This window comes from Acidimicrobiales bacterium (genome assembly GCA_030747595.1).
Classification (GTDB): Bacteria; Actinomycetota; Acidimicrobiia; order Acidimicrobiales; family MedAcidi-G1; genus UBA9410.
The window spans coordinates 124,165-180,548 of the sequence record JASLKK010000003.1; the positions used below are offsets into that span (position 1 = coordinate 124,165).

The 56,384-nt window shown below is 65.7% G+C and carries 60 protein-coding genes, 3 tRNA genes and 1 other RNA gene (1 of these 64 running past the window's edge); 40 read left to right on the forward strand and 24 right to left on the reverse strand.

What is annotated here, in order from left to right; genetic code table 11:
- Positions 1 to 152 precede the first annotated feature (152 nt).
- The 4 genes from QF777_03175 (at position 153) to QF777_03190 (ending at position 4,986) form a co-directional block, all read left to right on the forward strand.
- On the forward strand, positions 153 to 1,709 hold the full coding sequence (locus QF777_03175) for a PEP-utilizing enzyme (GenBank protein ID MDP6910554.1): 1,557 nt from the start codon (positions 153 to 155) through the stop codon (positions 1,707 to 1,709).
- Positions 1,710 to 1,791: 82 nt separating this feature from the next.
- Positions 1,792 to 3,594, forward strand: coding sequence for a DNA primase (dnaG, locus tag QF777_03180; GenBank protein MDP6910555.1), 1,803 nt, complete (start codon positions 1,792 to 1,794; stop codon positions 3,592 to 3,594).
- A complete protein-coding gene (locus tag QF777_03185; protein MDP6910556.1) occupies positions 3,587 to 4,828 on the forward strand; it encodes a sigma-70 family RNA polymerase sigma factor in 1,242 nt (413 codons plus the stop codon). The genes dnaG and QF777_03185 overlap by 8 nt, the downstream gene beginning before the upstream one ends.
- Positions 4,829 to 4,910: 82 nt before the next feature.
- Positions 4,911 to 4,986: transfer RNA gene (locus QF777_03190), tRNA-Asn, on the forward strand.
- Positions 4,987 to 5,149: 163 nt separating this feature from the next.
- On the opposite strand, the gene QF777_03195 is transcribed toward QF777_03190, so the two are convergent.
- Positions 5,150 to 6,385: a glycosyltransferase gene (locus QF777_03195; protein ID MDP6910557.1), complete on the reverse strand. Its 1,236-nt coding sequence runs from the start codon at positions 6,383 to 6,385 to the stop codon at positions 5,150 to 5,152.
- 94 nt (positions 6,386 to 6,479) lie between these two features.
- On the opposite strand from QF777_03195, the gene QF777_03200 reads away from it, so the two are divergent.
- The 4 genes from QF777_03200 (at position 6,480) to QF777_03215 (ending at position 9,787) form a co-directional block, all read left to right on the forward strand.
- Positions 6,480 to 6,552 (forward strand) — tRNA-Ile (locus QF777_03200).
- 144 nt (positions 6,553 to 6,696) lie between these two features.
- A complete protein-coding gene (locus QF777_03205) occupies positions 6,697 to 7,464 on the forward strand; it encodes a hypothetical protein (GenBank protein ID MDP6910558.1) in 768 nt (255 codons plus the stop codon).
- Positions 7,465 to 7,509: 45 nt separating this feature from the next.
- Positions 7,510 to 9,225 (forward strand): DUF5671 domain-containing protein, encoded by a 1,716-nt coding sequence (locus QF777_03210; GenBank protein MDP6910559.1) that lies wholly within the window; start codon positions 7,510 to 7,512, stop codon positions 9,223 to 9,225.
- A 58-nt stretch (positions 9,226 to 9,283) separates the two neighbouring features.
- Positions 9,284 to 9,787: an SRPBCC family protein gene (locus QF777_03215; protein MDP6910560.1), complete on the forward strand. Its 504-nt coding sequence runs from the start codon at positions 9,284 to 9,286 to the stop codon at positions 9,785 to 9,787.
- A 6-nt stretch (positions 9,788 to 9,793) separates the two neighbouring features.
- Here QF777_03215 and QF777_03220 read toward each other — a convergent pair whose 3' ends face one another.
- The 3 genes from QF777_03220 to QF777_03230 are packed head-to-tail and all read right to left on the reverse strand — an operon-like array spanning position 9,794 to position 12,263.
- Positions 9,794 to 10,453 carry a nitroreductase family protein gene (locus QF777_03220; protein ID MDP6910561.1) on the reverse strand — a complete coding sequence of 220 codons (660 nt, stop codon included), beginning with the start codon at positions 10,451 to 10,453 and terminating at the stop codon, positions 9,794 to 9,796.
- Entirely contained in the window at positions 10,450 to 11,664 is a 1,215-nt protein-coding gene (locus QF777_03225; GenBank protein ID MDP6910562.1) for a nitroreductase family protein, read from the reverse strand. The genes QF777_03220 and QF777_03225 overlap by 4 nt, the downstream gene beginning before the upstream one ends.
- Before the next feature lie 17 nt (positions 11,665 to 11,681).
- The gene (locus QF777_03230; GenBank protein MDP6910563.1) at positions 11,682 to 12,263 is read right to left on the reverse strand and encodes a hypothetical protein; all 582 of its coding nucleotides are present in this window, start codon (positions 12,261 to 12,263) and stop codon (positions 11,682 to 11,684) included.
- A gap of 132 nt (positions 12,264 to 12,395) precedes the next feature.
- Here QF777_03230 and QF777_03235 point away from each other — a divergent pair, with 132 nt between their 5' ends.
- On the forward strand, positions 12,396 to 13,196 hold the full coding sequence (locus QF777_03235; GenBank protein ID MDP6910564.1) for an inositol monophosphatase: 801 nt from the start codon (positions 12,396 to 12,398) through the stop codon (positions 13,194 to 13,196).
- A 23-nt stretch (positions 13,197 to 13,219) separates the two neighbouring features.
- Here QF777_03235 and QF777_03240 read toward each other — a convergent pair whose 3' ends face one another.
- The gene (locus QF777_03240) at positions 13,220 to 13,540 is read right to left on the reverse strand and encodes a hypothetical protein (GenBank protein ID MDP6910565.1); all 321 of its coding nucleotides are present in this window, start codon (positions 13,538 to 13,540) and stop codon (positions 13,220 to 13,222) included.
- On the opposite strand from QF777_03240, the gene QF777_03245 reads away from it, so the two are divergent.
- The 7 genes from QF777_03245 to QF777_03275 all read left to right on the forward strand — a co-directional run bounded on the left by QF777_03245 (position 13,509) and on the right by QF777_03275 (position 19,227).
- Positions 13,509 to 14,624 (forward strand): serine hydrolase, encoded by a 1,116-nt coding sequence (locus QF777_03245; protein MDP6910566.1) that lies wholly within the window; start codon positions 13,509 to 13,511, stop codon positions 14,622 to 14,624. The two genes, QF777_03240 and QF777_03245, sit on opposite strands and share 32 nt — an antisense overlap.
- A gap of 92 nt (positions 14,625 to 14,716) precedes the next feature.
- Entirely contained in the window at positions 14,717 to 15,916 is a 1,200-nt protein-coding gene (locus QF777_03250) for an aromatic ring-hydroxylating dioxygenase subunit alpha (GenBank protein MDP6910567.1), read from the forward strand.
- Between the two features lie 11 nt (positions 15,917 to 15,927).
- Positions 15,928 to 16,320: a RidA family protein gene (locus tag QF777_03255; protein MDP6910568.1), complete on the forward strand. Its 393-nt coding sequence runs from the start codon at positions 15,928 to 15,930 to the stop codon at positions 16,318 to 16,320.
- A 38-nt stretch (positions 16,321 to 16,358) separates the two neighbouring features.
- A complete protein-coding gene (locus tag QF777_03260; GenBank protein ID MDP6910569.1) occupies positions 16,359 to 17,387 on the forward strand; it encodes a hypothetical protein in 1,029 nt (342 codons plus the stop codon).
- Positions 17,388 to 17,418: 31 nt separating this feature from the next.
- A tRNA-Val gene (locus tag QF777_03265) sits at positions 17,419 to 17,495 on the forward strand.
- Between the two features lie 126 nt (positions 17,496 to 17,621).
- Complete coding sequence (locus QF777_03270) at positions 17,622 to 18,344, forward strand: HAD hydrolase-like protein (GenBank protein ID MDP6910570.1); 723 nt, start codon at positions 17,622 to 17,624, stop codon at positions 18,342 to 18,344.
- A gap of 19 nt (positions 18,345 to 18,363) precedes the next feature.
- A complete protein-coding gene (locus QF777_03275) occupies positions 18,364 to 19,227 on the forward strand; it encodes a DUF1295 domain-containing protein (GenBank protein MDP6910571.1) in 864 nt (287 codons plus the stop codon).
- Here the strand turns inward: QF777_03275 and QF777_03280 are convergent.
- The 3 genes from QF777_03280 to QF777_03290 form a co-directional block, all read right to left on the reverse strand.
- Positions 19,214 to 20,266, reverse strand: a complete 1,053-nt coding sequence (locus tag QF777_03280) for a lysophospholipid acyltransferase family protein (GenBank protein ID MDP6910572.1) — start codon at positions 20,264 to 20,266, stop codon at positions 19,214 to 19,216. The genes QF777_03275 and QF777_03280 overlap by 14 nt on opposite strands.
- A gap of 4 nt (positions 20,267 to 20,270) precedes the next feature.
- On the reverse strand, positions 20,271 to 20,705 hold the full coding sequence (locus QF777_03285) for a pyridoxamine 5'-phosphate oxidase family protein (protein ID MDP6910573.1): 435 nt from the start codon (positions 20,703 to 20,705) through the stop codon (positions 20,271 to 20,273).
- 159 nt (positions 20,706 to 20,864) lie between these two features.
- Positions 20,865 to 21,314 (reverse strand): SRPBCC family protein, encoded by a 450-nt coding sequence (locus QF777_03290; GenBank protein ID MDP6910574.1) that lies wholly within the window; start codon positions 21,312 to 21,314, stop codon positions 20,865 to 20,867.
- A gap of 119 nt (positions 21,315 to 21,433) precedes the next feature.
- Between QF777_03290 and QF777_03295 the strand changes: the two genes are divergently transcribed.
- The 4 genes from QF777_03295 (at position 21,434) to QF777_03310 (ending at position 26,013) form a co-directional block, all read left to right on the forward strand.
- A complete protein-coding gene (locus QF777_03295) occupies positions 21,434 to 22,336 on the forward strand; it encodes a TIGR01777 family oxidoreductase (protein ID MDP6910575.1) in 903 nt (300 codons plus the stop codon).
- A 220-nt stretch (positions 22,337 to 22,556) separates the two neighbouring features.
- Entirely contained in the window at positions 22,557 to 23,453 is an 897-nt protein-coding gene (locus QF777_03300; protein ID MDP6910576.1) for a fatty acid desaturase, read from the forward strand.
- Between the two features lie 274 nt (positions 23,454 to 23,727).
- Positions 23,728 to 25,302, forward strand: coding sequence for a molybdopterin-dependent oxidoreductase (locus QF777_03305; GenBank protein ID MDP6910577.1), 1,575 nt, complete (start codon positions 23,728 to 23,730; stop codon positions 25,300 to 25,302).
- A gap of 66 nt (positions 25,303 to 25,368) precedes the next feature.
- On the forward strand, positions 25,369 to 26,013 hold the full coding sequence (locus tag QF777_03310) for a hypothetical protein (GenBank protein ID MDP6910578.1): 645 nt from the start codon (positions 25,369 to 25,371) through the stop codon (positions 26,011 to 26,013).
- Positions 26,014 to 26,082: 69 nt separating this feature from the next.
- Here the strand turns inward: QF777_03310 and QF777_03315 are convergent, their stop codons facing one another.
- The 6 genes from QF777_03315 to QF777_03340 form a co-directional block, all read right to left on the reverse strand.
- On the reverse strand, positions 26,083 to 27,312 hold the full coding sequence (locus QF777_03315; protein MDP6910579.1) for an aminopeptidase P family protein: 1,230 nt from the start codon (positions 27,310 to 27,312) through the stop codon (positions 26,083 to 26,085).
- A 116-nt stretch (positions 27,313 to 27,428) separates the two neighbouring features.
- On the reverse strand, positions 27,429 to 28,679 hold the full coding sequence (locus QF777_03320; GenBank protein MDP6910580.1) for an aminotransferase class I/II-fold pyridoxal phosphate-dependent enzyme: 1,251 nt from the start codon (positions 28,677 to 28,679) through the stop codon (positions 27,429 to 27,431).
- Between the two features lie 74 nt (positions 28,680 to 28,753).
- Positions 28,754 to 30,157, reverse strand: a complete 1,404-nt coding sequence (lpdA, locus tag QF777_03325) for a dihydrolipoyl dehydrogenase (protein ID MDP6910581.1) — start codon at positions 30,155 to 30,157, stop codon at positions 28,754 to 28,756.
- Between the two features lie 4 nt (positions 30,158 to 30,161).
- Positions 30,162 to 31,436: a dihydrolipoamide acetyltransferase family protein gene (locus tag QF777_03330; protein ID MDP6910582.1), complete on the reverse strand. Its 1,275-nt coding sequence runs from the start codon at positions 31,434 to 31,436 to the stop codon at positions 30,162 to 30,164.
- A gap of 11 nt (positions 31,437 to 31,447) precedes the next feature.
- Entirely contained in the window at positions 31,448 to 32,437 is a 990-nt protein-coding gene (locus QF777_03335; GenBank protein ID MDP6910583.1) for an alpha-ketoacid dehydrogenase subunit beta, read from the reverse strand.
- Entirely contained in the window at positions 32,434 to 33,426 is a 993-nt protein-coding gene (locus QF777_03340) for a thiamine pyrophosphate-dependent enzyme (GenBank protein ID MDP6910584.1), read from the reverse strand. The genes QF777_03335 and QF777_03340 overlap by 4 nt, the downstream gene beginning before the upstream one ends.
- A gap of 323 nt (positions 33,427 to 33,749) precedes the next feature.
- Here QF777_03340 and QF777_03345 point away from each other — a divergent pair, with 323 nt between their 5' ends.
- From QF777_03345 to QF777_03360, 4 genes are read left to right on the forward strand one after another with little or no spacing between them, the layout of a single operon-like run.
- Positions 33,750 to 34,241 (forward strand): pyridoxamine 5'-phosphate oxidase family protein, encoded by a 492-nt coding sequence (locus tag QF777_03345; protein MDP6910585.1) that lies wholly within the window; start codon positions 33,750 to 33,752, stop codon positions 34,239 to 34,241.
- Positions 34,242 to 34,298: 57 nt separating this feature from the next.
- Complete coding sequence (locus QF777_03350) at positions 34,299 to 35,003, forward strand: hypothetical protein (GenBank protein MDP6910586.1); 705 nt, start codon at positions 34,299 to 34,301, stop codon at positions 35,001 to 35,003.
- Between the two features lie 16 nt (positions 35,004 to 35,019).
- A complete protein-coding gene (locus QF777_03355; protein ID MDP6910587.1) occupies positions 35,020 to 35,505 on the forward strand; it encodes a hypothetical protein in 486 nt (161 codons plus the stop codon).
- Positions 35,505 to 36,098, forward strand: coding sequence for a histidine phosphatase family protein (locus tag QF777_03360; protein ID MDP6910588.1), 594 nt, complete (start codon positions 35,505 to 35,507; stop codon positions 36,096 to 36,098). The genes QF777_03355 and QF777_03360 overlap by 1 nt, the downstream gene beginning before the upstream one ends.
- Here QF777_03360 and QF777_03365 read toward each other — a convergent pair.
- The 3 genes from QF777_03365 to QF777_03375 all read right to left on the reverse strand — a co-directional run bounded on the left by QF777_03365 (position 36,088) and on the right by QF777_03375 (position 38,118).
- Complete coding sequence (locus QF777_03365) at positions 36,088 to 37,179, reverse strand: phosphotransferase (GenBank protein ID MDP6910589.1); 1,092 nt, start codon at positions 37,177 to 37,179, stop codon at positions 36,088 to 36,090. The two genes, QF777_03360 and QF777_03365, sit on opposite strands and share 11 nt — an antisense overlap.
- Positions 37,180 to 37,191: 12 nt before the next feature.
- A complete protein-coding gene (locus tag QF777_03370; protein ID MDP6910590.1) occupies positions 37,192 to 37,359 on the reverse strand; it encodes a hypothetical protein in 168 nt (55 codons plus the stop codon).
- 63 nt (positions 37,360 to 37,422) lie between these two features.
- Positions 37,423 to 38,118 (reverse strand): pentapeptide repeat-containing protein, encoded by a 696-nt coding sequence (locus tag QF777_03375; protein MDP6910591.1) that lies wholly within the window; start codon positions 38,116 to 38,118, stop codon positions 37,423 to 37,425.
- Between the two features lie 41 nt (positions 38,119 to 38,159).
- Here QF777_03375 and QF777_03380 point away from each other — a divergent pair, with 41 nt between their 5' ends.
- A complete protein-coding gene (locus tag QF777_03380) occupies positions 38,160 to 39,017 on the forward strand; it encodes a DMT family transporter (GenBank protein MDP6910592.1) in 858 nt (285 codons plus the stop codon).
- 55 nt (positions 39,018 to 39,072) lie between these two features.
- Here the strand turns inward: QF777_03380 and rnpB are convergent.
- An RNA gene (gene rnpB, locus QF777_03385) (RNase P RNA component class A) lies at positions 39,073 to 39,448 on the reverse strand.
- Positions 39,449 to 39,519: 71 nt separating this feature from the next.
- Here rnpB and QF777_03390 point away from each other — a divergent pair.
- A complete protein-coding gene (locus QF777_03390) occupies positions 39,520 to 39,885 on the forward strand; it encodes a WhiB family transcriptional regulator (GenBank protein MDP6910593.1) in 366 nt (121 codons plus the stop codon).
- A gap of 10 nt (positions 39,886 to 39,895) precedes the next feature.
- Entirely contained in the window at positions 39,896 to 40,924 is a 1,029-nt protein-coding gene (gene trpD, locus QF777_03395; GenBank protein MDP6910594.1) for an anthranilate phosphoribosyltransferase, read from the forward strand.
- Between the two features lie 2 nt (positions 40,925 to 40,926).
- Here the strand turns inward: trpD and QF777_03400 are convergent, their stop codons facing one another.
- The gene (locus QF777_03400; protein MDP6910595.1) at positions 40,927 to 42,393 is read right to left on the reverse strand and encodes an alpha/beta fold hydrolase; all 1,467 of its coding nucleotides are present in this window, start codon (positions 42,391 to 42,393) and stop codon (positions 40,927 to 40,929) included.
- 466 nt (positions 42,394 to 42,859) lie between these two features.
- Between QF777_03400 and QF777_03405 the strand changes: the two genes are divergently transcribed.
- The 5 genes from QF777_03405 (at position 42,860) to QF777_03425 (ending at position 46,172) form a co-directional block, all read left to right on the forward strand.
- On the forward strand, positions 42,860 to 43,117 hold the full coding sequence (locus tag QF777_03405) for a hypothetical protein (GenBank protein ID MDP6910596.1): 258 nt from the start codon (positions 42,860 to 42,862) through the stop codon (positions 43,115 to 43,117).
- A 40-nt stretch (positions 43,118 to 43,157) separates the two neighbouring features.
- Entirely contained in the window at positions 43,158 to 44,300 is a 1,143-nt protein-coding gene (gene queG / locus QF777_03410) for a tRNA epoxyqueuosine(34) reductase QueG (protein ID MDP6910597.1), read from the forward strand.
- Entirely contained in the window at positions 44,297 to 45,430 is a 1,134-nt protein-coding gene (locus QF777_03415) for a glycosyltransferase family 4 protein (protein ID MDP6910598.1), read from the forward strand. Before queG ends, QF777_03415 begins: the two co-directional genes overlap by 4 nt.
- 65 nt (positions 45,431 to 45,495) lie before the next feature.
- Positions 45,496 to 45,954 carry an SRPBCC family protein gene (locus QF777_03420; protein MDP6910599.1) on the forward strand — a complete coding sequence of 153 codons (459 nt, stop codon included), beginning with the start codon at positions 45,496 to 45,498 and terminating at the stop codon, positions 45,952 to 45,954.
- A 38-nt stretch (positions 45,955 to 45,992) separates the two neighbouring features.
- Complete coding sequence (locus QF777_03425; GenBank protein MDP6910600.1) at positions 45,993 to 46,172, forward strand: hypothetical protein; 180 nt, start codon at positions 45,993 to 45,995, stop codon at positions 46,170 to 46,172.
- Between the two features lie 18 nt (positions 46,173 to 46,190).
- Here QF777_03425 and QF777_03430 read toward each other — a convergent pair whose 3' ends face one another.
- The 5 genes from QF777_03430 to QF777_03450 form a co-directional block, all read right to left on the reverse strand.
- Complete coding sequence (locus QF777_03430) at positions 46,191 to 46,841, reverse strand: GerMN domain-containing protein (GenBank protein ID MDP6910601.1); 651 nt, start codon at positions 46,839 to 46,841, stop codon at positions 46,191 to 46,193.
- Positions 46,841 to 48,259, reverse strand: a complete 1,419-nt coding sequence (locus QF777_03435; GenBank protein ID MDP6910602.1) for an ATP-binding protein — start codon at positions 48,257 to 48,259, stop codon at positions 46,841 to 46,843. Before QF777_03435 ends, QF777_03430 begins: the two co-directional genes overlap by 1 nt.
- Positions 48,260 to 48,281: 22 nt before the next feature.
- On the reverse strand, positions 48,282 to 48,962 hold the full coding sequence (locus QF777_03440; GenBank protein ID MDP6910603.1) for a response regulator transcription factor: 681 nt from the start codon (positions 48,960 to 48,962) through the stop codon (positions 48,282 to 48,284).
- Between the two features lie 127 nt (positions 48,963 to 49,089).
- The gene (locus QF777_03445) at positions 49,090 to 49,881 is read right to left on the reverse strand and encodes an inositol monophosphatase family protein (protein ID MDP6910604.1); all 792 of its coding nucleotides are present in this window, start codon (positions 49,879 to 49,881) and stop codon (positions 49,090 to 49,092) included.
- 11 nt (positions 49,882 to 49,892) lie between these two features.
- Entirely contained in the window at positions 49,893 to 50,189 is a 297-nt protein-coding gene (locus QF777_03450) for a hypothetical protein (GenBank protein MDP6910605.1), read from the reverse strand.
- 47 nt (positions 50,190 to 50,236) lie between these two features.
- On the opposite strand from QF777_03450, the gene QF777_03455 reads away from it, so the two are divergent.
- The 8 genes from QF777_03455 to rsmH all read left to right on the forward strand — a co-directional run.
- On the forward strand, positions 50,237 to 50,830 hold the full coding sequence (locus QF777_03455) for an NUDIX hydrolase (protein ID MDP6910606.1): 594 nt from the start codon (positions 50,237 to 50,239) through the stop codon (positions 50,828 to 50,830).
- Positions 50,831 to 50,835: 5 nt separating this feature from the next.
- Positions 50,836 to 52,086: a DNA polymerase IV gene (locus QF777_03460; protein ID MDP6910607.1), complete on the forward strand. Its 1,251-nt coding sequence runs from the start codon at positions 50,836 to 50,838 to the stop codon at positions 52,084 to 52,086.
- A 69-nt stretch (positions 52,087 to 52,155) separates the two neighbouring features.
- Entirely contained in the window at positions 52,156 to 52,554 is a 399-nt protein-coding gene (locus QF777_03465; protein MDP6910608.1) for a DUF3040 domain-containing protein, read from the forward strand.
- 26 nt (positions 52,555 to 52,580) lie between these two features.
- Entirely contained in the window at positions 52,581 to 53,516 is a 936-nt protein-coding gene (locus QF777_03470) for an ROK family protein (GenBank protein ID MDP6910609.1), read from the forward strand.
- Positions 53,516 to 53,767, forward strand: coding sequence for a hypothetical protein (locus tag QF777_03475; GenBank protein MDP6910610.1), 252 nt, complete (start codon positions 53,516 to 53,518; stop codon positions 53,765 to 53,767). Before QF777_03470 ends, QF777_03475 begins: the two co-directional genes overlap by 1 nt.
- The gene (locus QF777_03480) at positions 53,768 to 54,481 is read left to right on the forward strand and encodes a hypothetical protein (GenBank protein MDP6910611.1); all 714 of its coding nucleotides are present in this window, start codon (positions 53,768 to 53,770) and stop codon (positions 54,479 to 54,481) included.
- A 216-nt stretch (positions 54,482 to 54,697) separates the two neighbouring features.
- A complete protein-coding gene (locus QF777_03485) occupies positions 54,698 to 55,123 on the forward strand; it encodes a hypothetical protein (GenBank protein ID MDP6910612.1) in 426 nt (141 codons plus the stop codon).
- A 307-nt stretch (positions 55,124 to 55,430) separates the two neighbouring features.
- Positions 55,431 to 56,384: the 5' portion of a 16S rRNA (cytosine(1402)-N(4))-methyltransferase RsmH gene (gene rsmH / locus QF777_03490; GenBank protein ID MDP6910613.1), read on the forward strand. Its footprint extends 39 nt past the window's final position; the window shows 954 of its 993 coding nt (coding positions 1–954); the start codon lies at positions 55,431 to 55,433; its stop codon lies off the right edge, out of view.

The following is a 56,384-nucleotide window of genomic DNA, read 5'->3' on the forward strand; positions in this document are numbered from 1 at the left end:
GCGAACGGGATTCGATGGCTCAGGAACGGGTGGCCATTGGCGACCTGGTGGCCTACCTCTCGGAGCGGCTCGCGGCCTAATCGGCCCCAGCCCCTGCGAGGCCAGTGTCCCTGAGCGACCAGAGCGACTTGATGTCATCACCTGAGGACCGCGTGGACAGCTCGGATGGACTGCGTTCCCTGGTTGCCGAGGCGACGACCGCCGGTTCGGCCGAAGCCCGGTGGCGCGCCGTGGCCGCTGTCGATCCAGCCCTAGTTGAAAGGCTGATCCATGGTGGCCCCGCCGCGCTAACGCCCGATGGCCAGAGTCGACCCGCTTTGCTGGCCGCCGGGACGGGCGCCAGCCCCGGAGTGGCCACGGGGGTCGTCTGCCTGACGGCCGAGGCCGTGTTGGACGCCGTCGACCGGGACGAGGACGCCCTGCTGGTCTGCGACGAGACGTCGCCAGCCGATGAGATCGGCATGCGCATGGCCACCGGAATCTTGACGACCCGAGGTGGGGTGGCCAGCCACGCTGCCGTGGTGGCTCGCGGGTGGGGGATCCCCGCGGTGGTCGGGGTAGTCGGGATGGTGGTGGGTGACGACCACGTGGTACTGGGCGAGGTTCGGGTCGACGCCGGTGACGTGGTCTCGGTGGACGGCGGGTCGGGCGAGGTACTGGCTGGGGCGGTCGAGTCGGTCAGGGCGGCCGAGGCCGGAGAGGTGCCAGAACTGGACGTTCTCCTCGAATGGGCCGACGAGGTACGCGGTGAGCGGATCGGGGTTCGGGCCAACGCCGACCGGGCCGAAGATGCCGACCGGGCGCGCTTGTTCGGTGCCGAGGGAATCGGCTTGTGTCGGACTGAGCACCTGTTCCTCGGGGACCGCCTTCCCCTGGTGCGAGCGTTCCTGCTGGCCGATTCACCCCGCGACGAGACCGAGGCGCTAGCCGCGCTGGGTGCCGCCCAGAGGGAGGACCTGACCGGCGTCCTGGTCGCCATGGCGCCGCTCCCGGTGACCATCCGCTTGTTGGATGCGCCGCTGCACGAGTTCCTCGGCGACGACGCCCCGGCGGAGTGGCGCGAACACAACCCAATGCTGGGCATCCGGGGGGTCCGCCTTGCCGTATTGCGTGAGGGGCTCTACCGGATGCAGGTCCGGGCGCTGCTGGGGGCCATGGACGACGCCGCGGCCGCCGGTTCGCACGCCCATGCAGCGATCATGGTGCCACTGGTCTCGACAGCGGCCGAGTTGGCCCTCGTGAGGGGCTGGGTGCTGGACGAGATCGAGGAATGGGACCCCACCGAACCACCTGCTGTCGGAACGATGATCGAGACGCCACGGGCGGCCCTCCTGGCCGCTGACATGGCAGCCCATGCCGACTTCTTCTCCTTCGGAACGAACGATCTCACCCAGATGGTGTTCGGGCTAAGCCGTGACGACGTGGAACAACGGATGATGGGTCCGTACCTCGAGCGGGGGCTGTTACCCGCCGACCCGTTCGCCCACCTAGACCCAGGCGCCGTGGCGCCTCTGGTGGCTGCGGCTACCCGCGCTGGACGGATGGCCCGCCCCGACCTAGAGGTCAGTGTGTGCGGTGAGCACGGTGGCGACCCGGAATCAATACGTCTGCTGGTCGAGGCGGGGGTCGACTCGGTGTCGTGTTCCCCGTTTCGGGTGCCGGTGGCCCGCTTGGCCGTGGCCCAGGCACTCATCGCCCGCGACGGCTGATCTGTTGCGCTGACAGGACGACTGACAAGGCGATCAACAGGCCCGGCTGACCGGGTAGGCCGGTGGGCGGTACCGTCCGGCCATGGGCATCGTCGACGAGGACGTCAGGAAGGTTCGCGACGAGTCCGACATCATCCGGATCATCACCGAACACACCCAACTCAAGAAGACCGGCGCCCAATGGATGGGACTGTGCCCGTTCCACGGCGAGAAGTCTCCCTCCTTCTCGGTCAATGCCGAGAAGGGCGTCTACTACTGCTTCGGGTGTCAGGTGTCGGGCGACATCATCGACTTCGTCCGCGAAATCGAGGGACTGGACTTCGCCGGCTCGGTGGAGTTCCTGGCGGCCAAGACCGGCATCCCGCTGCGGTACACCGACCAGAACGAGGGACGCCGCCGCAACCGTCGCAAGGAGTACGCCGAGATCGTCCAGAAGGCAGTGGATTCCTACCATCGACGTCTTCTGGAGGACCCGGCGGCCCGCCCGGCCCGCGACTATCTGCGAGCCCGGGGGTACGGCGGCGAGGTGGCCCGTCGCTTCCAGATCGGGTGGGCACCCGACGACTGGTCGCTGCTTTCCAGGGAACTCCACCTGTCCGACGAAGACCTGAAAGCCACCGGACTCGGCGGGATCAACAAGCGAGGTGGCCAGTACGACTTCTTCCGGGCCCGGATCGTGTTCCCGATCTTCGACGTCCAGGGGAATCCGGTGGGCTTCGGAGGCCGGAAGCTGCCAGACGGGGAGGGCCCGAAGTACAAGAACACCTCAGATGCCGCCGAGTACTACTCGAAGTCCGACGTGCTCTACGGCCTCCATTGGGCGAAGGCCGAGGCGGGGCGCCTCGACGAGCTGGTGGTATGCGAGGGCTACACCGATGTCATCGGCTGCCATCTGGCCGGCATCGAGCGGGCGGTGGCCACCTGCGGGACAGCCCTCACCCCCAGCCACGCTCGACTCATCGGCCGGTTCGCCCGACGGGTGGTGCTGGCCTTCGACGCCGACGGAGCGGGCCAGGCGGCGGCCGAGCGGGTCTACGCCTGGGAGGAGGAGTTCGGCCTCCAGTTCGCGGTCGCCGCCCTTCCCGAGGGAGCCGACCCAGGTGACCTGGCCGGGTCGGACCCGGAGGCGTTGCGGCAGGCTATTGATGGCGCTCGCCCGTTCCTGGAGTTCCGCGTGGACAGGGTGCTGGCCCGCGGCGACCTGGACTCTGCCGAAGGTCGGGCCCGGGCAGCCACCGAGGCCATGACGCTGGTCGCCGAGCACCCGGACTCGCTGGTACGTGACCAGTACGCCATGAGTATCGCCGACCAGTGCCAGGTGGGCATCGACGAACTCAGAAGGCGGGGGGCGGCAGCTGTGGCAGCCGGCCCGAGGGGACGGACCGTGCCCGCCTCGGACAGGACCGCAGCGGGAGCATCGCCGGACACCGGTCACCTCACTCCTGAGACCCAGGCGCTCCGTCTACTCGTCCACCGACCGGACCCGATCAGCGTCCACCTCTCGCCCGTGCTTTTCGACGATCGACTCAATCGTGCGGCCTATCTGGCGCTGAGGGAGGCTGGTGACCTCCACGGAGCCCGCGCGAAAGTGGAGCCCGACGTGGCCGACCTGATGGGAAAGCTGGCCGTTCAGGACGCGACCGATGACGAGCCGCTCGGTGTGTTGACCCGCCTGGCCTATCTGGCCGCCGAGCGTGCTGCCGTGAGACTCGAAGCCGAGGCTCGATCCTCGGGCGACCTCGCGGGGTATCAGCCCGTGATCTCCTTCCTTCGGACCGAAGTGATGAAGCTGAGAGAGCCGGTGGCCGAGGGCGCCGATCTAGAGGAATTGCTAACTTGGCTCAACGACCACGACGAGGGGGCTGAGGGGAGGGTCGATGGCTGACGCCGCTCCCAGATCACAGATTTGGTCCGGGGTTTCGGAGTTCGAAGTCGCACGCTTGCTGCGTCGGGGCCGCGACCGCGGCAGCCTCGGCCTAGACGAGGTCATCGACGTCCTGCGCGACGCTGAGATCACCCCGGAGTTGATCTCCGACGTCCGGCGCCGGTTGGAAGCCGATGGCATCGAGTTCGACGAGACAGTGGCCGTCGAGGCTGGTCCAGACGAGGTAATGCGACTAACGAGGGCCAGCAAGGCCGAGTACCGGGCACGTCCAGAGACCCTGGCCGATGCCGGTGGAGTCGCTGATTCGACCCGCCTGTACCTCCGTGAGATCGGGCAGGTCGCCCTGCTGACCGCCCGTGAAGAGGTGGAGTTGGCTGACGGCATCCGGAATGGAAACGAAGCCGAGGGGCGCCTGGCTGACCTAGCGGCAGCTGGCGATCTGAGTCGGACGGACCGGGCGGAACTGGCGTCCCTGAAGCGGCTGCAACGACGCGGCGACCGTGCCCGGGACCGCCTAACGCGGGCCAATCTCCGGTTGGTCGTTTCCGTGGCCAAGAAGTACGGGGGTCGCGGCCTGCCGCTTCTCGACCTCTTCCAGGAGGGGAACCTCGGTCTCATGCGGGCCGTGGAGAAGTTCGATGCCGGCAAGGGCTTCAAGTTCTCGACCTATGCCACCTGGTGGATCCGCCAATCAATCACCCGCGCCATTGCCGATCAGTCGCGGACCATACGAATCCCCGTTCACAAGGTCGACGCCATGAACCGCGTGCTCCGTGTCCAGCGTGATCTAGCCCAGGAGCTAGAGAGGGAACCGTCCCATGCAGAGATCGGCGATCGGGCGGTGGTTACGCCCGAGGAGGTGGAAAGCCTGCTCAGGCTGGCCAGCGAGCAGGACAATCCGCTCTCGCTCGACTCGCCGATGGGGGAAGAGCAGGATGCGAGCCTGGCCGACCTTGTGGCCGATCCGCGGGCTATCGCTCCGGTCGATGCGGCCACCCGCCGTCTGTTGGGAGAGGCCGTGCTGGCTGCCCTCGATGAGCTGGATGATCGCGAGAAGGACGTAGTCCGCATGCGGTTCGGTCTAGACGGGACCGAGCCGCAGACCCTTGAACAGGTCGGCGCCCACTTCGGCGTGACACGCGAACGGGTGCGTCAGATCGAGGCTCGGACCATGTCCAAGTTGAAGCATCCGAACCGCCCGCAGCGGCTTCGGGACTACCTGGACGACGACTGACGCTACGACCGGCTACACGTCTGATCGAGGTCTTCGGCCCGGCCGGGAGATGGGGTGCCTCTGGTATCCTGCGCACGCCCATTCCGGGGTAGCTCAGCTGGCAGAGCGTCGGACTGTTAATCCGCAGGTCGTGGGTTCGATCCCCACCCCCGGAGCCACAAACATGCAGTTCAGGGTCGGTCTTTCGGGGCCGGCCCTGTTCGCGTCCAAAGTGATGAGTCACATTGGAGATACCAAGTTGCCTGCTCTAAAGCCGCGAAACGGCAGGGGTCGGCCCTGCCGGCCGGACTGACCCATGAGGCCGGTGGTTTCCCACTCTGATCAAGGACGCACACCCCGCCAGGTGAGACGGGAGCCGAGGAGGTGGCTGGCCGGCGTGATGGCTGCCAAAGCCACGCAGAACGCGGCCAGCGGACCGAGGTGGAACCAGTTGACCAGCACGTTGATCGCAAGCAAACGCCCGAACAACAGCGTGCCCAAGGCGATCTGGACTCCGAGGAGGCGCCGGATCCGGTCGAGGGTGCCCCGTGTAGCCCGCCCGGCAAACGTCCAAAGGTCATGCAGGGCCACGGTGAGGAGGATCCCCGCTTCGCCAGCGATAGCTGCCGAACGGGTCAGGTTCCAGCCCTGGCGGTCGAATATCCAGAGGAAGACGATGGCGTCGGCCATCAATGCCACAGCGGTGACCAACAGGTAACGCACCAGTGCCCGGCTTCGCAGCGGATGGAGTCGTAACCGCATGAGGTGGCGGAGGTAGCCGACGTAGTGGCCGGCAGCGACCTTCGACTCACCCTCAGCCCGTTCGAGGAACACGTAGGGTCGCTCGGCTACCCGACGGACATCGCCACGGGCCAGCACCTCTAGCAGGATCTTGTAGCCCACTGGATCAAGATCCGCAGTGGCCACCACGTCCCGTCGGACTAGAAAGAATCCGCTCATGGGGTCGGTCACCCGGCCCACCGTGCCCGGCAGGAGGAGGAGGCCGAGGGCCTGGGCACCCCGGGAGAGCAGGCGTCGGATGGCCGACCAGTTCGAAACTCCGCCTCCGGGCACGTGCCGGCTAGCCACGGCTACGTCGGTCCGCTCGTCCATGGCGGCCACCAGGTCGGCCACCACCTCTGGCGGGTGCTGGCCATCCCCGTCGATCACGCCGAGGACGGCTCCACGGGCGTGGGCCCATCCGCAGATGACTGCGGTAGCCAGGCCGGATGCGCCGGTTCGGCGAAGCACCCGGATGCCCGGGAGTTCAGCGGCGACCGCGGTGGCCACCTCCCAGGTCCGGTCCGGACTGTCATCGTCGACCACGATCAACTCGAATACGGCTCCGGTCCGGGTCAGGACCGCGTGTAGCGAGCGGAGGAGGTGACCGATGTTGGCCGCTTCGTTGAAGGTGGGGACGACGAGACTGACATCTGTCCGCGAATCGCCCACAGTGCCGATTGGCAGGGCCCGACCATCCACTTGTTCAACCTGGGCGTTAACCGGATCCTCATCCGACGTCGCGTCGGATGCCAGGTCCGGGTGTTCGGAATGTGGGACGACCGCGTCGTCGGTCACGGTCGCTCCATCGGTGGCCGTCGGATCATCGCCAAGGTACCGGATGGATGCCCGGTGCCGAGGTGCCGCTGGCGTCTCCTGCCAGACTGCGGGCGGGCCGGTAGCTCAGTGGTTAGAGCAGGCGACTCATAATCGCTCGGTCGTGGGTTCGATCCCCGCCCGGCCCACGAGGTTCGATCACCTGTGCAGGGGTTGGTTGGGGAAAGCAGACCGGCTCCTGCCAGGTGTTAGCCAGCCCCAGGGACTGGCCGTCTTCGGCACAACAGCAGTGTGGTTGGCGTGCGTGCCCCTGGTCGGTGAAGAATGGCGGTGTGCCCCGATCGGTATTCGTTCACGAGACCATCGACATTGTCGGTCAGGGTCAGTACGCCTACATGGAACACGTCCGGGGTGAGCCGACGAACCGGATGCCGGGCATGACCACCCTTCAGGGCTCTTTCTTTGTTCTTGGCTTCGGCGGTGGACGCTGGCCCCAGGTGGTGAATATCTGGGACTGCGGTGCGGATGGCTGGGAGGGATGGCGGCGAAACCTCGACCGGCTCAACCTGAAGCGCCGTAGCGCCTTCTACGGCGATTGGTGGGACGAGGCATCCCGGTGGAGGACCGGAGGGTACGACCGGGTATGTGCTGGGGTGCCCGGGTCCCCAACCACAGAGGAGATCGCCGAGCGGGGCATCAGGGGGTCGTTGTTCGTCAACGAGGTATTCACGGTTCGACCGGGGACCCAAGTGGAGTTCCTGGCTGAGGTGGTTGAGTGTCGGGTCCCCGTGTTCGCCGACCATGGGGTAGTGGCCACCGGGCTCTGGGAGGTGACCACCAACTCCACGGAAGTGGTCATGGTGTGGGCCACCACTGTCGACGACTGGGTAGGGATGCGTCGCAGCATGGATTCCGCTCGCGGCCTCGACGATGGGGATCCCGACGACCGTCTCCTTGACTCTCAGGTCCTGATCGACAGCTATGTGACCGCCGGCGACACCCGGCTGATGACTCCACTCCCCGGGACCATCTACGGCCCGGAGGGTTGGGAGGAGGCCGACCTCGAAGACTGGCTGGAAGGCGCGGCTCCGGAGAAGTGACACCGGCGCGCTGATCTACTGCGCGAGGCTTCATGGGGAGGTCTCGTGGAGTTCGTTCTGCTCATCGGGTTGGTGTTCGGCATCGTCGTGTACCGCAGGCGGGCCGACGGGCGTCGGGTAGACGTCGGTTTGATGGCTCGTCGACTTTTCGAGTTCGGCTTCCTGTACGGCCTGGTCGTCGCCACCGCCATTGGTGCCACTGGCGCCCTCAGTCGCCTGGTGCAGGTGGTGGAGGACGGTCGACAGAGCGAACCGGAAGGACTGGCCTTCTGGCTGAGTCTGGTGATCGTGGCCGGGTCGGCACTTGTCGGCATGACCGTCTGGCTACGCCGACGGTTCCGGACATCGGACACCGAGGCGGAATCCGGCGGGTGGTCGTTCTACCTGTCGACTATGGACCTCCTGTCGACCGGCATTGTCGTGGGTTCGGCCATCAACGTCCTGGGGTGGTTGCTCGACGGCTGGTCGTTCAGCCCCTGGTCCGTTGCCGCCGTACCGATCTGGCTTGCCGTTTCGATCGTTCACTGGCGGCTACCGGGCACCCGCCGCCGCCTCCACTACCTGGTGGCCTCCACCGCTGCCCTTCTCGGCATGGCGGTCAGCACAGCGGTGATTGTCGAGCACCTCCTCCAATGGGCCTACGAGGGAGTGATGCCCGACCCGCTGCCCTTCGACTATGCGGGGGACACCTCGTGGGCAAACAGCTGGGATGGCTTACGGGGGTCTCTGGCGCCCGTGCTGGCCTTCGGAGTGGCCTGGTGGTGGTACTGGTGGCGGCATGCCCGAGTCTTCGAGCGCAGCCCGGAGCGCGATGGCTATGTGCTCGTTGTGGGGGTTCTGGGTGGTCTGGCAACCACCGTGGTTGCCGCCTCAGGCCTGCTCCACACGATGTTGTCGTGGCTGCTCGTCGGGTCGTCTCGTGACGGTTCGGCGGTTGAGCACTTTCACATCCTGTCGGTCTTCGCTGCACTCCTCGTGGTCGGTATGGCCCTGTGGGCCTATCACCGACGTGAAGTCCCGCACGCCGTGCGCCGACAGGTCGACGGTCGAGACGAGGTGGCCCGCCTCTATGACCATCTCGAGTCGGGTGTGGGTCTGGTGGCCTCAACCATCGGAGTAGCTGTTCTGCTTGGCATCGTGTTGAACGAGGTGTTGCCAGCCGGCGACGACTGGGACATCGACGTGGACGAGCTGGTGGCCTTCGCCCTCACGGCACTACTTGTTGGGGGACCGATCTGGAACCGGGCCTGGAAGCGGATCAAGGCCCACGCTGGGACGGTGGCCGAGGAGACGTCGGCCGTTCGACGAATCTACCTATTCGCCGTTTTCGGCACCACGGCCCTTGTGGTGCTGGGGAGCTTCCTGGCCATGGTCTACATGGTGGTGTTTGCGCTCTTGGACGGGAACCTCGAAGCCGAGACCCTGGAGGGCTTCCGGATACCGCTGGCCCTCGTCTGCTCAACGGGAGGTGTCGCCGTCTACCACGGCCGGGTGTTGCGGTCCGGCCTGCGGGCTGTCCCGACGTCCAGCCGCCCCTCACCACGCACGGTGACCGTGGTCGGACCTCCCGCCCCAGCGTTGGTGGCGGCCCTCGAGGGGTTGTCCGGCCTCAGGGTTGTGCAATACCGGCGGCTCGACGTCTCCGCCAGGGTCGACCTTGCCGCGGAGTCCGTGGTCGAGGAGGTACGCACCGGAGCCGGAAACATGGTTGTGGTGGTGGCGGCCGACGGTTCTACGGAGGTCATCCCGGTCGACGACTGAACGGCCGCCGGGCTGCTCCGGCTGGGCGAGCCCCGGGGTCGTGGGCCACCATCTGCACATGGTCGTCGAAGAGGACACAGGTAGTGGTCGAGAAGAGGTGCCGAGTCGCGAGGTGAGCGTCGTCCGTGACGTCGCAGCGGACCCGGATGTCGTCTGGGACCTGGTTAGCGACTTGGTCGGCATGGGGCGCTGGTCGCCCGAAAACCGGGGTGGGCGTTGGATCGACGGCGCCACCGGTCCGACCGTGGGAGCCGTCTTCCGGGGTCGTAACCGTATTCGGTGGCGTCGATGGCAGACCAACGTGACCGTCATAGAGAGCGATCCGCCTCGACGGTTCGCGTTTCGCCTGAAGATCGGTTCCCTGGGTGGCTGCGACTGGTCCTACGACATCGTGCCCACATCGAACGGTTGCCGGGTCACTGAATCATGGGTGGATGACCGCTCGCCGTTCCTGGCCGGGGTTGGGTGGTTGTTCACCGGGGTGGGCGACCGGGCCGCTCACAACCGGGACACCATGGAGCGAACACTGGAGAACCTGGCCATCGCGGCTGAGGCAATCTGAACGGGTTCAGTCCCAGCTGTTCCAGGAGGTCACGGCCGCTGCACCGCCTTCACGGGAAGCCGGCTGGAAGTCGGTTCCCAGAGTGTGGCCGACGGTGATGAGCGCCACCTGGCTCACCTCGTGGTAGGGGATTTCGAGAAGTGCGGCAGCCTCCTCCTCGAACATGAGGTGAATGGTCGTCCAGCACGTCCCGAGGCCACGCTCCCGAGCTCCCAACATGAAGCTCCAGGCGCTGGGGATGATTGAAGCCAGCGACGAGGCGGCGCCGAAGCCCGCCTGGTCAAGCCGACCGGGGAGGCAGGGGATGACCATGGCCGGCACCCGGTGCATGTTCTCTGCCAGAAAGGCGGCGGACCGCATTACCCGCATCTGTTGGGAGGCCCGTTCCGAGTCCTCGCCATCAGCCAACGCCGCGGCACTGGCGGACATGCCGGCGTACTGCTCCCAACCCCTCCGGTAGAGGTCGCCCAGGCCAGCCTTCTTCTCAGGGTCGGTTACGACCAAGAATCGCCAACCCTGACGGTTCGAACCGGTGGGGGCCTGCACGGCGTACTCGAGGCATTCCTCGAGAAGTTGATCGTCGACCGGTCGGTCGAAGTCGAGGCGCTTTCGCACCGACCTCGTGGTGGTCAGAACGTCGTGGACAGACAGTCCGAGGGTGGTCATTGGCGGGTCTCCCGTTCGCCAGCGTTGCCGCCATCCGCACTATTGACGAGGTCACGGATGCCCTCGACGCATCGACGCATGTTGGCTGTCTGGCTCAGTTGTCGGTTGGCGATGATCTTCTGTTCCTTATCGGGCATGGTGTCGATGAGCGCCGTGAGGCCCGACGGGCCAGGGCCAAGCACCATGTCGAACCGCAAACGCGTGGCGCCGGCCAGAGGTATGAGCTCGAACCGCCATTGGGCGGCCGGCTGGTCGGGGTCGACGGAGTTCCAAGCGAACACCCGCTCATGCTCGTAGCCGACGATATGGCAGGTGACCTCCCAGTCGCCCATGCGTTCGTTCCGGTTGCGGCCCAGAAAGGTGGCGCCGACAGCGGGTTCCGCGGAGATCCATTCGGCACCCTGGAACTCGTCGCTGAATCGGGCCGGGAGCTCGATGTCACTGATGTACGGCCACACTGCCGAAGGAGGCGCATCGATGTCCACCTCGACGGTCACACCGGCACCGTCTTCATGTATCGGGGCCTCGCCGGTGTGTCGCTCGATGGTGTGGCCCCAGTGGTCGAACCACGTGATGTCGTTTGCTGGTCGACGCTCAGCCGGTGAGAAGTCGTTGCCGATGGTCCACGCCACGGGAAGCAACACGATCTGAGTGACGCCGTCAGGAATGCCTAGTAGCTCGGCCACCCGGTCGGCCGCGCCGAGGTGAATGGTCGTCCACGCGCTGCCTAGGCCCCGTGACCGCAGCGCGAGGCAGAAGGTCCATGCGGCTTGGAGGACCGAGTCGAATAGTCCCGGGCGGCCGCTCCCGTCATGTTCGCCGTGGATGGTGACCAGCACGATTGCTGGTACGTGTTCGAGGTTGCGGGCCAGATGGTCGGCCGATCGGAGGGCCTTCTCGTTGTGGTGGCCGGTTCCCTCAACCTGTTGGTAGGCGTCGCTGATCCAGTTTCCACCGGCTTCCCGATACAACTCGGCTAGCGCCGCCTTCGTGTCAGGGTCCCGAATGACCAGCCACCGTCGACTCGACTGGTTCCCACCGGTCGGTGCCTGCTCGGCCAGGTCGATGCAGTCCAGGATCACTTGGGGCGGGACGGGTTGCTCGAGGTCCAGACGCCGCCGCACCGCCCGGGTGGTGGAAAGCAGGCGGTCGGTTTCGCCTGTGTCGAAAGGTGCGTCTAAGGGGGCGTCAGCCAGATGATCGGAGGGCATACCCCGGAACTATTGCCCTAGAACCCCTCGAAGCCGTCACCGAGCCACGCCGGCGCCCGATCCAAGAGGTACTCGCTGATTGCCCGGGACCGCTCGAGGGCGTCGCACAGCCAGTCGGCTTCACCACCGCGCATGAGGGCGGCCAACGGTGTCTCCAGTCGGGCCGTCACGCCGAGAGATCGTTGAGGGGCGTCGGTCACAGCCTCAAAGGAGTCGACGGCCGACACCTGGGTCGGCAGGTCGGGCCCTCCCAGGCCAGCCAACTCGGTAGCCAGCACGAGGAGGTCGGGGCCGTGGTCCAACGGCGGCAATGCCCAACTGAACACCAGATTGATAATCAGGTCATCACTGGGGTCCTGATCCTCGGGGATGGACATGACCTCGTCCTCGAAGGCCAGAAGTGTCCGGACCTCGATGTCCAGCGAAAGGCGAAGATCGAGAGGTCCGCCGCACGCTGCCTCAGGATGCAGGTCGACCTCGAAGGCCTGGTGCATGGAGTAGGTCTCGACAAAGTGGCGCTCGTCGTGGACGTGAAATCCGTGGTCGGCCGCGTGGTCCTTGAGATCGGCGACAAAGCCTGCGATATCGACGACGGCCACGTGGTTCCTCTCCGCTGTCCGGGTCTCGGGTCTCTGAATCTCGGGCCTACCCCACGGGTCCGTGGGGGGCGTGTCGGGACAGCGTAGAGCCACCCCGACATGCGAGCCATGGGGGTTTGGCAGACTGGCCGGGTGGACCACTCGTCAGACAAACCAGCGGATGCCGGGGTGGAGGAGATAGCCGTCGATCCGACGATGGTCCTGAGCGCTCTCCACGACTCAGTCGACGTCGTGGTTGCCGCGCTTGCCGAACACGAGGACTGGGGTCCGTCGGGTCGACGCGGCGGCCAATACGCCAGTGACGTAGTGGCCGACCAGGCGGTCCATGACCTGCTGGATCCCCGGGGTTACGGGGTGCTGAGCGAGGAGTCGGGCCTACGGGAGCCTGATCTCGACGGCATGCCGGTGGTGGTCGTGGACCCGTTGGATGGTTCCACCAATGCCTCACGGGGGTTGCCCTGGTTCGCCACCAGCCTCTGCGCGGTCGATGGAAACGGACCATTGGCCGCGGTCGTGGTCGACCTGATCTCCGGTACCCGGTACGACGCTGTGCGGGGGTGGGGAGCCAGACGCGACGGCGAGTCGATCCGGCGGACCGACGCCCCGGTGCTGAGCGAAGCGATTATCGGGCTGTCGGGTCTTCCGCCCCGCCACCTCGGCTGGGGTCAGTTTCGGGCCATGGGCGCGGCAGCGCTCGATTTGTGCGCGGTGGCTGACGGACGTCTCGATGGTTACATGGACTGCTCGGTCGACGCCCACGGCGTGTGGGACTACCTGGGCGCTCTGCTGGTCTGCGCTGAGGCCGGCGTGGAGGTGGTCGACGCCCATGGCCGGGACCTGTGTTTGTTGGATCCCGATGCCCGACGGACCCCGGTGGCCGGCGCAGGTCCGGTCCTGTCCGAGGCCCTCCTGGAGGCCCGCCGCTCCTTCTAACCGAACCAGTTGCGTCCACCGAGTCACGAGTGGCGATCAGGGCGAGGGGTGGCCCATGCTGCGTTAATCGTGAAGCGAATGGCGATCAGGTTCGGGCTTGCGGTTGGGATACTGCTTGTTCTCCCCGCATGTGCCAGCGACGGGTCCACCGCGGAACCGGTTGCTATTGCGACGGCACCCACGTCGCTGCCAACGACGGCGCCTCCACTCACGACCACCGTGGCCCCGTCGACCACCGTGGAGGCAAGCACCACGACTGTTGGGCCAGACGTCTCTGCGACGACGAGTTCGTCCACGACAGTGACGACGACGGTGCCTCCGACCACGACCAGTGCACCGGCCACCACGACGTCGGTGTTCGAGGAGAAGACGAAAGAAGTCGACCTGGATCGTTACGACTTCACCGCCGTGGCACCCATCATCGAGGACTACCTAACCGAAACTGGATTGAACGGCGCCGGCCTGATCGTTGTCGAGCGCGCTGACGGTGTGGTCTTTCACGACCACTGGGGGGAGTTTGGGCCAGACCGGATCTCCCTGATCGCTTCATCATCCAAGATGGTCGTGGCCGGTGTTCTGATGCGCCTCCATGACGAGGGCCTGCTTGATATCGACGCCCCGGTATCCGACGTCGTAGCGTGGGGCTCCGGCAATCCCGACATCACGCCTGCACATCTCATATCCAACAGCTCCGGTCTCGTAGGCCTACTTCCGAACCCGGCCTACGGGCCGTATCTCTGCCAGTTCTTCCCGGTGGGAAGCCTGCAGGACTGTGCTGAGAACATCTTCAACACGACCGACGACGATGCTGACATTGCTGCCCCGGACACCGAGTTCCGATACGGAGGCGGCCAGTGGCAGGTCGCGGGAGCGGTCGCCGAGGTGGCCTCCGGCCGATCTTGGGCGGAGCTGATCGACGAGACCTACGTGCAGCCCTGCGGCCTGGACGTACTGGCCTTCAACAACCCCTTTACCCAGTTCGACGCGGCGCCCTTCACCTACCCGGCGGCCTTCAACGGTGATCCGTCGACCCTCGTGGCGACCGACAACCCGAATCTGGAAGGAGGGGCCTACACCACGACCAGTGCCTATGGTGCCCTCCTCCTGATGCACCTACGCGACGGAATGTGTGGCGACCACCGCGTCCTGTCCACGGAATCGCTCACCCGAATGCACGATGACCGGATCCGGGAGGCCTACGACGGCGAGGCGTGGGGTACGAACATGGGCTACGGCATGGGTTGGTGGATAGACCATGGAGCCGGACGGATCACCGACGGTGGGGCGTTCGGCACCCAACCATGGTTGGACCTGGAGGACGGGTATGGCGCCTACCTGGTGGTCGAGGCCACCTCGACACATGGGGGAGAACTGTCGGGCAGACTCCACAGCGTCGTCGAGGAAGCTGTCCTCGCCGCCAAGAGATGATCCGGTGACCGCTGTTGTCCGGATTCGGCTTGATTCACAGCCTGACCATCAGGCCGGTGCTACGTTCCGCGCCACAAGAGGGGAGTGGCTCCATGTCGGTGACCAACCAATCGATCTTTTCGCCGGAGCGCTACGCCGGCACTCGCGCTCCGATCGAGGAGGCCGTGCCGCTGCCGCCCGAGGTCTACTTCTCTGAGGAGTGGTACGACCGCGAGGTCGAGACGATCTTTCGAAGGGAGTGGCTGGTGGCCACCCGCGAGGAGGAGATACCGAACCCTGGCGACTACGTGCGGCTCGACATCGTCGATGAGCCGCTGGTCATCCTCCGCGATCATGATGGCGTGATCCGGGCCCTGTCGGCGTCCTGTCGACACCGTGGCTCCGAGCTCATGACCGGCCGCGGGAACTGCCGCCGGATTACCTGCCCGTACCACGCCTGGTCCTATGCGCTGGACGGCGAGTTGATCGCCACCCCGGGGATGCATGAGGCCGACGGCTTCGACAAGGCCGACCATCCACTACCCAGCGTCCGTGCCGAGACGTGGGGCGGCTTCGTCTTCATCAACTTCGACCCGGACGCCAAACCGCTACTCGAGTCGCTCGGCGGCCTGGTCGAGCGCATGGCCCCCTACCGCATGGAGGAGATGAAGGTTACGAGAAAGTGGGAGAACCGCTTTAATGCCAACTGGAAGATCTGGGTGGAGAACTCGCGGGAGGGGTACCACGTCCAGACCGTGCACCGTGAGTCGCTTGACACCTTCTACCCGGGCGCCAGGCGAAGCGAGTTCTACCCGGGCGGTGAACCAATGGTGTACGCCATCAACAGCACGGCCAACGAGAACGGTCTCTACGTGCCCAGGGAACCAACGCTTCCTTTCGTCGACGGGCTGTCGGACTTCGACAATGAGAACACCCACTTCATCATCCACTACCCGCATCTTCTGCTGAACTCGCCTCCGGACCGGTTCTCGTTCCACCAGTACTTCCCTGAGGGACCTGAGTGGACGCGGATCACCAGCTGGTGCTGCTTTCCGCAGTCCACCATCGACCTTCCCGAGTTCGAGGCCGAGGCCGAGGAGAAGTACTACACGTCGATGGACCTGTTCCTGGCCGAGGACAAGGGGATCTGTGAGGTAGTCCACCGGGGCATCCGAGGCAGGTTGGCCGGATTGTCGCGGTACTCGCCGGCCGAGGAGCAGACTGTGCACGAATTCTCGAACTATGTGCTGGACCACGTGCTCGGGCCGGAAGAACCCTCCCCTGATGGGCGGGCGTCTGACGCCTGCTGCTGAAGGAAGTTGCTGTGACCACCAACGAACGCATATCGATTCCCAACGTCGCCGAACCGGCCGACCCTCGGGCCGCATCCCAGTGCATCCGCCGTGGCGACCTGTTGTTCATCTCCGGCCAGATCGCCCTGGACCACGGGGAACTAGTCGGACCCAATGATCCGCTCGAGCAGTGCCGGCAGTGTCTTCGCCACATCGAGAGCTACGTGACCGCGGCCGGTGGGACGCTCGACGACGTGGTGTCGCTCGACATTTTTCTGACCGATATTCGGTATCGGCCCGCCGCCGGTCAGGCCCGTGCCGAGTTCTTCACCGACCCCGGGCCGAGTGGCACCGTTGTGGGTGGGGTCGCCCTGGCCTTCGAAGGGCTCCTCGTGGAGATGAGTGCACGGGCGGTGCTGTCCTGATCTCGGGGGAACCAGCCGGTCCCGGACAGGCGCAGACCGTGCTGGGGCCGGTCGACGCCACCGATCTCGGCATCACGCTGGCTCACGACCATCTGGTGTTCGACGGCACGTTCATGTACGTAGATCCCCCCGATGGTGCGGACCAGCATCTCGCCGACGAGGAGATCACCCTCGACAATCGGGGATGGGTGGCCTACCACTGGACGTCGAACCACCACAACGTGTCCCTGGATTCCGAGGCCGTGGCGATCGCCGAACTAGGTCGCTTCCTGGCGGCCGGAGGTCGGACCATCGTTGACCCCACGAACCTGGGGCTGGGCCGAGACCCGGAACCCGTCGCCCGGATCGCCGAGGCGACCGGTGCCCAGATCATTCTCGGGGCCGGCTACTACCTGAGTGGTACGCATCCCGACGACATGGACGACCGGTCGGTGGATGACCTGGCTCTCGAGATCGTGTCCGATGTCCGGGAGGGAATCGACGGTACCGGGGTGAGGGCAGGGGTGATAGGTGAGATCGGCTGCACCTACCCTTGGCTACCCAACGAGAAGAAGAGCCTCCGGGCAGCGGTGGCCGCACAGGTCGAGACCGGGGCGCCACTCATGGTTCATCCCGGCCGTGATCCGATGTCGCCCGTCGAGATCGCCGAGATCGTGGATTCCGAGGGCGGCGACCTCAGCCGCACGACCATCTGTCACATCGACCGCACCTGTACCGATCGGTCGTGGCTGGCTGATATGGCGGCAACCGGTTGCTACCTGGAGTACGACCTTTTCGGCAACGAGAGTTCGTGGTATCCGCCCAACCCGGCGGTCGACATGCCGTCGGATGCCGAGCGGATGGATGTCATCCTTTGGCACTTCGAACACGGGCTCGAGGGCCAGGTGCTCCTTTCGCACGACATCGCCACCAAGCATCGGCTACACGCCTACGGAGGCCTGGGATACGACCATTTGGTTACCAACGTGGTTCCACGGCTACGTCGTCGGGGCCTGTCGGAGGCCGACGTGCGGACCCTGATTGTCGACAACCCGGCCCGGATCTTCGCTTTCACCACGGGCCAATAACTTCGGCCGAGGTCGGTAAGGTCGCCCTCCCGGGCGCGTAGCTCAGTTGGCTAGAGCACCTCCCTTACAAGGAGGGGGTCGGGGGTTCAAGTCCCTCCGCGCCCACCAAGCACAGACGGGTTAGATGGCAAATTTTGGAGTCGGACACCTCCCGACGGCGCCAGAATGTCGCCTCCATCCACATTTCATTCACGAGAGAAGTACAACCATTGCGCCTATCTGTGATCTTGTGACATGACCCGCCGCCTGACTGACCACTCAGTCCTCACCTTCGACTGCTACGGGACACTCATTGATTGGGAGACCGGGATATGGGATGCGTTCCAGCCACTCTTGGCGGAGAACCCGCCAACGGGCTTACAGCGCGATGCCCTGATTGCGACCTTCAACCACTTGGAAGCGGAGCAGCAGTCCGCATCGCCCACCATGGGTTACCCCACCGTTCTGGAATGTGTGCACCGGGCGTTGGCCGAGGACCTGGAGTTGAAGACGTCGCCAACGCTCGATCATGCGTTCGGAGCGTCAGTCCCATCTTGGCCGGCGTTTCCCGACTCAGCCGATTCCCTCAATTTCCTGTCAGAGCACTTCAGGCTTGTGATCCTGTCCAATGTCGACCGTGCGGGTTTTGCCGCCTCCAACACGTTGTTAGGCGTCGAGTTCGATGCCGTCTACACAGCGGAGGACATTGGTTCGTACAAGCCTGACCCCTTCAACTTTGAATACCTGATCGAACACGTGGAGTCCGACTTGGGGTACGGCAAGTCAGACATATTGCATACGGCCCAGGGCATCAGACACGACCAAATCCCAGCCCGAGCAATCGGTCTTGCCAACGCGTGGATTGATCGAACCCGCCTATCTGAAACCGGCATGGCCGGTCTTCCAGAAATCGACCACATATTTTTCTCCATGGCCGAAATGGCCGCTGCCGTGAAAACCGAGGTGACCTCTCGATGAGCAACGGGGCCTTGGTGCTGTGAAGACCTCTACCTCTGTTCTGGCGACCGGCGCAGCGATCCTGATCGGGGTTCTCGTGGCCTTCGCTGGGAGTTTTGGGGGCCTTCGCTGGGGCGGCTTTCCGATCTTCGCGTGGGCCGCCCTCCTGACCTTCTTAGTGCAGTGGGTCGTGTTCGTTCCTTCATGGTTCGCCCACACTGAGCACTTCTTTGACTTCACGGGATCCCTCACGTATCTCGCCGCGGTCGCCCTCGCCCTGGTTACCCGTGGCTCCGTGACTCCGTACTCTCTGCTTGTTGCCGCCATGGTCGCGGTTTGGGCGTTGCGGCTCGGGGCGTTTCTCGTGACTCGTGTCAGGGCCGCTGGTTCCGACACCCGGTTCGATGCCATGAAGTACCGCTTCGCCTGGTTCCTTATGACCTGGACCTTGCAGGGACTCTGGGTTCTACTGACCGCGGCGGCTGCCTTGGCCGCCATCACCAGTCCCGAAGACCGGCAAGTCGACGCCTTAGTCCTCCTAGGGGCGGCTATCTGGGCGTTCGGATTCGGCATCGAAGTCACAGCAGACGAACAGAAACGCAGGTTTCGCGCACAACCCGAGAACCTGAACAGGTTCATCACCACCGGCCTCTGGGCGAAATCACGGCATCCCAACTACGTCGGAGAAATTCTTCTCTGGTTCGGCGTGGCCGTAGCGGCCTTCCCCGCCCTTTCAGGCTGGAGCATGGTGACCCTGGTCTCGCCCCTCTTCGTGTGGCTTCTCCTCACCCGGGTCAGCGGAGTTCCACTCCTTGAAGCGTCAGCCGACCGGCGCTGGGCCGGCGACCCGGAGTACGAGGCCTACAAGATCTCCACTCCGACGCTGCTGCTCAAGATGCGGTAGCCGACGAAGACGGTTCCGAGGTGTTGGTGGCCACCCAGTCGTCGAACTCCTCCCAACGGGTATCTAGCCAGTCGACCACCTCGCTTGCACCAGGGGTCTCATTGCGCGAGATGCGCCTTGCATGGAATCGGATCGGAACCGGGAACGGGACGTTGCGCCACAAGTCGCCGAGGGTTCGAAAGTCGTGGACACCCACGTGGTTCAGGAACAGCAGATCGGTCGACTGTGCTGCGTCCAGGATTGAGAGCAAGCCGGCGGTCCGGATTGGGAGCACGTGCCGAAGCCGTCGCGCCGAAGCCACCCGCCCGGGCGCCGTTGTTCCGAGCGTGTCAATCGCCTGTTTCCGTTTGGCTTCTGAGTACCGAGTTCCTTCCGGGAAGATGACGATCGCTTCGTCGTCTTCGAGGTCCGAGGCGAGCCGCGCGATGTTGTCCAACTCGGGCCGGTTGTCAGTCGAGTTACGGTCGACGAAGTAGTTGGGTAGTCGGTGGCCCACTACGTCGAGACACGGATCCCAGAGCAGTTGCCGCTTCAGGACGAAACGGGGACGGAGTCCAGCCGTAGCGAGGATGGATGCAACAAGCAGAGCGTCACCCTGGCTGCCATGTCGGGCCAACACGATGAGCGGCCCCCCCGCCCGGAGTGCCTCACGGCCCTCTAACCCGTGCGCCATGCCGAGGAGAGACCGCGCTCCCCGTACAAGGTTGGTCGACCACCATCGCTGGAGCCGGCTGTGAGCGTGCAGGGAGTTGCGGCTGTCCAACTGACCCAGGAGGGAGTACCGCACCCAGAGCACGGCAGCCCAGATCACCCCCGCAGATTCCAGCCCGGCCCACCAGACCGCGTAGATAGCGAGCCGGACCGTTGATCCGCGTCGCCGGGCCAGCAGGTCCACGACCCCGCCGATAACAAGCGCCGGTAGGAGCAGCACGACGAAGGCAAGGAAGCCGGTCAGGATGGCAGGGACCGTGAAGATGCGACGGCGCCACCGCTCCCTCCTCGTCGAGTCCCGAGATGACCAGACTCGCGGTTCGTGCATTGCGCTAACCACGAGCACCGCGCGGTGCGGCGGCGCCGAGACCGGCACTGGCCAGAAGCCTGGTGGCCTCGATCACGACAACTCTGCGCTCGTCGCCGCGATCCTTCGGAGGCCGGTAGCGGGCGGCGTAGGCGGCGACCGCATCGGCACAGGTGCCCGGATCGCTGGTGACATGGGCTACCCCTTCGATGGTGAGCCAGCGCCCACCGTCGACCTGGCAGATGGAACCCCGGAGTTGCCCTACCTCGAGCAGCTTTGCCTTCACACTTCCCGACCAGGTGATGATCCGGGCCGATCCCGTGTTTCGGTCCCACGTGAAGCCAACCGGGGTGGTGTGGGGATAGCCGTTGGGCCTCACGAGTGTGAGCACGGCCAGGTGTCGTTCGCCCACGAAGTCCTCAAAGGGAGGTCCGGGATCTGGAAGAGAGAGCGTTGGCATGCTTGGAGACTCAGCCAGCCCGGTGTGCCCGCGACCGGGGAGGCAATTCGCTGGGGCCGTCGAGTTGGTCCCAGTGGCAGTAACCGATTTCCAGTTGGACGACGGACCCGTGGCTTGCGCTTCGAGTGGCGGTCACGAGCGCTTTGTGGGAAAGAACGATCAACACGCTGAACCATCCTTGAACATGCCGGCGAGTCGTCGGAGGTTCCGCTGCCAGATGAGCGCGAGAAGCGGACGTGCTACCGCAGCAGCAGTGCGACCCCCCAACCACCAGGGAAAAGAGAGGTCCTCATCCCAGAAGAAAGTCGTCCCGCCGTTGCTCTGGTCTTCGAGACGGAACCTGCCGACTCCGGTAACGAGGCCGCGATGCTCAACGCCCATAAGACGGCCATCCTCCCAGTCAGTCACGGCCATTCTGTCGAGTGTTCGGAGTGGCCCGACTCGGGTTTCACACTCGAACGTCGTTCCCACTCCGGTCGCCTGCACCGAGGTGAGCCGGATCTCGGCGGCATCGGCCATCCAGTCTGAGTGCCGACGGACATCCGCGATCACCTCCCAGACGACAGCCCGGGGGGCGTCGATGCTGACACTTGAGCTGAAGTGGGCCATCAATTCGCTCCTCGGGACTCCAAGTTGGCGGTGGCGATCTGACGAACGCCGCACATACTGGCCCATGAGTTTGCCGACCGCCCATCCGCTGGCGTCGGATCTGCGAGGAGGAAACTGACATGCGTACTGTGGCGGTGACTGGCGCCTCAGGGCTGATTGGAACCGCCCTGACAGCTGCTCTGGAAAAGCGCGGCGACCAGGTTGTTCCCGTTGGACGACGCCCACCTGCTGGCGGCGTGGCCTGGGATCCGGTTGCCCGCCGGATCGACACAGTGGCCCTCGAAGGTATCGACGCCGTCGTCCACCTGGCAGGCGAACGTATCGACGGCCGGTGGACGGCATCCAAGAAGAAGAGGATCCTCAATAGCCGCGTAGAGGGAACTGAGGTACTGGCCGAAGCCTTGTCCGGGTTGGATCGGCCACCGTCCGTCGTCGTGTCGGCCTCGGCAATCGGCTTCTATGGGGACCGCGGCGATGAGGAACTCACCGAGGATTCGGAGCCGGGGACCGGCTTTCTGGCCGAAGTTTGCAAACGATGGGAGGCGGCGGCAGCGCCGATCGCCTCGGCCGACACCCGTCTGGTTCTGGCCCGCACCGGCATCGTGTGTACTCCCGACGGCGGTGCACTGGGGCGAATGCTGACCCTGACCCGACTGGGCCTTGGTGGCCGGCTTGGCAGCGGCCGACAGTGGTGGCCGTGGATAACACTCGAAGACGAGATCCGGGCGCTCCTCCACCTATTGGACACGCCGGTGGCGGGCCCAGCGAACCTGGTGGCCCCCGGAACCTGCCGCAATGTTGAATTTGTTCGCGAGCTCGCGCGTGCCCTTCGGCGTCCAGCTGTGCTCCCCGCGCCTGCCTTGGCGCTACGGGCCGTTCTCGGTGAGATGGCAGACGGGCTGCTGCTGGCTAGTGCCAGGGTTCGACCAGTCAGGCTGGAGGAGTCCGGATTCACCTTCAGGTCACCGGACCTCACCTCTGCAATAGCCGAGATGCTCTCTCCTGGTCGGCCGAGGTCCTAACAATCCCGAACCTCCCCGTGGGAGACGCCGAATAGCCAGCGTCCTACTCCGGTTGAGCCAGTTATCGGCCAGGCCAAGGCGGGGCCTTCAGCGGCGACTATTGCGCCTCCTGTCTGATAGCCGGCACGGAGTGTCCCCAACTAGTCTTTTGAACAACGGTTGTGTCGTCTGCGCTGAAAGGCTGGGGAGTCCTGTGGGGCCAAGAGTCGGAACGGATCGCTTGCTGTACGAACGGCACGCCATCGCTCCCTACACAGGTGCGATCGGCTGGCGGAGCCTGTTCAACATCGCGTGGTGTGTCTCCGGCTGGGTGCTGATTGTCAGTCTCGAACTCGCAGGGAAGATCCCGTTGTGGCTGGCAATGTTTCTTGCTGCCGTATTTCTCCAGGCTTGCTACATGCCGATGCATGAATCGGTCCACAAGACCTTGTCGGGCGGAAGACGTTCCTTGGCATGGGTGGATCGAACGGTCGGGGCTCTAGCCGGATGGTTGCTTTGCGAGTCTTTCAAAGCACACCGCATCACACATTTGAAACACCACACCCATACCAACGAGGAAACCGATCCTGATGTCCTGAACTCAAAGGGGTCGCCCAGTCAGATACTCGGCCGGGTGGTGGCTGGAACCGTGCTCTACCCGCTTCAGCCGCTTCTCGCCGTGGCCCCGCCTCTACGCCGCCTGATCCCTAACGGCTTGGCGGTCCGGCTGGGGCAAATGGCTGAACTTCGTGGACCAGAGGCGGTAGCTGCTGCCCGACCGGTAGCCCTTAGCCACTTGGCAGTACTCCTCGTTGGCACAATCTTCGGATACGGCGAGCTGGTCTGGCTGCTGTGGTACATCCCAGTCTGGGCTGCCAGATTCTGGTTGTCGCTGGTGTTCGGTTGGCTTCCCCACCATCCGCATACCGAAACAGGCCGTTATCGCGACACCAGGGTGTTCACGTTTTTCGGGTCGACGTTCCTGATCCGGGGACACGACTATCACCTGCTGCATCACCTATTTCCGGTCGTGCCCCACTACCGGCTGCGGGCACTGTGGCGCGATATCGGCGAACACCTCAACGAACAGGGGGCGAGAATCGAAGGTCGCGCGACTCGCTCTTTGTCGACGGGGTAAGTCACGACAACTGAAGTAGGCGGCAGTGGGATTCGTAATCATGAGGTACTTCTAGTTGCCGGCCTGATGATCGCTATGAACTGACTTGCTCAGCATCGGTATCGGTTGAGTACAGGACCTGCCTCAGACCAGGCGCTATCGATCGCTTCAACGGGGTTTCGCCAGTTTTGAAGCGCAACGCCTCAAACATCGAGTCCCTCCCGGTCGAGACCACCTCGCCGCACCGCTGATCGTGAGCAACTAGACCTCAAACCGGTGCCGTAGGTTCCAGGTCATGGCCCGAGAGTCGGACGTGTTGAGAGGCGTTGCGGTAGGGGCCGGATCGGCAGTTCTGGCGCTCGGGGTGGGGGAGTTCCTCGGGGTGGCTCTCGCCGATGCGTCACTTGTCGCCTCCGTCGGTGATGTCGCAGTGGACCTTGCGCCCGGTTGGCTGGTCCGACGAACCATCGGCATCCTGGGCGTAGCCCAGAAACCGGTGCTGCTGACGGGCATCGTCTGTGTGGCGGTGGTGCTGGGCGGCTGGGTCGGCTCTCGTGGGACCTCCGGTCGGATCGCCTTGGGCCTCGCTGGACTGCTGGGAGCGCTCGCCGCCCTCAGGTCCGGGGCCGGTTACGGAGGAGTCCTGGCAGCGGCCGCTGCGGTCGGTGTCGGGATCTTGTCACTGGGGGCCAGCCAGCAGAAGTTCGCTCCACCAGTAGTCGCCGACGGTGGAGATCTCCATGTAGCGGCAGGTGCCTCACCGTTTGAGGACCCGAAGGTCCGGGCGGCGACCCGGCGGGGGTTCCTGGGGTACGCCGGCGGCCTGACCGTGGCCGGTGGCGCCCTAGCCCTGGGAAGTCGGGCTCTCGCCGACCGGGCTTCAGCGTCCTACCGCGACGTGGTGCTGCCCAGCGTGCGCCGGACCAATGGCGACCGCCTGGCGCCCACGACAACCACCGAGGGTCCGTGGCGCCCGCCGGATGGACTCACGTCATGGATCACCCCCAACGACGACTTCTACCGGATCGACACCGCCCTCGTCGTCCCCCGTGTCGATCCCACTAACTGGTCAATGCGGATCGACGGATTGGTCGACCGACCCCTCACGTTCACGCTCGATGACCTGTTGGCCCGCGATCTGGTGGATGCCACCGTGACCCTCAGTTGTGTGTCCAACGAGGTGGGGGGTCGCCTGGTGGGCAACGCTGTGTGGACCGGAGTGCCGCTGATCGAGCTTCTCGAGGAGGTCGGAGTCCGACCCGACGGAGAGCAGGTGATGGGCCGGTCGGTGGACGGTTTCTCGGCGGGGTTCCCTCGTTCGGTTCTGGATGACGCCCGCACGGCGTTGGTGGCCGTCGGCATGAACGGAGATCCGTTGCCGTTCCGCCACGGTTTTCCGGCTCGTCTGGTCATTGCCGGCCTCTACGGCTACGTGTCCGCAGTGAAGTGGCTTGAGCAGATCGAGCTGACACCCATGTCGGTGGACGGTTACTGGATTCCCCGCGGCTGGGCCAAGGAGGCCCCGGTCAAGATCGCGTCGCGGATCGACGTGCCGCTCCGGTGGCAGACGGTTTCGGGACGACAGGCGGTGGCCGGTGTGGCCTGGGCGCCGGTGTCGGGCGTGGAGACCGTCGAGTTGGCCGTTGATGACGGCCCATGGGAGGAGTGTCGACTCGAGCGGGGTGTGGGTCCCGGTCGCGACGGCGAGTCCTGGGTCCAGTGGTCGACGGTCTGGGATCCCCAGCCCGGAGTTCGGAAGCTGCGGGTCCGGGCGTGGGACCGAGCCGGGAAGGTCCAGCCGGAACGTCCGAAGCACATTGCTCCCGATGGTGCCGAGGGCTATCACGTTCGGCACATCGTGGTGACTTAGCGGTCGCTAGTGAGTATTTTTGGGAGGCGACACGCGTAGAGGGTCCGGCTCTGGAATACTCACCACATGCTCACGCGCACAAGTACCTCCGTCGCCATCCCCGCTGCACTCCTGACCGTCGCCCTGGCCGCCACCGGCTGTGGGCTTCTGGAGACCAATGACGACGAGTTGGAGACCCTCCGCGTTGAGATCATCCAGCTTCGGGAGGACTTCCTGGAGATCGAGGCCGAGGTGTCCCTGATGGCCCGGCGCGTGGTCACCACTACCACCACGCCGGCGCCGGCCACCACCACCGCTGCTCCGACCGCAGTCACGACCACCGCCGCCCCCGGCGATGCTGCCGATGACGCGGTGACGACCCCGACGGTTCCCGTCGGCCTCGACGAGAACACGATCCTTACGGCCACCTACCAGTGGGGGCCCAGTGATCCAGCGATCATCCTCCAGGAACTCCTGGGCATCCAGGCTGACGGGTGGTACGGAAACGGGACAAGGGGCGCCCATCTAGCTGAACTCGAGGCCCGCGACCTGGATACCTCTGGCGTTCCCAGCCCGCCGACCACCACGACCGAGGTGGCGGCCGATGATGCCACCGACGATGGTGCTGACGATGCCACGACGACCACCGAGGCGACCGAGGCGACCACGACGACCACCGAGGCGACCACGACGACCACCGAGGCGACCACTACCACCACTACTGGCGGTTAACCCGGGAGGCCCCGACCCGACCCTGAGCGGGCCCGGGGGCGGAGCGTCTGACGGGTGTGGCTCCGGCGGTCAGCCGCCGAGGATGTTGTGTTCTGGGCCGAACGGGAAGCCGGTGATGTTCTCGGCGCCGTCGGTACCCACGATCAAGATGTCGTGCTCCCGGTAGCCGCCTGACCCGGGCTGACCGGGCGGGATGGCGATCATCGGCTCCATCGACACGACCATGCCCGGTTCGAGCACCGTCTCGACGTCCTCGCGGAGTTCGACGCCGGCCTCGCGGCCGTAGTAGTGGCTGAGCACGCCAAAGCTGTGCCCGTACCCGAACGACCGGTACTTCAGAAGGCCGTGCGAGCGGTATATGTCGTTCAGTTCGGCGGCAATGTCGCAGCACCGGACCCCTGGCTGGATGAGGTCGAGCCCGCGCTCGTGGACCTCGACGTTGACCTCCCACAGCCGGAGGTGTTCGTCGGATGTCACATGGTCGCAGAACATGGTTCGTTCGAGTGCCGTGTAGTAGCCGAAGATCATCGGGAAGGTGTTCAGCGACAAGATGTCGCCTGATTCGACGAGTTTGTTGGTGACCGGATTGTGGGCGCCGTCGGTGTTGTTGCCCGACTGGAACCACGTCCAGGTGTCCATCAACTCCACGAAGTCGAAGCTGGAGGCGATCTCGCGGACCATGGCCTGCGTGACGGCTAGCGCCACCTCGTGTTCGGATGTGCCAGCGGCTACGGCCTCCACGCAGGCCGCGGCGCCGAGGTCACAGATCCGGGTGCCATGACGGATGAGGTCGTGTTCCTCTGCGGACTTCACGGTTCGCATCCACATGGTCGCTTCCCCGACGTCGACTAGTTCGACGTCGGGGAGGGCTGCCTCGAGTGCCCGGAACTGGTCGACCGAGAGGTGGTCGAACTCCACGCCGAGACGACGCACGCCCGAAGTCAGATCCCGAACAGCCTGGTAGTAGTTGTCTCTCCGCCAGTCGGAGTAGACGACGTTGTCGCCATGTGTGCGACGCCACGGCTGGCCACCGTCGATGCCCGCCGAGATTGTGGTGGCGTGCTCGGTATCTACGACCATGCCGTACTTGCGTCCGAAGTAGCAGTACAGCCATCCGGAGTAGTAGCAGATGTTGTGGAATGACGTCAGGAGGCAGGCATCGACGCCTTCGGCGGCCAGGTGGGCCCGGAGGGCGTTCTGGCGGCGGTCCATCTCGGTCGCCGAGAACGGCGACCATTCCTTGGATCCCCAGTGCCAGCGCGTGACATGGACCATGTCGTCAGTGGGTGCGGACTTCATCTGGGTACCTCCTGGAAGGAGACCGGACCACTACAGCGTTGGATCCGATCTCTTGGGAAAATGGCGAAGGGACCACCTTGTCGGTGGCCCGCACCTCTCTCACTGGTGATGCAAGGCTAATGGAACGCGCTGTTTCCGATATCGGTTTCCAGACTCGATGCTGGACTCGTTCCGATGCCGGAGACGAGACGGTCGATTATCTCGTCGAGCAAGGCCGTAGAGGTACCGAAGGTCAGCCGGGCGTGACCTTCGCCTCCCGGCCCGAACAGCGGTCCGTCTTTGCAGTCGACGCCGGTCCGGTCGCGGAGCCACCGTCCGGGCCGGTCGCCGGGTCCTAACGCCGAGAGGTCCAGCCAGGCCAAGAAGGTCGACTGGGGAACGTGCATGCGGACGTCGGGCAACTCGTCGGCGAGCCGGGACGCCAGGTGGTGGCGGTGGTGGTCGAAGAGGGCGACCAGTTGGTCCACCCAGGTATCGCCCTCTTCCCAACCGACGATCGCCGCCTCGCAGCCCAGGCGGTTGGGGCTGCCCAGCAGGTGCTCGGGGATCCTCCGGTAGCGGACCAGCATGTCCTCATCTGCGAACGATGCAACCGAGGCCCGGAGCCCACCCATGGCGAAGGTCTTGATGCCCGACGTGACGGTGACCGTGCAGGACGCAGCCCCCGGCACGGCGGCCAGCGGCACGTGGGTGGCGCCCGGATAGGTGAAGTCGGCGTGGATCTCGTCGGACACGATCACCACGTCGTGCTCGGAGGCCAGTTCCACGATCCGGGTCAGCTGGTCCGTGGTGAGCACCCGACCTGTTGGATTGTGAGGGTGGCACAACAGCAGCATCTGAATGCCCGGATCGTCGGCTAGTAGATGAGCCAACCCATCGAGGTCGTAGTGCCATCCATTGTCGTCCTTGATGAGGCGCCAGTCCACGGTGCGTCGACCGGTCGACTCGCTGATGGTGTTGAACGGGAAGTAAATGGGTGGGGTCAAGATGACGGCCCCGGTCGGCTCGGTGAAAGCTTCTACGCACGACCAGACGCCCTGGATGACCGAGGTGTTGGGGACTGTTAGTGCTGGATCGGGTGTCCAGCCGTAGCGGCGGGTCGACCAGCCGCAGAACGCCTCGATCATGTGGTCGATGGTCGCGTGGTAGCCGAACCCACCGAGGTCCACTACCTCCCGCAGTCGGTTCCGCATCGCTGGGAACGGGCCCAGGTCATGTTCGGCCACGAAGGCCGGGATCCACTCCGGCGCCCGATGGGTCCACTTGTAACCTCCGGAGGCCACCTTCCGGGCGATGTCGACATGATCGCTGAGGAGGGAGTCATTGAACGGCGGCGTGTCGGCGGCGGGCGGCTCGGATTCGGGCATCGGGGGACGGTACCGCGCCCACCAGTGATGGTCAGAGTCGCACTTCAACATGCTGTTGCCCGGTAGCGGTTCGGTTAGCGGGTGTGGATGGGGCGACCAGCCAGCCCCAGAGCCGCCTCCATGAGAGTCTCGCCCATGGTGGGGTGGGCGTGGATGGTGCCGGCCAGGTCCTCCACGGTTGCTGCCGTCTCCACGGCCAGTACCGCTTCACCGGCCAGTTCAGCCACGTGGGCCCCCACCGCCTGGACGCCGATCACCGTGCCGTCGGTATCGGCCACCACGGTGACCGTGCCCTCGGTGTCGCCCATCGTCCGGGCCCGCCCCGAAGCGCCCAACGGGAACTGGAAGGCCGACGGTTCCATGCCGGCTTTGGTCGCCTCATCGCGGGTGAGCCCCACCGTCATGACCTGCGGGTCGCCGAACACCACCATCGGAATGGTCGTCGGATCGAACGCCGCGGGTAGGCCACAGGCCGCGTCGGCCGCCACCTCAGCTTCGGCGGTCGCCTTGTGGGCCAGCGCCGGCCCGGAGGTGAGATCTCCAATGGCGTAAACCCCGTCGGCGGCCCGTCGGGTCGCGTCAACGGCCACGTGGCCTGACGGCTCCAGAGTCGCCCCCGATCGGGTCATGGCCACCGAGTCGGCATCGGGTCGGCGTCCGACTACCACGCCGATTCGGTCGGCGGGCAGGGTGACCCGTGCGCCGGAGTTTTCGCCGCCCACCTGCTCGACGATCAGCCCGTGGTCGTCGACCCCGACGGCCAGGTGGCCTAGGCACAACCCGACTCCGAGGCCACGCAGCCCGCGTTCGACAAGGCGGGTGGTCCGGACGCCGAAGCTCGCCAGCACGCGGTCCTCAGACTCGACGATGGTCACCTCGCTGCCCAGCTTTGCGAAGGCGCAGCCCAACTCGATTCCGACGTAGCCGCCGCCGACCAGCACCAGCCGGTCGGGGAGCGTGTCAGTCGACAGCAATTCAGCCGAACCGACGACCCGATCCCCGTCCAGGGGCACGTCGGGTAGTTCGATGGGACGGGAACCGGTGGCCACGATGACGTCACGGGGATCCAGGAACTCCACGGTGTCGCCACGCTCGACCGAGACCCGGCCGGGCCGGGTAAATCGTCCGTGCCCCGGCAGCACCCTTACCCCAGCATCGGCCAACAGCCTCGACACTCCGGAGGTGAGGTCGCTGACCACGCCCGCCAGATGGGCCCGGACCCGACCCATGTCGACTGTGGAGGTTGCGTCGATGCCCCACGAGCCGATCCGCCCGGTTAGGGCGTAAGCGTCGGCGACTTCGATGAGCGTCTTGGACGGGATGCATCCGACATTGAGACACGTTCCGCCAATGGCCCCGCGTTCGACGAGAGTCACGTCGCGGCCCAGGCGGGCGGCGCGGAGGGCCGCTGCGTAGCCGCCCGGTCCGGCACCGATGACCAACAGGTCAACCGGACTGGCTACCTCGCCGACGACCACCGGTTCAGGCTTCGATGAGCAGGTGTAGCGGCTCGATGAGGTCGTCGATCACGGCTTTCCGAAACGTCTCGGCGAGGTCGCCGTCGATGAGCCGGTGGTCGGCGCCCAGAACCACCGGAAGGGTGGGTCGGGCCAGCACCTCGCCCCCGACGGCCACGGGTCGTTCTGCGATCGCACCGAGTCCGAGGATGGCGCCTTGGCCCGGTGGAATGATCGGGGTGGCAAACCGCCCGCCCAGCGAGCCGTAATTGGTGATGGTGAAGGTCGCGCCAGAGAGGTCTGCGATCGTGAGGTCGCCGGCTCGGGCAGCTGCGACCAGTGAGGCGATTCGTTCGGCCATGGTGAAGAGGTCGAGCGTGCCGGCGTTGTGCACCACGGGTACGACAAGCCCCCGGTCAGTCGCTGTGGCGATGCCAAGGTTGACCTCCTCTGGAATGACGATGACGTCGCCTGGGTGGCCCTCCACGCGGCCGTTGACCACGGGGAATCGCCGGAGCGCCCGTGCCGCTGCGACGGCAGCAATGGTCAGAGGCGTTACCTGCGCCGCTCCCGGACGGTCCATTGAGCGGACCCGTGTCCGGAAGTCGACCAGCAGCGATGCGTCGAGTTCGTCCATTGTGTGGATGTGAGGGATCTCCGTCCACGCCTGGACCATGTTGCGGGCCACCACGCCTCGGAGGCCTCGGAGGGGGTGGCGGCCCGGCGGCATCTGGCCCAATGTGCTGGACATTGGCTGGGAACCAGCGTCGGTGGGTAGCGAGACGAGACGAGTGGATGGCTTTGGTCTAGAGGCGGACACCGGAGTCTCTGCGTTCCGCACGTCGTCGGCGGTGATCCTCCCTGCGGGACCGGTTCCAGTCACCGTGTTCAGGTCCACTCCCGATTGGAGGGCCAGCCGTCGGGTGGCCGGCGCGGCCTTCGGTCGAGTGGTTGTCGCCGATCGCTGTGTGTCCGATGGTTGCGGAGTGGATCCGGAGACGGGGTCCTTGACCGATTCGGCCGCCGATGGTGGTCGGAGTGCCCCAGCATCCGCCGTGTCCGAGCCGTCGTCGATCTCGATGAGTACCTCGCCCACCCTGATACGGACGCCCTCGGCGGCTCCGAGTGACAACACCGTGCCGGACACCGGTGACGGCAGTTCCGAACTGGCCTTGTCGGTGAGTACCTCCACCAGAGCTTGGTCGCGTGCGACGACGTCACCGATCGCCACGAACCATTCGACGATCTCAGCTTCGTCGAGGCCCTCGCCGATATCGGGTAGTCGGAAGACGTGGGCCACGGAACCGACGCTCAGGCAGTCTCGAGGGTGCGACGGACCGCAGCGGCGATCCGGGCCTCGTCGGGAACGAAAGTATCTTCGAGCATCCCCACCGGATAAGGCACGTCGAAGCCCGACACGCGGACCACTGGTGCTTCCAGTGACCAGAAACACTCCTCGACAATGGTGGCCACTACCTCGCCTGCGAAACCGCCGGTCGGGGAGGCTTCCTCCACGACCACCGCCCGGCCACACCGATCCACCGCTTCAGCGATGGCCTCGATATCGAGGGGAACCAGACTCCGGAGATCGAGGACGGCAACCGATAATCCCTCTTCGGCCAGGGAGTCGGCGACCCGGCAGGCCAGTTCGACCTGGTAACTCCAGGCGATGATCACCAGGTCGTCGCCCTCGCGTGCCGAACGCGCCAACCCGAGGGGCACTACATGGTCGCCATCTGGCACCTCGCCACGGATGCCCCGGTAGCCGCGCAGTGGTTCGAGAAACATCACCGGGTCGGAATCGCGCACCGCAGAAGCCAGCAGACCCTTGGCGTCGGCGGCGGTGGCCGGCGTGACCACCTTGAGGCCCGGGATATTGGCCAACTGGCCCTCTAGTGAGTCCGAGTGCATCTCCGGGGTCCGGACGCCACCGCCGAACGGAGCCCGGATGGTGATGGCTGGTTCGAACCGTCCCTGAGAGCGGTACCGCAGTCGGGCAACCTGCCCGGCGATCTGATGCATGGCCTGATAGGAGAAGCCGAGGAACTGGATCTCGGCGACCGGGACCAATCCGGCCATGGCCAGCCCGACAGCCGATCCGACAATCACGCCCTCGGCCAGCGGCGTGTCGACCACCCGGTCAGCACCGAACTTCTCAAAGAGGCCCTCGGTGGCCCGGAAGACGCCACCTACCTGGCCGATGTCTTCGCCGAGGAGCACCACACGCTCGTCGCGGGCCATCTCCCCGTGCAAGGCCTCGTTGATGGCTTGAAGCATGTTCATTTCGGAGGTACCGGTCATGGGGCGCCGTTCAGTAGCGCAGCCCGCTGACGGGCCACCCGGGGGGTGTCGGTCGCAAAGCAGTGGTCGAAGATGGCATCGGTTGCCAGGGGCTGGGCAATGGCCCGTTCGAACGCCTCGTCGATACGGGTCATGGCTTCGGTCTCGACGATTGAGCGGATCTTGTCGTCCCAGAGCCCGAGCCCGGCTAGGTGGTCGGCCAGACGCTCGATCGGGTCGTCCCGACGGGCGGCCTCGAGGTCCTCGGCTGGGACATAACGGGTGGGATCGTCGGCTGTCGTGTGGGCGCCGAGTCTGTACACAACGGCTTCAATGAGCGTTGGTCCACCTCCATCCAGTGCCCGTCGCCGCGCCTCGTCGACAGCGTCAAACACCGCAGCTGCGTCATTTCCGTCGATACGGATGCCAGGCATTCCGTAGCCGACGGCACGATCGGCCAACGTCTCGGCGGCGGTCTGCTGGTGTAGCGGTGTGGAAATGGCCCACTGGTTGTTCACGCACAGAAGGATCACTGGCGCCTTCAGGACGCCAGCCAGGTTGGCTGCTTCGTGGAAGTCCCCTTCAGAACTGGACCCGTCTCCAAAGAACACGGTGGTCACGCCAGGTTCGTCTTGCAGGGTCATGCCCCAGGCCAATCCGACGGCGTGGGGAATCTGGGTGGCCAGCGAAATCTGCAGCGGAGCGACCCGCACCGATGGCGGAAACCTGCTGCCGTCGGGATGGCCGATGTTGTAGAGCATGTACTGCTCGAGCACCTCAGGGCCGAAGCGTTGGAGGGCAAGAGGCTCCCGGTACTGGGGCATGATCCAGTCGTGCGTGGGGTCCAGGGCGTGGGCCGTGGCGGCCACCACGGCCTCGTGTCCGTCGATGGGGGCGAGAGTGCCGACCTGGCCCTGACGTTGGAGATTCCACAGTCGGGCGGCCTGGGTCCGGGCTTCCACCATGTCTACGAGGATGGCTCGAAGTTGTTCGTCCGACGGTCGGGTCACACCGATGAACCTAGCCGCGGGCGTCTCAGGGGTTGCCGGTCACAGGTGTCCGAAGTCACTAGGTTCGGCACGGTCTGGGGGTATACCTGTCGGTAACTTGTTGTCCAACAGCGGTTTCCATTCCCCCCTTGGGAGCCGCACATACCTCCGGCCTGAACTCCCCCCGGTTCCAGAGGCCGAGAGTGACCGCACGCCCCGCCCCCCCCGGTGGGGCGTGCGCAGTTTTGTGGCCATGACCAGCGATGCCTACCATCCATGGGCCGGAAGGATGTCTGACCGGCGCCCGGCGCGGAAAGGTGACGGGTCGAGACGAGGGGGACCCGGTGGGGGAGAGTCGACGTGACCGCATAAGGATGAACAAGGAGGAACTGGCGGCCTTCATTGCGGACCAGAAGAGCCTTCAGGTGGCGTGCCACGACCGGGACGGCGCCATCCACCTTTCCACCCTCTGGTTCGCCATGGTCGAGGATCGTTTCGCCTTCGGCACCTACACGAAGTCGCAGAAGATCGTGAATCTGAAACGGGACGACCGCATCACTGTCCTCCTCGAAGACGGGACGAAGTACGACCAGCTCCGCGGGGCGATGGTCAGGGGACGGGCCGTTCTCCACGCCGAGGACGGTGCGGGGGGCGCCGATGAGGTCCGGCGGGTAGCCCGGGCCGTGATGCGTCGCTACGAGCCGGACATTCCCGAGGAACACTTCGAGGGCGCGGTGGAACTGTGGGCCGCCAAGCGCACCGTGGTGATCGTGGAGCCGGAGAAGGTCATCACCTGGGACCACTCCAAACTCGGCGGTGCCGGCCCGTATGGGTAGTAATGAAGCGATCTGGTCCGAGATCCCCCGGGCGTCGCCGGACCTATGGTGACGGCCATGGAATCCCTCTTCGCTGTGCAGGACGAGGATGTCGTTCGTGGCCAACTCGAACATCGTCGAGCGCACCTGTCCGAGCGCGCCTCGTTGATGGACGCTGAAGCCGCCCGGGCCGTCACGGCCGCCGAGGTTGAACGCGTCGGCCTGGAGCGTCTCGACCACGTCCGACGTCAGCACCGGTACGAGGGCGAGGTGGCCGCCGTCGAGAGCCGGTTGGTCGAGTTGAACGAGAAGCTCTACGGCGGCGCCATTACGTCGCCAAAGGAGGCCACCAGTATCCAAACTGAGGTGGGCCACCTCCGCAAGAGACAGGATGATCTTGAGGGGCAGGTCCTCGAGATCATGGAGACCATCGAGCCATTGGATGGCGAGTTGGCCACGCTGGCAGTCACCGGGGAGGCCCAGGATGCGACCATCGCTGCCGCACAGGCCATCCTGGATGACACAGAGGCCGAGATCGCCGCCGAACTGGCGGCCTCTGCTGAGCGACGCGACGTGGCCGTGGCAGGTCTAGAGGCTGATGTGCTGGCTCGCTACGAGAAGGGTCGCCCGTCGTTCGGATCGAGCGCCGTAGTGCGATTCTCGGGCACGGACTGCAGCGGTTGTCCCTACTCCATGCCTGCCATGGAGGCTGATCGGGTGAAGTCCCTGGCGGCAGGGACGCTCTCCGAATGCAGCGAATGCGGCCGACTCGTCGTTCGCTGATCTTCGGTCTCCACCAGTGTTCATTTGGTTCGCGGTAGGGGCGGTGGTCGCTGTGGCCCTTGTCTTCGACAGCTCGGCCATGGACTTCCGCCTCGTGGTGCTCGGTGCGGTCCTGCCGGTGGTCGAGGGTGCCGTGGGTGGGCCGTGGCTGCTTCATACGCTGCTGGCCAGCGTGACCCTATTGGGTGGGGTGATGCTGGTTGCTCGTGGTCGACGCCTCGTCCAGCGCCGCTGGTTGGGCGTACCCATCGGCTTGATGGCCCATCTGGTGCTGGACGGAACGTGGGCCGACACCGAGGTGTTCTGGTGGCCGTTCGCCGGGATAGATGCGCTTGGCGGATCCCGGGTGCCGGAGTTCGGTCGGGGTGTGATCGGCCTGCTCCAGGAGGTGGTCGGATTAGCTCTCGGGGTCTGGGCGTGGCGCCGATTCGGCCTCCACGACCCGGCGGCCCGTCGTGCACTTCGTACCGATGGGCGCCTGACCGCCCTGCGGAGGGCCTGATGTTGTATGTGGTTCGGCACGGTCGGACCGAAGCCAACGCCGCTGGCCTGCTACTCGGGCGCCTCGACGCCGATCTTGACCGCCTGGGGGAGAGCCAAGCTGAGGCCGTTGCCGTCGCCATCGGTCCGGTGGACCGGGTTGTGTCCAGTCCTCTACTGCGGACGCGCCGCACTGCAGATGCATTCACCCGGTGCCATGGTCGGGACGGCCCGCCCGTCGAGGTGGACGAGCGGTGGATTGAGATGGACTATGGGACTTTCGACGGCCAGCCGGTGGCCGACGTGCCCCGGCAAACCTGGGAGGCGTGGCGGGCCGACCTGGACTGGGCTCCGCCGGAAGGCGAATCACACCGGTCTCTCGGCTTACGCGTGCGGTCGGCCCTAGACGACCTCTTCGAGGCATCCAGGACGTCGGAGATCGTGGTGGTGACCCACGTGTCGCCCATCAAGGCAGCGTTGGCGTGGACCCTTGGTGTGGGCGACGAGGTGGCGTGGCGCACGTTCGTGGCGCCGGCCTCGATCATGACCATCGGCGCCGGGCCGGCCGGACCATCACTCCGAGGATTCAATGACGTGGCCCACCTCAGGGCATGAGTTCACCGGCGTCAAGGTCCCGGATGGCCGTGATGGACCGGTCGAGCATGCCTGACACCAGTTGGACCGCTCGTTCGTTGACCAGTTCGATGCTGCCTCCAGACTGGATCGGGTAGCAGAGGCAGAACAGCACGGTCCGCCGGTAGTCCTCGAAGAGTTGGTCTGCCGGGTAATCGATCCCCTCGTCAGCCAGGCAGGTCCGGTAGAGGTCGAGTAGGTGCCGCTCATGGGAACGCCGATCCTCGATGGTCAGGCTCTGGCTGATGAAGTAGCCGACGTCGTAGGCGCCGGCGGTACGGATGCAGATCTGCCAGTCGATGGCCGTCACCTCCGGCCCGTCGTTGCCAGGCCGGAAGAAGAGGTTGTCTAACCGGTAGTCACCGTGGCAGAGGGTGGTCGGACCGGCTTGGAACGACATCATCTCCTCGGCCGCAGCGGGGAACCGCTCGCCAATAGCCCGGATGTCGTCACCGAGGTCATCTCCGAAGGCAGCTAGGAAAGGCTCCCAGGCGGTCGCCACCCCATGCTGGACACCCTGCGGCATTGGGGGATCCCATCCGTAGGGAACCCAGGACAACTCGGCGTCAAAGGCCGGAGACTCCCAGAAGGCCGCGTGATGACGGGCCAGGGCTCGGATGGAGGCCTCAGCCAGATCCAGCGGGCAGCCGTCGAGCTGGCTCGCTACCTCGGCGTCGGCCAGGTCCTCCAACAGGAGGACGAACTCGTCGTTCTCCGAGTCGTGGTCCGCAGCGAAACAGCGGGGAGTGGTGAGTGGACTGTCGTCAGCCGCCGTCCGATAGAAGGCGACCTCCTTGCCGTAGAACATGAAGGTCCGGGCCACAAAGCGCGTTCCCTCGTCCTGAACCGGAGACTTGAGGATTACCGTCTCCGGCCCTGAGCCTCCGTCGTAGGTCGGTCGGAGTCGGTGGAGTAGACCCATGATTCCGATTCCCTGACCGATCAACTCGGCCTCGAAGCCAGTCACCGAGCCGCTGTCAAGGCCGCCGGCGGAGCGCAAGACGCTGGTCAGCCAAGCCGGGGTGACCTCGTCGACACCTGTAGGAAAGTTCTGGTTCGTCATATACGCGCCCCTTTATCGGGAGGCCGTGAAGCCGGCCTCGAGGGTCTGCAGGCGGGCCTCGAGGACAATCTGGGTGGTGTTCACGATCTGGTGGATCGGAGCGGCCCGGCTACCAATCACCGGGTCTGCCTCTTGGCCGTGATGGATCTGTCGGGTCTCTAATCCCCATTCGCTACTCATGGAGCGCCTCTCTGTCTGGTCTGGTATCTGGTGCGATCTTCTGCAGGATTCCCGGAACGAGAATCAGTCGTGGTCGTCGAGGCCTCCCGATGACGGGGGGCTGAAACCGTCGGGCCACCTGGTGGTGTCGTCGTGGCGTATGTCGTCGAGGATCACCTGATCGAGTTGTGCTCCTGACAGGTCGGCTCCGATGAGGTCCGAGAGGCTGAGGTCGGCACCGATGAGCGAGGCATGGCGGAGGATGGCCCCGGAGAGGTTGGCTGCCCGGATGGTTGCTCCGTTGAGTATGGCGCCCCGTAGGTCGACGCCGCCGGCAAAGACCCCGGTGAGGTCGGCTTCGCGCATGCAGGTCCGGGTCATCGAGGTCCCGGCCAGAGTGGCGGCGCCGAGTGCAGCGCCGGTGAGGTCGGTGGCTGTCATCCAGGCGCCGCCCAGATCGGAGCTCCGCAGGTCGGTTCCTGTAAGACGGGCGCTTCCCAGCCAACATCGGCTAAGGACTGCGCCACCCAGTCGGGCATCGGTGAGATCAGCGCTCCACAGGTTGGCGTGGTGCAGGTCAGCGTCGGCAAACACGGTCCGTTGACAGATGGCGTGTCGCAGGTCAGCCCCCACTAGACGAGCGTCGGACAGGTCCGACCCGGAGAGGACGGCGCCTCCCAGCCAGGCGCCGGTGAGGTCTACGGTCCGGAGGTCGGTGTCGGTTAGGTCCGCGCCGGCCAGGTCAGCCTCGGCGGTGATCTGGTGTCCTCGGACTTCCATGGTCCCATCCATTGAGGTGGAGACTAGGGCAGCATGTCCGGGTGCCTGTCATCCTCGCCGGTCTGTCGGCTCTCGCTTTCGGTTTTGGAGACCTGTTAGGGGGCGTGGCTATACGCCGGTCGGGACGGCCCGGAGCGGCTCTCGGTGTAGCGATGATGGCCACGTTGGTGGGCGCTGTCCTGATCGGTCTCTTGCTTGTCGTCCGACCACCCGAGGTCGTCCGGTGGCAGGACATTGCGTGGCCGGTCGGGGCTGGGGCCCTGATGGTGGCCACCCGTCCGCTCCTGTACCTAGGGATGGCCCGTGGCCCGGTGGCAGTGTTCGCTCCGTCGTTCGGGTTGGTGACGATTGTTGTTCCGACCATCGTGGGGCCGCTGATCGGACAGACTCTGGAAGGCATTGAGATGGCAGGGGTGGCGTTAGCCATACCCGCGGTCGTGTTGTTGTCGGGGGAGGGTCGCCTACCGAAGTTGGGTGTTGTTCTTCGGAGCCCAGTCTTGGGTCTCGCGGTGGTGGTGGGCACCAGTATCGGGACGGCGGGACTGCTCCTGACGCAGGCGGAACCCGAAGCCGGAGAGGTCCCAGCGTTCGTAGTGTTGGTCACCGGGGTGATGGTGATGCCATGGATCCTCCGTCAGCGAACAGGTTCATTCTTGCCGGAGCGTGAAATCCTGGGATTCGGGTCGGTGCTCGGCGCATCGAGTGCGGTGGCGTTCGTGCTGAGTACCGCCGCGTATCTCCGTGGCTCGGCTGCCGTCGTCTCAGCGTTGATCGCGATGGCTCCGGGAGTGAGTGTGGTCATCTCGTGGCGGTTCCTCGGCGAACGCATCTACGCAGTGCAGGTGCTTGGTGGGGCTTTCGGCATGGCGGCCGTAACAGCGTTCGCCCTGGCCGGCTGATCGACTCAGTTGGTTGTCTAACCGAGTTGATTGCACCCCGCGCCGGGTGTGGGTGACGGTGAGTCGACCTGTAGGCGGGGTTCTGTCCACCGGCCCCTTGCGGGGGTCCGGGTGGGTGACCATCCATCTGTGCGGCTAACCCGGGAGGATCCACGGACGGACCGCCCTCTCCCTGTTTGGCCTTGCTCCGGATGGGGTTTGCCGAGCCGACCGGGTCGCCCCGGCCGCTGGTGCGCTCTTACCGCACCGTTTCACCCTCACCTGTACTCGTCGCTCCGAAGAGTCCCGAGCCATCGGCGGTCTGTTTTCTGTGGCACTTTCCTGCGGGTCACCCCGACTGGCTGCGAGCCAGCATCCTGTCCTATGGAGCCCCGACCTTCCTCAGCACGGACGCCCCGGAGGGGTCCGGCCGCGGTCACCCGGTCGACTCACCGTCGGGTACCAGTCTGGCGGGAGATTTCCCTTGCGTCACCCGGCGCTGCGAACTAGCAACGCACGCGACATGGACACCCTTCTCGATACCCCCGTTCAGCCCGGTCTCATCCCTTCATCGGCGACCCCGGCGGCCAGCTTGTTGGTGGCTCGATCTGAGACACTGACCGCTCTGGATGTCGAGGCGCTTGAAGGAGTTGACACTTCCGGACAGTGGTATCTCCGGAGTGCCTGCCGTGGCCTAGAGGCATCGATTTTCTACCCGGATCCCGACGTGACCGAGGACGTCACCCGGGCACTCGCTGTGTGCGCGGCGTGTGATGTGCGCGAGGTCTGCCTCGCCCACGCCCTTCGTCGCAGAGAACCCACCGGCATCTGGGGCGGAACGACCGAGCGTGAGCGCCGCAGGGTGCTGCGTCGGCGCCGTTTGGCCTGATCAGAACCTCATGAGCCTGGAAGACCATGGGGGCTGGCCAGGGCTACTGGACCGGCTGTGCCGCAGCGAGGACCTCTCAGCGCTTGAGACAGAGGCCATCCTCGGTGAGATCCTGAGTGGCGAGGCCGAGCCTGCACAGATCGCTGGCTTTCTAGTCGGACTGAAGGTCAAGGGTGAGACGGTCGAGGAGACCAGCGGACTTGTTCGGGCAATGGTGTCCATGGCAGAGCCACTGGTCCTCCCCGACGGCACGATCGACATCGTCGGCACCGGTGGGGTAGCTAGTCGTCGCGAGGCCAGCCTGAACGTCTCAACCATGGCCTGTTTCGTGGCCGCCGGAGGAGGAGCAACGGTCTGCAAGCACGGGAACCGTCGGGCCTCGTCGACCTCGGGCGCCTTTGATGTCCTCGAGGTTCTCGGCGTCGATATCGACATTGCTCCGGAGCAGTTGGCCGCACAGGTGGTCAAGCACCGGATCGGGTTTGCCTTCGCCCGGACGTTCCATCCGGCGATGCGGTTCGCCGGGCCCATCCGCGCTGGGCTGGGGATTCCGACGGTGTTCAACGTCCTAGGCCCGCTGTCCCACCCCGGACAGCCCCTCCGCCAGCTGATAGGTGCCGCCGATCCTGCTCTGGCCGATCGGATGGTCGAGGTCTTCCGGGCGAATGACTCAGTCCACACCTGGGTGGTCACCGGTCATGCTGATCTCGACGAGATTGCCCTGACCGGGCCGACCCGGGTCCTCGAACTCCGCGAGGGGGCGGTCACCGAGTGGACGTTGGATCCAACCGATCTCGGGCTCTCATTGGCCGATCCGGTCGATCTGGCCGGTGGCGGCCCGGACCGCAACGCTGACATCGCCCGGGCCTTGTTCGATGGTTCGGAGACCGGGGCACGTCGCGACATCGTGGCCCTGAACGCTGGGGCCGGCCTAGTGGTGGCCGGCATCGCCGACGGGATCGCGGATGGCCTAGAACGGGCTATGGCGGCACTCGCCGACGGTTCCGCCGGCGTAGTTCTGGACTCGATCTCGAGTTGAGGTCAGCAGTCCGTCGACCCTCCGGTCGGGCGGTCCCCGGTGTCGAGGAACCGGGTGACTAGGTGGGCGGCACACGAATTCCAGGTGGATGGTGCGTGCGTCCAGCGGGGGGACACGACCACCTCCACGTCATCGAGCCAGCGGGCAACAGTCGCGGCCCATCTGGCTGGGGTGACCGGGTCCAGTTCGCCAGCCAGGATCAGCGTGGGGACCGCCGATCGCACCGGGGTCCGAGTCGCCGGATCGGAGGACGGAATTTTCCAAGCTGCGCACCGGGCCCGGAGATCCAACCAGCGACCGTGTTCGGCCCGGTGGATTGGATCGTTGAGGTCGGTTGGTTCGAAACTCATGCCTGGGCGTTGGTCGCCGCACGTCACCGCTACCCACGCCCCCTCGGCCAGGGCGTCACCGGCCGAGCGGCTGGTTCCGGCCGATGCGTCTACCGGCGCCAGGCGGTCCACGGCCTCGGCTAGACGTCCGGCATCGGCGAGTGCGATGGCTTCTGTAAGAGCCACCGGGCCGTCGGGGCGACTCAGGGTTCGGACGGACGCGGCCAGGAAGGCAGTGTCGTCGAAGGTCAATGACCGGTTGTCGACCTGAACCACGGTCGGGTCGTGAGCCAGTCGGTCGAGCGTTCGACGAAGGGGTTCGAGAACCCCGATGGGACAGAAACCGTCGTCGGTGCAGCGGTCCTCGAGTTTGGTGAGAGCGGCGACGATGCCATCAGGTAGGTCGGCAGTCTCGTCGGCGTCGGGAGGCACTACGGAGTCCAGCGCCAGGGAGACAATGGCGGCGTCGTCGGTGCGGAGGAGCTCGAGAGCGATCCGGGTACCAAACGAGACACCGTGAAGATGCCACCGATCGATAGCTAGGGCTTGTCGGACGGCCACCAGGTCTGCGGCGATCCGTCCGACAGTCACGGTGGATGGTTCGAATCCAGCCGAGACCAGCCGGTTGCGACAGGATCGGTCTCCGGCCAGACCCTCTTGAGCGTTGTCTTGTGGCCCGCGGTGTTCCATCTCAGGACAGTCCAGCGACGGGGTCGAGTTGCCACCGCCTCGTTGATCCACGAGGACCACGTCGTGGTTGGCGAGAATCTTCGACCGGGGAGCAAGCCATCGATCCCGATCAGCGACGGCCCGACCGCCGGGTCCGCCATGGAGGAAAAGGACCGGTGCCCCGTCAGGGTCGGGCGCGTGTAGGACGGCGACGGAGAGCGAAGCGCCTTCCACCTCGATTCGATGGCAGGTGACCGTGAGTTCGGTGGGCACCGGCTCGCCCGGGCAGCCAATATTGGCTGGGGCGGCCACTGGCCGGCCTGTAGCGGACTCCTCGGGAGCGCATCCGACGAGGCTCAGGGTCAGGAGGGTGGCCGTGATGACGCCGAGCAAGGAGACGGCGGGGGAGCCCGAGAGGATGGAGGCCATGGGTCGGAGGTAGGACCAGTCGGGGCGGAGGGGATCGGACACCGCCAGACGGTAGTCAGCGTCTCGCTGTGGTTTCGGGCTGTGCCCGGAAGGAGGGTGGCCGGCGGACCGGTTCGGTCAGGGCGTAGCCGCAGTGCTCAATCATGATCCGGCGGGTATCCGTTGGAATCCCGAGGTCACGCAGTGCAGTTTGTCGCTGCTCATTGGGGACGGGCCCTTTGGGAACGGGTTCTTATCCTGTGGAGAACTCCAGTGGCTCGGAGTTGACGGTGTGAGCCCGCGCACTTCACCGCCACGGAACTCGGTTACCCGACGTGCGTTGACTAGGAGGGGCAGGGGAACCGATCACGATGGTCCAAAGCGGAGGCCAGAGCGCCGACTGGGCGCCGCATCTTGCTGCCGCATCCTCGGCGTTCATTGTTGGCCAGCAGCGTCATCCGCTCACCTGTGGTGGTGGGACCGTCCCCGGGGAGTGGGGCTGTCACAGCCGGTCGTCAGGATGATCCACATGAGTAATCAACATGAGATTAAGCATGAGAACCAGCACGGGAAAGGCGACCGGGACTCGAGCGATGAGGTCCTGGTGATCGACTGCGAGACCTGTTCGGAGCGGGATACCTCCACGTGCGACGACTGCATCGTGACCTTCCTGTGTGCACGTGACCCTGACGACGCCGTGGTGGTCGATCTGGATGAGTTCCGGGCGTTACGGGTACTAGGGGAGTCTGGCCTGGTCCCGCCACTTCGCCACTCGCACCGCACCTGACCAGCCTCGGGGGGTCCGATCGGCGTGGGAGGCTGAGACCATGTCGATCGGCCACCCCTCCGACAAGCCCGCGGCAGAATCTGCCGTCGAATCGGAGGCCTTTCGTGATTCGCTCCTTGCGGTGGGGTCGTCCGCAGGATTGGACGCCATTGGCGTGGCCGGCGCCCACCCGTTCGATGATGTCCGAAGAGAGATCGAACGACGCCGTAATGAGGGCCTCCACGGCGGCATGCAGTTCACCTTCCGGAACCCGGCTCGATCGACCGACCCGACCCGGATCCTCGCCGGGGCACGCTCCCTGGTGGTTGGTGCACGACGGACCCCGGCGGCCCGGCTGGCTGAGGTAGGTGCCGGTCGGATGCGGATTGCCGCCTATGCCCGCCACGACCACTACGCCGACCTTCGTGCCTCGTTGCAGGAGGTGGCCGAGCGGCTCAGGTCCGATGGTTGGTTGGCCGTCGTGGTCGCCGACGACAACTCGCTGGTCGATCGTGCGGCAGCGGTACGGGCTGGCGTGGGTTGGTGGGGAAGGAACGCCAACGTGCTGGTCCCCGGCCGGGGAAGTTGGTTCGTGCTCGGGTCGGTGGTCACCGACGCGCCCCTGGCGCCGTCGCCCCCCCTAGACGACGGCTGCGGTACCTGCCGACAGTGCCTTGACGGCTGCCCAACGGGTGCCATCCTCGACAACGGTGTGATCGACGCTCGACGTTGCCTCGCCTGGTTGGTCCAGGCGCCGGGCCCCATCCCGAGGGAGTTCCGTGAAGCCCTCGGCGGGCGGCTCTACGGTTGCGACGACTGTCAGGAGGTCTGCCCGGTGGGTCGATCCGAACGGACCACCGAGGGAAGGGAGGACCTCAGAGCGGACGTCGAGTTATCCGACGTGCTTGACGCCACCGACGACGAGCTCCTCAAACGGTTCGGACGGTGGTACATCGCTGAACGTGACCCTCGGTACCTGCGTCGTAACGCTCTGGTGGCACTAGGCAACACGGGATCGAGAACCGACCCCGACGTCGTGCGTCAGATGCGACGGTCCCTAGCCGACCCCGACCCACTCATTCGCAGCCATGCCGTCTGGGCAGCCGGTCGACTGGACCGGCTGGATTTGCTCGACGGGATCGACGACTCGTCGCCCGACGTGGCCGAGGAGTTGGCCGCCCTGACCGGCAGGGTGGGGTCGTGAGGCGCCATCTTCTGGTTACCAACGACTTCCCGCCAAAGGTTGGAGGCATCCAGTCCTACCTCTGGGAGCTCTGGAGGCGGCTGCCTGCCGGCTCGGTGGCGGTACACAGCACGCCGTACGAGGGTGCTCGCGAGTTCGATGCTGCACAGGACTTTGCCGTGAGTCGAAGCCGTGAACCGGTCCTGTTGCCCACGCCGATGGTGTCGCGGCGGGTCGGCCGCCTCGCCGAGGCCCACAGGGCTGATCTGGTCATCTGGGACCCGGCGCTGCCGGTGGGTCATGTCGCCCCGAAGGTGGAGCTGCCCTACGCCGTCGTGCTGCACGGGGCCGAGGTGACCGTTCCTGGGCGGCTTCCCGGCACCCGCCAACTACTCCGACGGGTCCTGCGGGGGGCGTCGTTGGTCATCTGTGCCGGGCGGTACCCGGCGGCTGAGGCTGAACGGGCGGCCGGCCGGTCGCTCCCCACCGTGGTAGTTCCACCAGGTGTCGACACGGCCCGGTTCCAACCGCTCGACTCGGCTGAGCGTGCATCGGTCCGTCAGGAGTTGGGCCTACCGGTGGATGCCCCGCTCGTGGTGAGCGTCAGTAGGTTGGTGCCCCGAAAGGGAATGGACACCCTCATCCGTGCCGCGGCGCGACTTCGTGACCGGGTTCCCGACGTGGTGGTGGCCATTGCCGGTTCGGGACGCGACCGGGCGCGCCTCGAGGGGTTGATCGCCTCGACTGGTGCTCCTGTAAGGCTTCTGGGCCGGGTCCCTGACGAGGTCCTTCCGGGCCTCTACGGAGCGGGCGACGTGTTCTCGATGTCGTGTCGAAACCGATGGGGTGGACTTGAGCAGGAAGGCTTCGGCATCGTCTTCGTGGAGGCTGCAGCGGCCGGTGTACCGGCGGTGGCCGGCGAGAGCGGTGGGTCAGCCGAGGCGGTGGTCCACGGCGAAACCGGCTTGGTTGTCCCACGTCCCGACGCCTCGGATCAGGTAGCCGATGCCCTGGCTGACCTCCTCGATGACGAGACCCGCCGACGAGAGATGGGCCGCCGGGCCCGCCAACGGGCCGAGATCGAGTTCTCCTACGACGTGCTGGCTGCCCGACTCCGCTCAGGAATTGACGATGCGAAACTCCGGTCATGAATGACTAGGGGGAACGCCACGGCGAGTTCGACGACCGGTAGTGTCCGGGCGAGAGGAGGCCGACGATGACCGATCACGCCAGCCAGCACACGATCGTGCGGGCCACGCCGGAGGACTGCTACGAGACGGTGCTTGACGTCGAACGCCTGCCGGAGTGGGCCCCAGACATCAAGGAGGCCACGGTCCTTGTCCGCGATGATCAGGGCCGTCCGGGTGATGTGGCCTTTCGTGCCGCGGCCATGGGGCGAAGCACCAACTACACGCTGCGTTACAACTACGGGTCCAACCCACTTCGCATCTCCTGGCGACTCGTTGAAGGTGACCTTCTCGAACGCATGAGCGGCGAATACGAGTTCCTTCCGGTCCCGGGAGATGACGCGGCCACCCGGGTCATGTACGACCTCGACGTCGACCTGCTGATTCGGCTGCCGGGCTTCGTCCGACGGCGTTTGGAGGCCAAGGTCGTCCACGCGGCCATTGATGACCTCAAGGCACAGATCGAGGTCGGAACCCCCTCCGGCTGACCGGCACCTGGGCCCCAATTCCTGAGCAGTACTCGGGCATGGGCTCGGTCGAGTTCGCCTCGCTGCTGGTGCGTGAGGCCAACGTCGCCGTATCGCCCGGCGTGGGCTTGGGCCCCGGTGGTGAGGGGTTCGAGCGTTTCGCTCTCATCGAGAACGAGCAACGCCTTGGTCAGGCGGCCCGAAACCTCCGAGGCGCTCTCGATCGCTTGGGTTCCTGAGCTACCTCTGTGGTCGTGTCAACCCTCCGGCTGGCCGGGCAGCAACGACAGGTAGTTGGCACAGCTCACCGGTGCACCTTCCTCGGGAGGTTCGCCGTCGCTTACCGGCACGTTGATCGCTTCCAGCCCGGTCTCACCTTCCAATAACACCACCACCCGGTCGATCTCGGCACCGGCCACCAGCCGGTCGGCCGTGCAGACCAGCATGGCGAAGGCCAGACGATTCCCGGCACTGTCGTCATGGGGAAAGCCTTCCAGGGTGTCGAGGTGGACCTCCAGAAGTCCGTCCTCGAGCACGGTTCCGATCACCTCGCTGCCCTCGGCGAACGGCGAGATCAACCCCGCGTCCTGTTCATCTGCACTCGGTCCAGCGAATACCTCGGCCAGGATCACGTTGATCGAGCCGTCGCCCTGAATGTCTCGGTCAACCGGTTCCAAGATCTGACGGTCTGCGGCGTCGACCCGGGCAAGAAAGATCTGCACGGTCTCGGTGGGTGCCGGCGCCTCGGTGGTGGTCGACGCAGCCGGAAGGAGGGCGTCGGGTAGATCAACGGACAGATCGCGGGTGGCGTCGTCCAGTGGAATGCCACAGGCGGCAAACGTGATTGCCGCAATGAGGACCGGTGCTGCCCACCGCCCTCGAGCGATGGCTCCGACGATGGCACGCATCACCACTCCACCTCCGAGTTCCCGAGGGTCAGGGAAAGCGGCAATTCCAGGACGAAACGGGCACCCTCGCGTCCATCCGTTCGATCTTCGGCCCACACGCGTCCCCGGTGGAGGCGGAGATCCTCGGCCACGAGGCTCAACCCCAGCCCTGTGCCGCTGTGGTCACCACGACGACCGCCGGTTGAGCCGCGGGCGAACCGGTCGAAGATCTCGTGGCGCTCCGTCTTTGGAATACCCGGTCCCTCGTCCTCGACGGCGATGCGAATTGTCTCATCGTGTTCCAAGATGACGGCGGTGATACCACCGCCGTACCGGCGGGCGTTGTCCAACAGGTTGGCCATGACCCTGGCCAGACGCCGCTTGTCGGCGTTGATGACCAGTGACCCGGTGGTGGGCGGGATGGTTAGGACGAGTGCTGGGTCGGCGGCGACAGTGGCCTGCAGGAACCGGACGACGTCCACCTCGGAGAGGTCCAGGTCGGCCACGCCGGCGTCGTAACCCGAAATCTCCATCAACTCGTTTACTAGGCGGTTGAACCGTTCCAGGTCCTGCACGAGGAGGTCGAGGGCGGTACGGGACCGCTCCGAGAGCTCGTCACGGCGGGCATCCAGCACCCCGACGCCGGCCATGAGGGTGGTGAGCGGGCTCCGGAGTTCGTGGCTGACATCGGAGGCGAAGCGCGCGTCGCGGTGGATTCGATCTTCAAGGGCTCGGGCCATTTCGTTGAAGGAGTCCGAGAGGCGATCCAGGTCGGGATCGGCCTGCGGGCTGAGCCGGGTATCGAGACGGCCACCGGCAATAGCCTCGGCAGCCCCCCGGATCCTTCGGAGAGGCCGGAGTACCCGGGTGCTGGCCCATGACCCGAGGAGGGCCGCCAACACGGTGGTCACCGCGCCAGCCCCCAACAGGATGATCCGCAGGTCATCGAGCGTGTCGGAGACCTCGACCAGATCGACTACGGCGTAGTAATCGGCGTCAAATGCGGTCAGGGGGATGCCGACCACGAAGTGGGGGTCCCCGCGCACCGGAGCGAGTACCTGGCCGGCGGCGCGCTGCTCGAGCCGTTCGAGGAGATCAAGTGGGAGGTCGTCGTGGTCCAGCTCGGGAGCGGGGAGCCAGTCGTCCCCGAGTCGGATGATCCGCTGGCCACCTTCGAGCCGAGTCAACGAGTCGGCGATGGTCGGAAGGTCCTCGATGGTGGAGTCGGGGGTGAGCTGATTGCTGAGTCGGGTGGCGTTACCAACGGCCATGGCCGCTGCCGCGCCTTCCCGAGACTCCACGAGCTGGCGTCGAGTCATTACCAGCGTGCTGACGGCCAACAGGCTCGACACCAACAGGCCGCCCACCGCGAACAGCATGGCGATCCGGCCGCCGAGTCCGAGGCGGCTCGCATCATCGGCCACTGGTCTGCCGGTCATGGGTGAATTCAAGAGGATCGTTTCAGATCTGGAGCTTGTAGCCCATGCCTCGGACAGTCATCACGTACCGGGGGTTTGCTGGGTCGGGTTCGATCTTGGTTCTGAGTCGTCGAACATGGACGTCGACAAGTCGGCCGTCTCCGAAATAGTCGTATCCCCAGACCTTCTCGAGGAGGTCCTCGCGGCTCAGTACCCGACCGTCGGCGGCGGCCAACTCCACCAGAAGTCGAAATTCGGTGCGGGTGAGGTGGACGTCGTCTCCCGCGTGGCGAACCACGCCCTCCTCGGGCAGGACCTCCAGTTGCCCGACCTGGATTCGAGTCGGTGGGCCATCGTCGGTCCGGACACGTCGGAGAAGGGCCCGTATCCGCGCCGAAAGTTCCTTGGGGTCGAACGGTTTGCGGAGGTAGTCGTCCGCACCGGCTTCGAGGCCGGCGACCACGTCGTGGCTGTCGGACCGGGCGGTGACCATGACGATGGGGACGTCGCCGAGGCGACGAATATTCCGACACACCTCGAACCCGTCGATGCCGGGAAGCATGATGTCGATGAGAACAACGTCAGCGGGCTGGCGGGTGAACGCCTCGAGTGCCTCTTCGCCGCTGGCCGTCTCCTCGACGTCCCAGCCCTCCTCTTCGAGGGCTAGGCGGACAGCAGTTCGAATGCGTTCGTCGTCTTCGACGGTCAGGATTCGGGTGCTCACCCCACGATGCTGCCCCATGGGAGCACTGCTTGTCGCCTCATCGTGTATCTCGGCGTCTCGCTTCTCCATAGCGCTACCGGCCATGGCTCCAATAGAGCCATCGGAGGAATCCTGCTGGGTAGCTGGATTAGACACGGTCGGCGCCGGCAGATCGGAGCAGATCCAGTAGCGGTCCGTGGATGGCAAGGGGGGCGGCCACGGTCATTTCTCCGGTTGTGGGACGTCCTTCGAGGTCGGTTACCCGACCCCCGGCTTCGGTCACCAGCACTGCACCCGCCGCGCAGTCCCACGGGTTCAGGCCCCGCTCGAAGTAGGCGTCGACCCGTCCGCACGAGACCGAAGCCAGGTCCAGTGCAGCGCCGCCCATCCGTCGGATGTCTCGCACCCGGGGGAGCACCTCGACGAGCACCTGGGCCTGGCGACGCCGGCGCTCGGCGTCGTAGGAGAAGCCGGTGGCCACCAGTGCCCGCGGTAGTTCGTCCACGTTGCTCACCTGCACCGACTCGCCGTTGCGGGTCGTGCCGTGGCCGACCGCAGCGCAGAACTCGTCGCCGAGTAGAGGATCCACGATTACTCCGGCGACTGGGTTTTCGTCCACTTCCACGCCGATGGAGATGGAGAAGCCTGGATGGCCGTACACGAAGTCCGTGGTTCCGTCGATGGGGTCGATCACCCAACGCACCCCGGAAGTTCCGGTCACGCCAGTTCCTTCCTCGCCGAGGATCGAGTCATCGGGCCGGTCGTCGAGGATACGGCTGACGATCTGCGCCTCGGACCAGCGATCAACCTCGGTCACCAGGTCGGTGGATGTTGACTTGGTGGCTGACACATCCACCTGTCCGGCCTGCTGTCCAATTGCGGGGGCGACCGCCCGCGCTATCGCTAGGGCAAGGTCGCGGAGCGTGTCGGGATCGGCCACGGTGGGGCGGATCAGTCCACCGGGTGGCGGTCTCGGGCGGTTCGTTGGCGTTCGGTGGTCTCCCACTCAGCCATGGCCCGCAAGGCGAGCACGGCCACCACGGCGACACCAGCCGCCGCCAGGACCGCGCCGACGAGTCCCATTGACCCGGCCAGCATGGGGCAACCCTCGGCGCATTGCAGGTCGGTCACCGAGTGGCCCACGAGGCCTCCACAGGTCCCGGCTGCCAGAATGGCCAGCAGGGCCAACGCCCGGGCCAACGTGGACGGTTCGGCGGAGGCGTCGTCGACTGGTCGTGGTTCGTTCACGGCCCGAACGCTACCGGCCCCCTTCGGGCGGCTGTCAGACTGCGACGATGGCCGAACACGAGGACCCCCGGAAGATGTGGTCGACGGCTGGGGACCCTCATCGTGGAGATAGGAAACTGCAGGCCCGGGAGTGGGTCGTCGTCGGTGGCCTCCTGGTGATCGCTTCCGAAAGGCGCAAGGGGCCTGAGGAGATTCTGTTGGTGGCCAACCGACGTCGTGGTGGTGCCGTCGAATGGACGCCTCCCGGCGGGGTGGTCGATCCGGGTGAGGTGCCGCTGGACGCACTGACCCGTGAGGTGGCCGAGGAGACAGGGCTCAAGGTCGCTGGATGGACTGGGCCCTGCTACCGCGTGAGGGTGGACTTCCCTGACCGCGAGATGACGCTGGACGTAGTGGTCCACCGGGCCGTTTCGTGGTCCGGGGCGATGTCATTCGACGACCCGGATGGGATCGTGGAGGACGCCCGATTTGTTGATGTGGGCGAGGTAGATGCCCTGATGGCTACGGCGCCGGTATGGGTGAGTGAACCCTTAGCCGCTTGGCTGGGCGATCCGGTTCGCGACCGATGCGGCGAGCACGGTTTCACCGCCTGGGGTCTCCGGGCTGAGGACCTTGTCGTAGAGCGCGTGGTCGACCAGTAGGGAACGTGAGCACCGAAACCCCGATCCTGCACGTTGACATGGACGCCTTCTTCGCGTCCGTTGAGGTGGTGCGTCGTCCCGAGCTTCGAGGTCGGCCGGTGGTGGTCGGTGGCGAGGGAGATCGTGGCGTCGTGGCGGCCGCGTCGTATGAGGCTCGGGCTTTCGGGGTCCGCTCGGCCATGCCGTCGACCCGGGCTCGACGGCTGTGCCCCGACATCGTCTTCCTCCGGGGTGATCACCGACTTTATGGAGAGGTAAGCGGTCGGATCATGGAGGTCTTCCGCCGCTACACGCCGCTGGTCGAGCCGCTCTCTCTGGATGAAGCGTTCCTAGACGTGTCGGGCGCCAGTCGGCTCCACGGGTCTCCGGAGAAGGTAGCGGCAGCCATCAGGAACGACCTCTCGGAGAGTGAGTCGTTGACCTGCAGTGTCGGTGTAGCCCCGAACAAGTTTCTGGCCAAGTTGGCCAGCGGGCAGGCCAAGCCGAAGGCCGGTCTCGCTGGCCCCGTGTTCGGAACCGGCATTGCGGTGGTGGCGGCCGACGGGGTGGAGGCGTTTCTAGATCCACTTCCCGTTCAGGCCGTGTGGGGGGTCGGTCCGCGTACCTTCGAGCGTCTGGAACGGTTTGGGGTTCGAACGGTGGCAGACCTCCGGGGCGTACCGGCCGACACGCTGGTCTCAGCGCTGGGCCGGACGGTGGGCAGCCAACTCTGGCGTCTCGCCCGTGGAATCGATGATCGTACGGTGGAACCCGAGCAGGTCACCAAGTCGATCGGGCACGAGGAGACATTTGCCAGGGACCTAGCCGACCCGCTGGAGATTCGCCGCCACCTCGTTCGTATGGTGGACGCGGTGGCCCGTCGGGCCCGCTCCACAGGGGTGGCCGGACGCACGGTGTCGGTGAAACTGCGCTACCCGGACTTCACCACGATGGGCCGTAGCCACACGCTTGCCGACCCGACCGACCTGGCCGTGGAGATCCTCGAGGTGGCCACCGGACTGGTGGATTCAGTGGACACCACCCCGGGGATCCGTCTTCTCGGGGTTTCGCTTGGCAATCTCCAGGACGGTTCGGTCCGTCAACTCCGCTTCAATGACATCGAGGTCGCGGAGGGACGGGCGCCCGGTTGGCGGGCCGCCGAGGGAGCTGTGGATGAGATCCGGGAGCGCTTCGGGAACAGTGCCATTGGACCGGCGGTAGCTGACGAACTGGGACCTAAGGAGATCGGTGACAGCCAGTGGGGGCCCGACGTCTGACCCGTCGGTTCCCCGTTTTCGATGAGCGGGCGCGTTGCCGCTCGCGCGCCGCTGTGCGATGCTTGAGGGGTGCCACTTTCCGAGGAAGAGGAACGCATCCTCAGCGAGATGGAGGAACGTCTCATTGAGACGGATCCCCGTCTGGTCCGCGAGGTGAGCGAGACGACGGTCTATACCCAGCCGTTGCGGTCCATGAAGTGGGCGGTTGGTGGATTCGTAGCTGGGGTCACCCTGATGGTGGCGACCCTTTCGACGTCGTACATGCTGGCCTTTGTGGGCTTTTTGGTCATGTTGGGTTCGGCACTTCGTCTCGAACGCGACGCCCGACAGGTCGGCCGTACCGGTCTGCGACAGGTCGCCGATTCCGGACGTACTGCCTCCTTGCGCGATGCGGTAGGCGGAACCCGGGCTCGGGCCCGCGATCGGATGCGTGACCGTTTCCGGCGCGGTGAGGGTGGCCGGATCTGACCAGAGGAGCCGACCGCCGACCCACGGTGCTGGCCATCGACGTGGGTGGGACCAAGTTGGCTGCGGGTCTGGTGGACGGCGATGGTCGGCTGATCGACCAACGCCAGAGCGCAACCGTCGCGTTTGCCGATGTCGACGCTGACCCTGGTCCCGTACCTCTGGACGGTGAACAAACGATCGACGGCACCTTCGAAGCGCTCTGGTCCATAGTCGAACCTTTCGTCGACCGCGCTGATGCAGTCGGCGTGGGATGCGGCGGCCCGATGGCGGGTGGGCCGGGTGACCGACGGATGTCCCCGTTGCACATTCCCCTGTGGGACGACCTTCCGTTGGCGGGCCTGTTGGCCGAGCGGTCCGGGCTGGACGTCGTGGTCGACAATGACGCCAAGGCGTTGGCTCTTGGTGAGGGCTGGTGCGGGGCGGCGGCCGGCCACCGGAACTTCCTGGCGATGGTTGTCTCGACCGGCGTCGGTGGGGGGATCGTGCTCGACGGTCGCCTGGTCGATGGCGCCACCGACAACGCTGGCCATATCGGCCACCTCGTGGTGGACCCCGGCGGCCCGGATTGTGCCTGCGGGTCCCGGGGTTGCCTCGAGGCAGTGGCGTCGGGGACGGCGATTGCTCTGGCCACCGGTGCACCTGCCGCCGAGGCCTCGGACGAGGTTCGTCGTCGGGTTGGGATGATGGTGGGTCGGGGAGTAGCCGACGTGGTGAACCTGCTCGACCTCCCATTGGTAGTGGTAGCCGGTTCGGTGGCTCTCGGCTTCGGCGCCCCCTTTTTTGATGCGGCCGAGGAGGCGCTTCGTGAGAGGTGTGGTCTGTCCTTCACCCGGGGTGCGCGCATCGTGCCGGCCGGACTGGGGGCCGACGGCCCGTTGGTGGGGGCGGCGGCAGTGTGGCACCACCACCGTGGCGACGGTGTGCTTTCCAACGCCCCTCCCTTGGGGGAGGATTGCAACTGATGGGCGTTCGGTGGTTTGCACGGATAGCGGCGGCGGTAGCGGTGCGCCCCGTCTTGTGGGGCGTGGCCCTTCGGCAGGCCCACCGTCTGGCTGATCGGCACTGGTGGCGGCGTCCCCCGTTCCTTCCAGTACCGGCTCGGGCCTATGCGGCCTTTCGGACGACCACGCAGTACGGCGATCCGACGGCGGCGCCGTCGGTTCACGACGTCATCGTGTGGCTGCAATGGGTTCGACGCTTCCCGGGTGACTGAATGACCGGATGGAACGTGCGTTGGCCGGTGGGCTCGGTGGCTGACCGACACGGACCGGTGGGAGAGATCTCTGAGCGGTCGGTACTGCGTCACCGGGTGTCCCACTCAACTGTGGTGCTGGGGAGCGGCCAACGGGCGCCTTCCGGGCTGGTCGATCGAGCAACCGCGAAGGGTTTGGACGTGGTCCGACGCCGGTCAGGCGGGGGAGCGGTCCTGTTGGAACACGACGGACTCCTCTGGGTCGATGTGCTGGTGCCACGGAATGATCCATTGTGGAATGACGACGTGGGACGGTCGTCCATGTGGTTGGGAGCTGCCTGGTCCGAGGCGTTGGCCGTATCGGGCGTGGTGACCGATGTCCATCGAGGCTCGTTCTGTTGCGGGTTGGCCGGCCGGGCCGTGTGCTTCGTGAGCCGGGCCGCCGGTGAGGTGGTGTCCCAAGGTCGCAAGGTGGTGGGGATCAGCCAGCGGCGGGACCGGAGCGGAGCCCGGTTCCAGTGTGCGGTGCTGCTGGGGGCCGATGCCGCAACGCGATCGGTGGCCCCTCTGATCGACTTGCTCGGCCTAGTGCCACGTGCGGAGTTGCTGGCCGAGGTCCAGGCCACCGTTTCCGGTGTGGTGATTCCCGGCGTGGCCGATGTCGACACTACGGGTGTCGTCGCGGCGGATCACCTTTTCGACGCCTTCATGGAGGCCATTTCCTCCACCGGTTGAGCCGAGCTCCCGGTGCAGTTCCTGCAGGTCCAGGGCCCGCGCGCGCCTGTGATGGGAATTACGCGATTTGTGGTGGGGGCTACTTGCATTGAAGGGGTGGAAAAGGGTTAGAGTGGGGCCTTGTGGGGAGTAGTGGGGACCTAGCAGTGAACGGTACCGGTTCCCTCCCCCCCACGGAAATCGACACCACCGGACGAGCAGAGGGGAGGCATCGACATGGTCTTCGTGGGAACCCACGACCACACGCTGGACGACAAGGGCCGACTCGTACTCCCCGCCCGGTTCCGCAGCCACTTTGCCGAATCGGCCTATCTGCTGCCGAACGCCGGATGTATCTCGCTCTGGGAGCCCGAACGCTTCGAGAAGATGATTGGTCGTCTCGGTGAGCAGGTCCGAGCGGGCGAGATTGATCCTCTCTCTCCTAAGCAGGTGGCCCACGCGTCGAGCATCGTCCGGCCCGACGCCCAGGGGCGTATCACCATTCCCGAACGACTGCGTACCTTCGCCTCCCTCGAGCACGACGTCATGGTCTGCGGAGCGGTCGAATCCCTCGAGATCTGGAATGCCGAGACCTGGGCGGCCATGTCTGCCGACCTCGATCAGTCGGTGGCCGACCTATTCCTGCGCGGCGGCGGGATCTGATCACCCCTCACCGGCTCGCCTCGACCTGACTGGAGCAGGCCGGAGACCACACCGAACACGACACACCGAACACAGGAGACGACCAGCACCCACGCGATCTGAAGACCAGGACGACCGACGCCGTTTGGCTCGTCCCTGGACCGTCCCCCGATCGGCAGGATGGGAGGCCCCTACTCCGCCCGCTTGCCATCTAGCCCGACTCGGGGAGACATCCCGACGGGTGCCGCCTGATCGGGGGACGGTCGAGGGACGAGCTTCGGGGCCGAGGCGCCGAGGCGGTCGGACAGGTACGGATGCGGCCCGGACCATGACAGAGCAGTTCGATGAAGAGTTGAGGGTCGAGAGCCCAGGATCGTCGGCCTTTCACCACGTTCCGGTGATGTGTTCCGAGGTCCTTGAAGTGTTGATGGAGGCACCAGCAGGGGTGATCCTGGATGCCACGGTCGGTGGAGGAGGCCACGCCGAAGCCGTCCTCACCGCACGGCCCGACCTGACTGTGCTGGGCCTTGACCGTGACGACGCCGCACTGGCTGCCACCGCTGAACGCCTCGCTCCCTTCGGTGACCGGGTGGTGTTGCACCGTTCGGCCTTCGGTGACCTCTCGACAGCCCTGGATTCCGTCGGCGTGGAACGAATCTCGGGCTTCCTGTTCGACCTTGGCGTGTCCTCTCCGCAACTTGACCAAGCGGACCGGGGGTTCAGCTATCGGGAGGCCGGCCCGCTGGACATGCGAATGGATCGCCGTCAGGAGCTCACGGCTGCAGCGGTCGTCAATGAGTACGACGAGGCGGACCTGGCCCGGGTCCTCCGTTGGTACGCCGATGAACGTCACGCCCGGCGGATCGCCCGGACGGTGGTTGCCGCCCGACCGGTGACCGACACGGCCCAACTCGCCGAACTGGTACGTGAGGCGATTCCGGCCCCAGCCCGGCGCCGCGGTGGCCATCCCGCCAAGCGCACCTTCCAGGCCATCCGCATTGAGGTCAACGGTGAACTAGACCAATTGGCGGGAGCCATCGACGAGGCGATTCGACGCCTGGTGATCAGCGGTCGGGGAGCGGTCCTGTCCTATCACTCGGGCGAGGACCGGATCGTGAAACACCAATTCGACCGGGCGGCCACCGGTGGGTGCTCCTGCCCTCCGCGCCTCCCTTGCGTCTGCGGTGCCCAACCGACGGTCGTCATGGCTCGCCGTGCTGGCTGGACGCCGGGTGACGACGAGGCCACCGTCAATCCCCGTGCTGTTAGCGCCCGACTTCGG

Bases quoted from the DNA above. Each gene is read 5' to 3' on its own strand.
- QF777_03225 (MDP6910562.1), bottom strand. From the start codon at position 11,664: ATGCCCTCCGATCATCTGGCTGACGCCCCCTTAGACGCACCTTTCGAC.
- QF777_03455 (MDP6910606.1), top strand. From the start codon at position 50,237: ATGGCCGAACACGAGGACCCCCGGAAGATGTGGTCGACGGCTGGGGAC.
- QF777_03220 (MDP6910561.1), bottom strand. From the start codon at position 10,453: ATGACCACCCTCGGACTGTCTGTCCACGACGTTCTGACCACCACGAGG.
- QF777_03335 (MDP6910583.1), bottom strand. From the start codon at position 32,437: ATGACCGGTACCTCCGAAATGAACATGCTTCAAGCCATCAACGAGGCC.
- QF777_03185 (MDP6910556.1), top strand. From the start codon at position 3,587: ATGGCTGACGCCGCTCCCAGATCACAGATTTGGTCCGGGGTTTCGGAG.
- QF777_03215 (MDP6910560.1), top strand. From the start codon at position 9,284: ATGGTCGTCGAAGAGGACACAGGTAGTGGTCGAGAAGAGGTGCCGAGT.
- QF777_03420 (MDP6910599.1), top strand. From the start codon at position 45,496: ATGACCGATCACGCCAGCCAGCACACGATCGTGCGGGCCACGCCGGAG.
- QF777_03370 (MDP6910590.1), bottom strand. From the start codon at position 37,359: ATGAGTAGCGAATGGGGATTAGAGACCCGACAGATCCATCACGGCCAA.
- QF777_03305 (MDP6910577.1), top strand. From the start codon at position 23,728: ATGGCCCGAGAGTCGGACGTGTTGAGAGGCGTTGCGGTAGGGGCCGGA.
- QF777_03390 (MDP6910593.1), top strand. From the start codon at position 39,520: ATGGACACCCTTCTCGATACCCCCGTTCAGCCCGGTCTCATCCCTTCA.
- QF777_03285 (MDP6910573.1), bottom strand. From the start codon at position 20,705: ATGCCAACGCTCTCTCTTCCAGATCCCGGACCTCCCTTTGAGGACTTC.
- QF777_03270 (MDP6910570.1), top strand. From the start codon at position 17,622: ATGACCCGCCGCCTGACTGACCACTCAGTCCTCACCTTCGACTGCTAC.
- QF777_03250 (MDP6910567.1), top strand. From the start codon at position 14,717: ATGTCGGTGACCAACCAATCGATCTTTTCGCCGGAGCGCTACGCCGGC.
- QF777_03295 (MDP6910575.1), top strand. From the start codon at position 21,434: ATGCGTACTGTGGCGGTGACTGGCGCCTCAGGGCTGATTGGAACCGCC.
- QF777_03350 (MDP6910586.1), top strand. From the start codon at position 34,299: ATGGAATCCCTCTTCGCTGTGCAGGACGAGGATGTCGTTCGTGGCCAA.
- QF777_03320 (MDP6910580.1), bottom strand. From the start codon at position 28,679: ATGCCCGAATCCGAGCCGCCCGCCGCCGACACGCCGCCGTTCAATGAC.
- dnaG (MDP6910555.1), top strand. From the start codon at position 1,792: ATGGGCATCGTCGACGAGGACGTCAGGAAGGTTCGCGACGAGTCCGAC.
- QF777_03280 (MDP6910572.1), bottom strand. From the start codon at position 20,266: ATGCACGAACCGCGAGTCTGGTCATCTCGGGACTCGACGAGGAGGGAG.
- queG (MDP6910597.1), top strand. From the start codon at position 43,158: ATGTCGATCGGCCACCCCTCCGACAAGCCCGCGGCAGAATCTGCCGTC.
- QF777_03475 (MDP6910610.1), top strand. From the start codon at position 53,516: ATGGGCGTTCGGTGGTTTGCACGGATAGCGGCGGCGGTAGCGGTGCGC.
- trpD (MDP6910594.1), top strand. From the start codon at position 39,896: ATGAGCCTGGAAGACCATGGGGGCTGGCCAGGGCTACTGGACCGGCTG.
- QF777_03405 (MDP6910596.1), top strand. From the start codon at position 42,860: ATGAGTAATCAACATGAGATTAAGCATGAGAACCAGCACGGGAAAGGC.
- QF777_03315 (MDP6910579.1), bottom strand. From the start codon at position 27,312: ATGAAGTCCGCACCCACTGACGACATGGTCCATGTCACGCGCTGGCAC.
- QF777_03435 (MDP6910602.1), bottom strand. From the start codon at position 48,259: ATGACCGGCAGACCAGTGGCCGATGATGCGAGCCGCCTCGGACTCGGC.
- QF777_03290 (MDP6910574.1), bottom strand. From the start codon at position 21,314: ATGGCCCACTTCAGCTCAAGTGTCAGCATCGACGCCCCCCGGGCTGTC.
- QF777_03310 (MDP6910578.1), top strand. From the start codon at position 25,369: ATGCTCACGCGCACAAGTACCTCCGTCGCCATCCCCGCTGCACTCCTG.
- QF777_03430 (MDP6910601.1), bottom strand. From the start codon at position 46,841: ATGCGTGCCATCGTCGGAGCCATCGCTCGAGGGCGGTGGGCAGCACCG.
- QF777_03375 (MDP6910591.1), bottom strand. From the start codon at position 38,118: ATGGAAGTCCGAGGACACCAGATCACCGCCGAGGCTGACCTGGCCGGC.
- QF777_03425 (MDP6910600.1), top strand. From the start codon at position 45,993: ATGGGCTCGGTCGAGTTCGCCTCGCTGCTGGTGCGTGAGGCCAACGTC.
- QF777_03485 (MDP6910612.1), top strand. From the start codon at position 54,698: ATGGTCTTCGTGGGAACCCACGACCACACGCTGGACGACAAGGGCCGA.
- QF777_03360 (MDP6910588.1), top strand. From the start codon at position 35,505: ATGTTGTATGTGGTTCGGCACGGTCGGACCGAAGCCAACGCCGCTGGC.
- QF777_03480 (MDP6910611.1), top strand. From the start codon at position 53,768: ATGACCGGATGGAACGTGCGTTGGCCGGTGGGCTCGGTGGCTGACCGA.
- QF777_03365 (MDP6910589.1), bottom strand. From the start codon at position 37,179: ATGACGAACCAGAACTTTCCTACAGGTGTCGACGAGGTCACCCCGGCT.